At 71.5% G+C, this 42,513-nt stretch carries 34 protein-coding genes and 1 other RNA gene (1 of these 35 cut by a window edge); 26 read left to right on the top strand and 9 right to left on the bottom strand.

Annotated features, from left to right (window positions below; translation table 11 throughout):
* The 3 genes from U874_RS0103480 to ffs form a co-directional block, all read left to right on the top strand.
* A protein-coding gene (locus U874_RS0103480) for an ABC transporter ATP-binding protein (RefSeq protein WP_025133158.1) crosses the window boundary here: on the top strand, window positions 1-58 show its final stretch. 2,021 nt of this gene lie to the left of the window's left edge; the window shows 58 of its 2,079 coding nt (coding positions 2,022-2,079); its start codon lies beyond the left edge, outside the window; its stop codon occupies window positions 56-58.
* 162 nt (window positions 59-220) lie between these two features.
* Window positions 221-2,824 carry a S8 family serine peptidase gene (locus U874_RS14090; RefSeq protein WP_157834199.1) on the top strand — a complete coding sequence of 868 codons (2,604 nt, stop codon included), beginning with the start codon at window positions 221-223 and terminating at the stop codon, window positions 2,822-2,824.
* Between the two features lie 13 nt (window positions 2,825-2,837).
* An RNA gene (gene ffs / locus U874_RS14985) (signal recognition particle sRNA small type) lies at window positions 2,838-2,934 on the top strand.
* 19 nt (window positions 2,935-2,953) lie between these two features.
* Here the strand turns inward: ffs and U874_RS14990 are convergent.
* The gene (locus U874_RS14990; protein ID WP_025133160.1) at window positions 2,954-3,622 is read right to left on the bottom strand and encodes a MarR family winged helix-turn-helix transcriptional regulator; all 669 of its coding nucleotides are present in this window, start codon (window positions 3,620-3,622) and stop codon (window positions 2,954-2,956) included.
* Between the two features lie 112 nt (window positions 3,623-3,734).
* Between U874_RS14990 and U874_RS14645 the strand changes: the two genes are divergently transcribed.
* From U874_RS14645 to U874_RS0103525, 7 genes are all read left to right on the top strand, one after another.
* Window positions 3,735-4,622, top strand: coding sequence for a hypothetical protein (locus tag U874_RS14645; RefSeq protein ID WP_157834200.1), 888 nt, complete (start codon window positions 3,735-3,737; stop codon window positions 4,620-4,622).
* A gap of 138 nt (window positions 4,623-4,760) precedes the next feature.
* A complete protein-coding gene (pta, locus tag U874_RS0103500) occupies window positions 4,761-6,881 on the top strand; it encodes a phosphate acetyltransferase (protein ID WP_025133162.1) in 2,121 nt (706 codons plus the stop codon).
* Window positions 6,878-8,080, top strand: a complete 1,203-nt coding sequence (locus tag U874_RS0103505; RefSeq protein ID WP_025133163.1) for an acetate/propionate family kinase — start codon at window positions 6,878-6,880, stop codon at window positions 8,078-8,080. The genes pta and U874_RS0103505 overlap by 4 nt, the downstream gene beginning before the upstream one ends.
* A gap of 101 nt (window positions 8,081-8,181) precedes the next feature.
* Window positions 8,182-11,409: a DNA polymerase III subunit gamma/tau gene (dnaX, locus tag U874_RS0103510; protein ID WP_369802346.1), complete on the top strand. Its 3,228-nt coding sequence runs from the start codon at window positions 8,182-8,184 to the stop codon at window positions 11,407-11,409.
* Window positions 11,410-11,487: 78 nt separating this feature from the next.
* A complete protein-coding gene (gene recR / locus U874_RS0103515) occupies window positions 11,488-12,084 on the top strand; it encodes a recombination mediator RecR (protein ID WP_025133165.1) in 597 nt (198 codons plus the stop codon).
* Window positions 12,085-12,338: 254 nt separating this feature from the next.
* The gene (locus tag U874_RS0103520) at window positions 12,339-13,616 is read left to right on the top strand and encodes an aspartate kinase (protein WP_025133166.1); all 1,278 of its coding nucleotides are present in this window, start codon (window positions 12,339-12,341) and stop codon (window positions 13,614-13,616) included.
* Between the two features lie 29 nt (window positions 13,617-13,645).
* Window positions 13,646-14,707, top strand: a complete 1,062-nt coding sequence (locus U874_RS0103525; protein ID WP_025133167.1) for an aspartate-semialdehyde dehydrogenase — start codon at window positions 13,646-13,648, stop codon at window positions 14,705-14,707.
* Between the two features lie 93 nt (window positions 14,708-14,800).
* On the opposite strand, the gene U874_RS0103530 is transcribed toward U874_RS0103525, so the two are convergent.
* Both U874_RS0103530 and U874_RS0103535 read right to left on the bottom strand, forming a co-directional pair.
* Window positions 14,801-15,721, bottom strand: coding sequence for a metallophosphoesterase (locus U874_RS0103530; RefSeq protein ID WP_025133168.1), 921 nt, complete (start codon window positions 15,719-15,721; stop codon window positions 14,801-14,803).
* 5 nt (window positions 15,722-15,726) lie between these two features.
* On the bottom strand, window positions 15,727-18,351 hold the full coding sequence (locus U874_RS0103535) for a transglycosylase domain-containing protein (RefSeq protein WP_232755861.1): 2,625 nt from the start codon (window positions 18,349-18,351) through the stop codon (window positions 15,727-15,729).
* Window positions 18,352-18,465: 114 nt separating this feature from the next.
* On the opposite strand from U874_RS0103535, the gene U874_RS14100 reads away from it, so the two are divergent.
* Window positions 18,466-18,636, top strand: coding sequence for a DUF4177 domain-containing protein (locus U874_RS14100; RefSeq protein WP_115651486.1), 171 nt, complete (start codon window positions 18,466-18,468; stop codon window positions 18,634-18,636).
* 3 nt (window positions 18,637-18,639) lie between these two features.
* A complete protein-coding gene (locus U874_RS0103545; RefSeq protein ID WP_025133170.1) occupies window positions 18,640-19,116 on the top strand; it encodes a RidA family protein in 477 nt (158 codons plus the stop codon).
* 209 nt (window positions 19,117-19,325) lie between these two features.
* Here the strand turns inward: U874_RS0103545 and acs are convergent, their stop codons facing one another.
* Complete coding sequence (gene acs, locus U874_RS0103550; RefSeq protein ID WP_029987559.1) at window positions 19,326-21,317, bottom strand: acetate--CoA ligase; 1,992 nt, start codon at window positions 21,315-21,317, stop codon at window positions 19,326-19,328.
* 637 nt (window positions 21,318-21,954) lie between these two features.
* Between acs and U874_RS0103555 the strand changes: the two genes are divergently transcribed.
* The 7 genes from U874_RS0103555 (at window position 21,955) to tmk (ending at window position 29,517) form a co-directional block, all read left to right on the top strand.
* On the top strand, window positions 21,955-22,902 hold the full coding sequence (locus tag U874_RS0103555) for a CpaF family protein (protein WP_025133172.1): 948 nt from the start codon (window positions 21,955-21,957) through the stop codon (window positions 22,900-22,902).
* Entirely contained in the window at window positions 22,892-23,947 is a 1,056-nt protein-coding gene (locus tag U874_RS14105) for a type II secretion system F family protein (protein WP_051582784.1), read from the top strand. Before U874_RS0103555 ends, U874_RS14105 begins: the two co-directional genes overlap by 11 nt.
* A 349-nt stretch (window positions 23,948-24,296) precedes the next feature.
* On the top strand, window positions 24,297-24,677 hold the full coding sequence (locus U874_RS15740) for a DUF4244 domain-containing protein (RefSeq protein WP_081809880.1): 381 nt from the start codon (window positions 24,297-24,299) through the stop codon (window positions 24,675-24,677).
* 20 nt (window positions 24,678-24,697) lie between these two features.
* Window positions 24,698-25,051: a hypothetical protein gene (locus tag U874_RS14110; protein ID WP_025133174.1), complete on the top strand. Its 354-nt coding sequence runs from the start codon at window positions 24,698-24,700 to the stop codon at window positions 25,049-25,051.
* On the top strand, window positions 25,048-25,902 hold the full coding sequence (locus U874_RS0103575; RefSeq protein ID WP_025133175.1) for a M23 family metallopeptidase: 855 nt from the start codon (window positions 25,048-25,050) through the stop codon (window positions 25,900-25,902). The genes U874_RS14110 and U874_RS0103575 overlap by 4 nt, the downstream gene beginning before the upstream one ends.
* A gap of 157 nt (window positions 25,903-26,059) precedes the next feature.
* Complete coding sequence (topA, locus tag U874_RS0103580) at window positions 26,060-28,885, top strand: type I DNA topoisomerase (RefSeq protein WP_025133176.1); 2,826 nt, start codon at window positions 26,060-26,062, stop codon at window positions 28,883-28,885.
* A 5-nt stretch (window positions 28,886-28,890) separates the two neighbouring features.
* Window positions 28,891-29,517, top strand: coding sequence for a dTMP kinase (gene tmk, locus U874_RS0103585; RefSeq protein WP_025133177.1), 627 nt, complete (start codon window positions 28,891-28,893; stop codon window positions 29,515-29,517).
* 66 nt (window positions 29,518-29,583) lie between these two features.
* Here the strand turns inward: tmk and mtnK are convergent, their stop codons facing one another.
* The 5 genes from mtnK to mtnA form a co-directional block, all read right to left on the bottom strand.
* Window positions 29,584-30,798, bottom strand: coding sequence for an S-methyl-5-thioribose kinase (gene mtnK / locus U874_RS0103590; RefSeq protein WP_025133178.1), 1,215 nt, complete (start codon window positions 30,796-30,798; stop codon window positions 29,584-29,586).
* 81 nt (window positions 30,799-30,879) lie between these two features.
* Complete coding sequence (locus tag U874_RS0103595) at window positions 30,880-31,923, bottom strand: ABC transporter permease (RefSeq protein WP_025133179.1); 1,044 nt, start codon at window positions 31,921-31,923, stop codon at window positions 30,880-30,882.
* 1 nt (window position 31,924) lies between these two features.
* Window positions 31,925-33,451, bottom strand: coding sequence for a sugar ABC transporter ATP-binding protein (locus tag U874_RS0103600; RefSeq protein WP_025133180.1), 1,527 nt, complete (start codon window positions 33,449-33,451; stop codon window positions 31,925-31,927).
* Between the two features lie 64 nt (window positions 33,452-33,515).
* On the bottom strand, window positions 33,516-34,613 hold the full coding sequence (locus U874_RS0103605; RefSeq protein WP_115651488.1) for a substrate-binding domain-containing protein: 1,098 nt from the start codon (window positions 34,611-34,613) through the stop codon (window positions 33,516-33,518).
* 33 nt (window positions 34,614-34,646) lie between these two features.
* On the bottom strand, window positions 34,647-35,687 hold the full coding sequence (gene mtnA / locus U874_RS0103610; protein WP_051582785.1) for an S-methyl-5-thioribose-1-phosphate isomerase: 1,041 nt from the start codon (window positions 35,685-35,687) through the stop codon (window positions 34,647-34,649).
* Between the two features lie 178 nt (window positions 35,688-35,865).
* On the opposite strand from mtnA, the gene U874_RS0103615 reads away from it, so the two are divergent.
* The 7 genes from U874_RS0103615 (at window position 35,866) to U874_RS0103645 (ending at window position 42,329) form a co-directional block, all read left to right on the top strand.
* Window positions 35,866-36,582, top strand: a complete 717-nt coding sequence (locus U874_RS0103615) for a GntR family transcriptional regulator (RefSeq protein WP_025133183.1) — start codon at window positions 35,866-35,868, stop codon at window positions 36,580-36,582.
* 149 nt (window positions 36,583-36,731) lie between these two features.
* Window positions 36,732-37,364: a class II aldolase/adducin family protein gene (locus U874_RS0103620; RefSeq protein WP_025133184.1), complete on the top strand. Its 633-nt coding sequence runs from the start codon at window positions 36,732-36,734 to the stop codon at window positions 37,362-37,364.
* A gap of 241 nt (window positions 37,365-37,605) precedes the next feature.
* Entirely contained in the window at window positions 37,606-38,610 is a 1,005-nt protein-coding gene (locus tag U874_RS0103625) for a siderophore ABC transporter substrate-binding protein (protein ID WP_025133185.1), read from the top strand.
* Window positions 38,607-39,692 (top strand): iron chelate uptake ABC transporter family permease subunit, encoded by a 1,086-nt coding sequence (locus U874_RS0103630; RefSeq protein WP_029987567.1) that lies wholly within the window; start codon window positions 38,607-38,609, stop codon window positions 39,690-39,692. Before U874_RS0103625 ends, U874_RS0103630 begins: the two co-directional genes overlap by 4 nt.
* Window positions 39,685-40,713, top strand: a complete 1,029-nt coding sequence (locus U874_RS0103635) for an iron chelate uptake ABC transporter family permease subunit (protein ID WP_025133187.1) — start codon at window positions 39,685-39,687, stop codon at window positions 40,711-40,713. The genes U874_RS0103630 and U874_RS0103635 overlap by 8 nt, the downstream gene beginning before the upstream one ends.
* Complete coding sequence (locus tag U874_RS0103640) at window positions 40,710-41,501, top strand: ABC transporter ATP-binding protein (RefSeq protein ID WP_025133188.1); 792 nt, start codon at window positions 40,710-40,712, stop codon at window positions 41,499-41,501. The genes U874_RS0103635 and U874_RS0103640 overlap by 4 nt, the downstream gene beginning before the upstream one ends.
* A 9-nt stretch (window positions 41,502-41,510) precedes the next feature.
* Window positions 41,511-42,329 carry a serine hydrolase gene (locus U874_RS0103645; protein WP_025133189.1) on the top strand — a complete coding sequence of 273 codons (819 nt, stop codon included), beginning with the start codon at window positions 41,511-41,513 and terminating at the stop codon, window positions 42,327-42,329.
* Window positions 42,330-42,513 lie beyond the last annotated feature (184 nt).

The following is a 42,513-nucleotide window of genomic DNA, read 5'->3' on the forward strand; positions in this document are numbered from 1 at the left end:
CACCGGCTCCGTCGCCGTTCCGCCGGACGCCGAGTCGGGGGAGCCCCGGCCCGAGTAGGGCCGCACGCCCCACGTGCGCAGCAGGACGCCCCGGCCCCGGCCGGGGCGTCCTGCTCTGCCGTGCGAAAAATCCTGGACATGATCCAGACTTCTCGCTAACATCGGCCCTGGCGCGTCTGCGCTCAGGGGGACCGCGCTGCGGCGGGGAGAGGAAGCACAGATGCGATCAGGCATGTTCCGAGGACTGACGGCGTGCGCGGTGATCCCGCTGCTCGTCCTGCTGGGAGGGCCCGTGGCCCACGCGCAGGAACCCGAGCCCGAGTCTCCCGTGACGACGCTGACCGATCGGCTCGTCGAGGCCGCGGAGACGGGCGCCTCCGGCGCTGCCGAGCTCGCCGAGGCCGCCGCGCTCCCGGTCGAGGGCGGCGGCAGCCTGCAGACCGACGAGGCCGAGCGCGTCGTGGCGACCGTGCTCTTCGCCCAGACGCCTGACGAAGCGACGCTCGCGGCTCTCGCCGAGCTCAGCATCGTGGACGAGGTGCTCACGATCTTCCCTGCGGCGACGATCCGCGTGGACCCCGCAACGCTCTCGGACGTCGAGGCGCTCCCAGGCGTGCTGAGCGCGACGCCCGCGCTGAAGCCCTTCACCGGCGCGGAGCTGCGCTCGGCGACCGCGGGCGGGGCCCAGACGCTGCGCGCGGAGGCCGACGCGTCGCTCGCCGCCCCGGCCGAGCGCTGCACCCCCGTGCCGATCGAGGCGGACGGGCCGCTGCGCTCCGCCGAGGCGCGCGAGCTCTTTGGGGTGGACGGCGCCGGTGTCACCGTCGGCGTGATCTCCGATTCCTTCGGCTCGGTCGCGTCCCCCACGTCCTGGGCTGACGACGTCGCCTCGGGCGCGCTCCCCGGCGCCGACAACCCGTGCGGCTACACGACGCCGGTCGAGATCGTCTCCGACGCCGTCGGCGGCTCGGACGAGGGGCGCGCGATGGCGCAGCTCGTGCACGGCGTCGCGCCGGGCGCGCGGATCCTCTTCGCGGATGCGGGGCGGAACGACCTCGAGATGGCGATGAACATCTCGGCGCTCGTCGAAGCGGGAGCCGACATCATCGTCGACGACATCACCTGGCCGCAGGAGACCGCGTACCAGCAGGGCTTCATCTCGGGCGCGATCGAGGACGCCAAGGTCCAGGGTGTGGCGTACTTCACCTCGGCCGGCAACTCGACGGGCGTGGGCTCGGAGGGTGAGTCCGCGGGGCGCCCGATCTCCTCGTGGAGCACTTCCGCCTACCGCCCCACCGATTGCCCGAGCTGGCTCGCGCAGGGCGCGGGCGACCCGCTCGAGGGCGCGACCGGCATCGACTGCCTCGACTTCGATCCGGATCCGACCGTCGAGACGCCCTACGACACGCTGACGCTCGATGGGGAACCGGGCGATCCCGACGCCAATCTGCGGGTGCTCGGCTCGATCGCCGAGCCCTTCCTCGGGATCACGACGGCGTACGAGTGGCGTTTCTACCAGGTGGACCCCGGCGCGAGCGACCCCGCGCTGATCGCCGTCGTGCCCCAGCTGAGCCCGTACTACCCGGGCGCGACCGGCGCGGTGACCGCCGCGGCCGGATCGGAGATCCGCGCGGTGATGGTGCGCACCCGGCACGACGCTGCGGCCCCGGCGCCCGCCGTGCTCTTCTCGTTCCTGCGCGGGGGCGACTCGATCACCTCGCGGGCCCACCTCGGCGACGGCGCGGGCGATCTCGTCGGGCCGACGACCTTCGGGCACGCGGCCGACGGCTCCGCGGTGAGCGTGGCCTCGCTCGACTGGGAGGACCCCACGAGCCTGCGCCCCTACAGCTCGCTCGGTCCGGCCACGCTGTACTTCGAGCCCGTGCGCTTCACACCGGACGGGCCCGCGCTCCCCTCAGCTCCGCTCCCGAGCCCGGTCGTCGTGAACACACCGAACCTCGCATCGGTCGACGGCACGCAGACCACCTTCTTCGCCGGGGAGCCCGGGGACGCGGAGTTCCGCTTCTTCGGCACCTCGGCCGCCGCGCCGAACGCCGCGGCCGTCGCCGCACTCGGCAAGTCCTACGCCCCGGGAATCTCGGGGGCGGATCTCACCGCGCGCGTGCTGGAGACGGCACGCGGCACCGCGGAGGGCGGTCCGGTGAACCCGTACACGGCCGCCGGGTTCTCGGACGCGACCGTGTTCGGCGAGGGCATCGTCGACGCCGTCGGCCTGCTGGGCGCGCTGCCCGCGGCGCCCGCCACCCCGTCGGGGCTGCGCACGACCGAGGTGACCGCCGAGCGCATCGCCGTCGCGTGGGCGCCCGTTGCCGATGCGACGGCCGTGCGCGCCGAGCTGATCCCCGCCGCGGCGGAGACGCGGGCGGCAGGCGATGCCCCGCTGAGCCTCCCCGCTCCCGCGACCTCGGCGGTGTTCGAGGGCCTTGCTGCCGATACGGCGTACACCGTGCGCGTCACGGCCGAGAACGCGGTCGGCGCGACGCGCAGTGCGACGCTCGAGGTGCGCACGGCCGCCGTCGCTCCGGAGCCGAAGCCCGAGCCGGAGCCGGAGCCGAAGCCCGAGCCGAAGCCCGAACCGGCTCCCGCGCCGAACGCGGCGAAGCCCCCGCTCGCGCAGACCGGTGGCGCGTCGACGCTGCCCTGGCTGCTCGCGGGTGGCGGGCTGCTCATTCTCGGCGCCGCTGTGGTCGCGGTCGTCGCGGCGCGCTCCCGCGCGCGGGCTCGGACCGCGGATGCGGTGAGCGGTGCGACCGATGCCGACGAGGCGCGCCCGGGTGACGCGCCGCGCGAGACGGGCGAATAGTCCGCTACACTGGAACGGCTCCCTACGTGGCGCTATCTCGAGGAACTCCCCCAGGTCGGAAACGAAGCAAGGGTACTCGGGCTCTAGCGGGTACGTAGGGAGTCTTTTCGTTTCCCGGCGCTCCGCGGATCAGGCGGGGGAGCCGGGCTCCTCGTGGCGCGGCCACGCTTCGGCGAGCTTCGTGAGGAGTCGCGCGAGTTCGGTGCGCTCCGCGGGGTCGAGCGCTGCGAGCGCCGCGCTGGCCTCGGCCCGCTGGCGGCCGCGGAAGCCGTGCACCGCGTCCTCGCCCGCGGGTGCGATCCGCACGCGGGTGCGGCGGGCGTCCTCCGGGTCGGCCTCCCGGGCCGCGAAGCCGCGCTCGACGGCCTGCTGCACGAGGCGCGAGGCGCGGGGCTGGTCGACGCCGATCTCGCCCGCGATCTCGTTGACGGTGAGCGGTTCCGTGGCGTGCGCCAGTGTGCTGAGCAGGCGGAGCAGGGCGGGGCCGCCGAACCCTCCGCGTGGGCCGCGTGCTCCCGGGCCCCGCGCGCCGTGCTCGCCGCCCGCGCGGCCGGCCCAGGGGTCGCCATGGCCCTCGTCGTCGCCACGGCCCTCGGGGCCGCCCGCGAGTCGGGGGTCGGTCCCGTGCGACCCGGGGAAGCCCCCGGGGCCGTGCGCGCCCGGGAAGCCGCCCGGGCCGCCGTGGCGTCGTCCGCCGCGTGCGCCGCGGAGCCGGGCGAGCGCAGCGATGACCGCGTCGGTCTCCGCGATGGCTGAGGGATCGTGCTCGGGAGCCGGATCGTGCGCGAGGGGGTCCATGCTGAGAATTTTACATGCACCTTGACATGTATGTATTTCCATGTCACCATACATATACATGCACAGTGACATATATCGCGGGCAGGGGCCCGCACGAAAGGACATGCAGATCATGCAGAACCCAGACTTCATTCATCCCGCGGACCCCGCTCAGCCGACCGCGTCCAACGACCCCACCGTTCCCGAAGCCCTCACGGGCGCCGACGCCGACGCGCCGCGCTCCCTCGCCTCCTGGCTCCGCATCGCCGAAGCGATGATCGCTCGGGAGCGGGCCACGGCGCTCGCCGCCGCGGGCGTCACCCGAGGCGAGTTCCGGATCCTGAGCGGGCTCGCCGCCGACGAGCTTCCGGAGCGCCTGCGCGAGCGGCTCGCCCGCGGGGGCAAACGGCTCTTCGAACTCGAGGCGCGCGGCTGGATCGCCGCCACCGCCGACGGGTGGGAGCTCACCGAGGCCGGCGAGACCGTGCGCGAGCGCGCCGCTGCGGCGCTCAGCGCGGCGGATCTCCGCATCTCGGAGAGCGTCCCCGCCGCTGAGCTCGAGGCGGCGCGCGCCACGCTCGAGTCGCTCGCCCGGGAGCTCGGGTGGACCGAGGGGCTCCGCCTTCCGCGTCGCGGCCCGCGCGGGCACCGCGGCCACGGAGGCCCGCGCGGCCACCGCGGTCACCGAGGTCACCGCGGTCACGGCCACCGTGAGCACATGCACCCCGGGCACGACCACGGTGACCACGACCATGGTGGTCACTGCCACCGTGGGCATATGCACCCCGGTCACGACTTCCGCGGTCACGAGCATCGCGGTCACGACCACCGCGGCCGTGGCGCCGGGTCCGAGTGCCGGCACCCGCAGGCGGATCACCACCCGCACTCCGGGCACTTCCCGCAGCCCCACACCGGGCACTTCCCGCACCCGCACGACGGGCACCGCCCGCACCCGCGGGGCTTCGAACGCGGCTTCACCGCGGGCTTCGCTGCGGCACGACGCGCGGAGGATCGGGGCTGATCCCGATCCCGAGCCGGCCGTGAGGGATCTTCAGCGCGGCCCGGCGACGGCGGCCCGGTTCCGGAGTTTCTTCGGACCGGGCCGCCGTTCGCGCGCCCCCGCTGAGTCGCCCATGGGCGGCCGCATAGACTGAAGGCTGTGGCAGCGAGCATCTACCTGACGTCGGCTGAGGGCCGGACCGGCAAGAGCGCCGTCGCGCTGGGAGTGCTCGATGCGCTCCGCGCCGACGCTCCGCGAGTGGGCGTGTTCCGCCCCCTGATCCGCTCGGCGAGCGAGCCCGACCGCGTGCTCGAGATGCTCCTGCGCCGCGCGACCGCAGACGTGCCCTACGCCGACTGCGTGGGCGTCACCTACGACGACGCGCACGCCGATCCCGACGCCGCCATGGCCCGGATCGTCGCCGCCTACCAGGCCCTCCGCGCCCGCTGCGACGCGATCGTGGTGGTCGGCTCCGACTTCACGGACGTCGCGGCGCCCACCGAGCTCGCGTTCAACGCCCGCATCGCGGCGAATCTCGACACCCCCGTGCTCCTCGTGCTCGGCGGCCGCTCCTCCGACGAGGCCGAATATCTCGGCCAGCAGGTTGCCCGCACCCCCGCCGAGATCGCGCAGCTCGCAGAGCTCGGGCTCGTCGAGCTCCAGGCCGAGCACGCCACGGTGCTCGCGGCACTCGTGAACCGCGCCGATCCCGAGCGGCTCGCGGAGATTGATCGCGCCGTCACCGGCGTGCTGCCCGCGGGAGTGCCCGTCTGGTCGGTTCCGGAGGAGCTGCTGCTCGTCGCGCCGCCCGTATCCGAGGTGCTCGCGGCCGTCGACGGCACGCTCGAGCGCGGATCGGGCGAGCTCCTCGCCCGCGAGGTCCGCGACGTGGTCGTCGCCGGGATGTCGATGGAGAACGTGCTCCCGCGGCTGCTCGAGGGATCCGTCGTCGTGATCGCCGCCGACCGCTCCGAGACGCTCCTCGCGGTGACGATGGCCCACGAGGCGCCGACCTTCCCCACGATCGCCGCCGTTGTGCTGAACGGTGAATTCGCCCTCCCCGCGGACGTCTCGCGGCTGCTCGACGGGATCGACTCGACGCTCCCGATCATCCGCACCCACTCGGGCACCTTCGACACGGTGCGCCGCATCTCGTCCGCGCGCGGGCTCCTCACCGAGGAGTCGCCGGCCAAATTCGATACGGCGCTCGCGCTCTTCGCGCAGCACGTCGACACGGCCACCCTCCGTGAGCGGCTGCGCCTCCACCGGGGCGGCGTGCGCACGCCCGTGATGTTCGCCTACGAATTGTTCGACCGCGCGGCCGCGGCCGACTCGCACATCGTCCTCCCCGAGGGCCACGACGACCGGATCCTCCGCGCCGCGAGCACGCTGCTCGCCCGCGGAACCGCGCGCCTCACGCTCCTCGGCGACGCCGCCGCGATCCGCAAGCGCGGTGGCGAGCTCGGCCTCGCGCTCGACGCCGCCCAGATCATCGACCCGCTGCGCGCCCCCGAGCGCGAGCGCTTCGCCGCGGAGTACGCGCGCCTCCGCGCGCACAAGGGCGTCACACCCGAGCAGGCGTGGGACATCATGGCCGACGGCAGCTACTTCGGCACCATGATGGTGCAGCTCGGCCTCGCCGACGGGATGGTGTCGGGGGCCGCGAACACGACGGCGCACACGATCCGGCCGAGCCTCGAGTTCATCAAGACGAAGCCGGGCGTCTCGGTCGTGTCGAGCGTGTTCTTCATGGGGTTGCGCGACCGGGTGCTCGTCTACGGCGACTGCGCCGTGAACCCGGATCCCACCGCGGCCCAGCTCGCCGACATCGCGATCTCCTCCGCCGAGACGGCCGCCCAGTTCGGCGTCGAGCCGCGCATTGCGATGCTCTCCTACTCGACGGGCGAGTCCGGCTCCGGAGCCGACGTCGACAAGGTCCGCGAGGCGACCGCGCTCGCCCGCGCCGCGCGCCCCGATCTGCTGATCGAGGGGCCGATCCAGTACGACGCGGCGAGCGATCCCGCGACGGGCGCCTCCAAGATGCCGGGCTCCGAGGTGGCGGGCCGCGCGACGGTCTTCATCTTCCCCGACCTCAACACGGGCAACAACACCTACAAGGCCGTGCAGCGCTCGGCGGGCGCGGTCGCCGTCGGGCCCGTGCTGCAGGGGCTCAACAAGCCCGTGAACGACCTCTCGCGCGGCGCGACGGTCGCCGACATCGTGAACACCGTCGCCATCACGGCGGTGCAGGCCGGTATGCGAGAGGACGCGGGCGCATGAGCAAGATCCTCGTCATCAACAGCGGATCCTCCTCTTTCAAGTACCAGCTCATCGACCCCGAGAGCGGGGAGCGGCTCGCGAGCGGGCTCGTCGAGCGGATCGGCGATTCCCTCGGGCGCGTGAAGCACCGCTGCGCCGGGGAGACGCTCGAGGAGGAGCTGCCGATCCCGGACCACACGGCAGGCTTCGCAGAGATGGAGCGCGCCTTCGAGCGCGCCGGGCAGCCGCTCGACGGCTCAGCGCTCGCCGCAGTGGGCCACCGCGTCGTGCAGGGCGGCGACGAGTTCTTCGAGCCCACGATCATCGACGACCGCGTCGCGGAGCGGATCCTCGCGCTCGGCGTGCTCGCCCCGCTCCACAACCCGGCGCACCACCAGGCCATCGTGGCGGCCCGCGCGACGTTCCCCGACGTGCCGCACGTCGCCGTGTTCGACACGGCCTTCCACCAGACCATGCCGCCCGCCGCGTACACCTACGCGATCGACCGCCGCGTTGCCGCGGAGCACGGCATCCGCCGCTACGGTTTCCACGGGACCTCCCACCAGTACGTCTCGGCCCGTGCCGCGCGGTTCGTCGAGCGGCCGCTCGCCGAGCTCAAGCAGATCGTGCTCCACCTCGGCAACGGCGCGTCGATGTGCGCGGTCGACGGGGGGCGCTCGGTCGACACCTCGATGGGGCTCACCCCGCTCGAGGGGCTCGTGATGGGCACCCGATCGGGCGATCTGGATCCCTCGATCCTCTTCCATCTCCACCGCGAGGCCGGGCTCGACGTCGACGCGCTCGACCGTCTCCTCAACTCGGAATCGGGGCTGCGCGGGCTCGCCGGCACGGGCGACTTCCGCGACGTGCGCGCGGCGGCGGACGCGGGCGACGCGCAGGCCCAGCTCGCGATCGATGTGACGACCCACCGGATCCGGCACTACCTCGGCGCCTACCTCGCCGCGCTCGGCGGGGCCGACGTGATCTCGTTCACGGCGGGTGTCGGCGAGAACAACGCCGCGCTGCGGGCGGGCGTGTGCGCGGGGCTCGAGTGGTTCGGGATCCGGCTCGACGCCGCGCTCAACGAGGCCGCGTCCGGGGTTGCCGAGCCGCGCCGGATCAGCACGCCGGACTCCCGGGTCGCCGTTCTCGTGGTCCCCACCGACGAGGAAGCCGAGATCGCGCGGCAGACCTGGGGGCTCGTCGGCGCCGCCGCCTGAGCAGGCACCCGGTTCCAGGCCGAATGTCTGCGGTCGCGGGTACCATTGATCTCGTGGTTGCCGCACTCTATCGCCGTTATCGGCCCGAAGCCTTCGCCGAGATGATCGGACAGTCCCAGGTGACTGATCCGCTGATGACCGCGCTCCGCAGCGGTCGCATCGGCCACGCCTACCTGTTCAGCGGCCCGCGCGGCTGCGGCAAGACGACCTCCGCGCGCATTCTCGCGCGCTGCCTGAACTGCGCGGAGGGGCCGACGGACACTCCGTGCGGTGTCTGCCCGAGTTGCGTCGAGCTGAGCCGCGACGGCGGGGGATCGCTCGACGTGGTCGAGATCGACGCCGCGAGCCACGGCGGCGTGGACGATGCGCGCGATCTGCGCGAGCGCGCGGTCTTCGCGCCCGCCCGCGACCGCTTCAAGATCTTCATCATCGATGAGGCGCACATGGTCACGCCGGGCGGCTTCAACGCGCTGCTCAAGATCGTGGAGGAGCCGCCGCCGCACGTGAAGTTCGTCTTCGCGACCACGGAGCCGGACAAGGTGATCGGCACGATCCGCTCGCGCACCCACCACTACCCGTTCCGGCTGATCGCGCCAGGGACCCTCATCGACTACGTGCAGTCGCTCTGCGACAGCGAGGGCGTGCAGGTCGAGCCCGGCGTGCTGCCCCTCGTGGTGCGCGCGGGCGGTGGTTCGGTGCGCGATACGCTCTCGATCCTCGACCAGCTCATCGCCGGTTCCGAGACCGCGCTCGTCACGGCGGAGCGCGCGGCTGGCCTGCTGGGCTTCACGCACACCGAGCTTCTCGATGACGTGGTCACGGCCTTCGGCACGCACGATCCCGCGGCGGCATTCCAGGCGACGGACCGCGTGGTGCAGACGGGGCAGGATCCGCGACGCTTCGTCGAGGATCTGCTGGAGCGCCTCCGCGATCTGATCGTGGTCGGCGCGACCTCGGTCGATGGTGCGGCGGCGGTGTTCCGCGGCGTGCCGCAGGACCAGCTCACCCGCATGTTCGAGCAGGCGCAGCGCTTCGCGCCAGGCGAGCTCTCCCGCACCGCCGATGTGGTGAGCGCGGCGCTCGACTCGATGGCCGGAGCGACCGCGCCGCGGCTGCAGCTCGAGCTGATGGTCGCCCGCGTGCTCGTGCAGGCCGGGGCGAGCGGTGCTGCCGGCGCCCAGACCCAGCCGCCTGCCGCGGCTCCGGCCTCGGCTTCCGTGCCCGCCACGTCGGCGCAGCAGCCCGCTGCTGCCGGATCCATGCCACAGCGCGCCCCGCACGCGACGGCACAGCCCGCGGCGCCCGCCGCTGCTCCCGCGCCTGCCCCTGCCCCCGCGGTGAACCCGCTCTCCGCCGTTGCGGCGGCGCGGAGTGCGGCCGCTGCTCCTGCTCCTGCTCCTGCTCCTGCCGCCGCGCCCGCGGCCCCGTCCGCTCCCGCGGAGCCCGCGGTTCCGAACGCGGCGCAGACCGCGGCCTCCATCCGCGAGTTCCTCCGCGAGGACTCGGCGGGGGCGACGCCCGGCACCGCCGCGGCTGAGCCTGCCGCGGCTGAGCCCGCTCCGGCTGCGGAGGCTCCTGCCGCGCCCGCTCCGGCCGCCGACGCTGCTCCCGCCGCCGATGCTGCTCCCGCCGCCGCCCCGGCTGCGGAGGTTCCCGTCGCGCCCGCGCCCGCGCCCGCCCGTCCCGCGGACGGCTCGACGCCGCACCCCAACGCGGGTGCCGCAGCGTTCGGGCGTCCCATCTCCGACGTGCTCAGTGCGGCGCAGATCGAGAGCATCGGCAGCGAGCCCACCGCCCCGCAGGCGCGGCCCGCTACACCCCAGGCCGAGCGCCCGGTGGCCGCGACGGGCGGAGCGGCCGCTTCGAGCACCGAGACCGGCCCGGCCGGTCTCGTGGACGCCGCAGCAGGCCCCGCCGAGGTCAACGCCGAGGCCGCAGAGGGCGGCGCCGAGACGGGCGAGCACGCCGAGGAGAGCGGCGAGGCCCCCGGCTTCGACGACCTGGTCGAGCTCTGGCCCGAACTGCTCGAGGAGATCCTCGAAGCGGACCGTGACGCCTGGAACGCCGTCTCGCCGGTCGTTCCCGTCGCGCTCGACGGCGACGTGCTGACCGTGGGCCTCGCCTCCGAGTCCGACCTCGCCGCGTTCAAGGCCGCGGGCGCCGGTCCGCTCCGCGAGACGATCCTCTCGGCCGTCGGCATCAGCGTGAAGTACAAGCCGACCCGGGTCGCCTCCGTGAACGGGGGCGCGCAGAGCACCGCGCGCGAGCCCCAGTCCGCCGCCGACGCAGAGGAGCCCCACCGAGGGGCCTCCCCAGCCGCTTCCGCCCAGTCGCCGCAGTCCCCGGCCCCGCAGTCGTCGGCACCGCAGTCGTCGGTCCCGCAGCCGTCCCAGCCGGGTGACGCGGCGGCCGCGCTGGATCCCGTAGCCCGCGCTGCCGCGCGCCTGAACGGGCTCGGCCCCGCACTCGCGGCCCCCGCGTGGGCGGATCCGATGCCCGCGGCTCCGGCGGCTTCGGCGGCTTCGGCGGCGTCCGTGCCGGCACCGGCACCGGCACCGGCGCCCGCTGCCCCGGCTCCGGCCGCGCAGATGCCCAGTGACTCGGCGCCCGTGGCCGCACCGGCTGCCGCCGATCCCGCGGCCCCGGCAGACCCCGCTGTCGCGTCCGATCCCGCGCCAGCTTCCGAGCCTGTGCCCGCGTCTGATCCGGCACCCGCGTCTCATTCGGCGCCCGAGGCCCCGGCTGGCGGAGCGGATCCGTCAGCGCAGCCGCAGAGCCAGAACCCGGGGGAGCGCCCATCCGCGGACACGGCACCTGCTGCACCTGCTGCACCTGCTGCACCGGTCGCACCGGCCGCATCGGCGACCGGTGCGACCGCGCGCGGCGGGGCGGAGCCGCAGCGCGGCACCGCGATCCCGAGCGACCCCTACGCGGGCGGTGATCCCTACGGGGAAGCCGATGCCGCGCCGAGCGACGAGTACGAGGACGCCTATGGCGACCCCTACGGCTCGGCCCCGGCGACGGGCCGCGCGCCCGCGGCTCCCACGTCGCCTGCCGGCCAGCCTGCCGCACCCGCGGCTCCCGCGCCGGCAGCGCCGCGCACCGAAAGCGGAGCTCCAGGGGCATCCGGGACCGCACCCGGGGCCGGGCGCCCGGAGCCCACGGAGTCCGCGCTAGCGGGAAGCCCCGCCGCCGCGCCGGGGTCCGCGCCCGAGGACGGGGACGCCGCGAAGCGCACCGCCCCCGCATTCACGCGCTACGGCGAGGCCGTCGTGCGCGAGGTGCTCGGCGCGCGCTTCGTCGAAGAGCTCCCGCTCCCGCCCCGCTAACGCCCTACACTGAAGCCCGTCGCACTCCGTGCGACGCACGGCGCGCTCGCCGCGCCGCCCAACCGAGGAGGTACGCCCGTGTACGACGGAATCGTCCAGGACCTGATCGACGAGTTCGGGCGCCTCCCCGGCATCGGCCCGAAGTCGGCGCAGCGCATCGCGTTCCACATCCTCCAGACGCAGCACTTCGACGTCTCCCGCCTCGCCGAGCTGCTCAGCGAGGTGCGCGAGAAGGTGCGGTTCTGCGCCGTATGCGGCAACATCACCGAGCAGGAGGAGTGCTCCATCTGCCGGGACCCCCGGCGCGACCACACCCTCATCTGTGTCGTCGAGGAGCCGAAAGACGTCGTCGCGATCGAGCGCACCCGCCAGTTCCGCGGCGTCTACCACGTGCTCGGCGGGGCGATCAGCCCGATCGACGGCATCGGCCCCGACGACCTTGCGATCCCCGCGCTCATGCGCCGCCTCGGCGCAGCCGAGATCCGCGAAGTCATCATCGCCACTGACCCGAACCTCGAGGGCGAGGCAACCGCCGCCTACCTCTCCCGCCTGCTCACGAGCATCGAGGTCCCCGTCTCGCGGCTCGCCTCAGGCCTGCCGGTCGGCGGCGACCTCGAATTCGCCGACGAGGTGACGCTCGGGCGCGCATTCGAGGGGCGCCGCAAGGTCGAGTAGCCCGGCGCCGCCCTGCGGAGGCCCGCAGCACCCGCGGACGCCCGCGCCACACCGCGGAGGCCAGCTCCGCCCCGCCCCGCCTCACCCCGCCCCACCCCGTCTCCCTTTCCTCGGAGAAATCCGATTTCTCGGAGGCACAGCCCGAAAAACCTCCGAAGTTCGCGATATCTCCGAGGGGATCGGCGCCCGAACCCGGCGGACATACGCTTCGCGATAGACTGGCCTCTCGCGTTCGCATTTGAGGAGGAACCCGCGTGGCATTGATCGTGCAGAAGTTCGGGGGCTCGTCGGTTGCCGATGCGGAGAGCATCAAGCGCGTCGCCAAGCGGATCGTCGATACCCGCCGTGCCGGCAACGACGTCGTCGTCGCGGTCAGCGCGATGGGCGACACCACTGACGAGCTGCTCGATCTCGCCGCAGAGTGCACCCCGATCCCGGCACCCCGTGAGCTGGACATGCTGCTCACCGCAGGCGAGCGCATCTCCATGGCGCTCCTCGCGATGACCATCAAGGGGATGGGCCTCGAAGCCCTCTCCTTCACCGGCAGCCAGGCCGGCATGATTACGACCGCAGAGCACGGCTCCGCGAAGATCGTCGACGTCACGCCGGGCCGCGTCCGCGAGGCGCTCGATCAGGGAGCCGTGGCGATCGTCGCGGGCTTCCAGGGCTTCAGCCGCGACTCCCGCGACATCACCACGCTGGGCCGGGGCGGATCCGACACGACCGCCGTCGCCCTTGCCGCCGCGCTCAACGCGGACATGTGCGAGATCTACACCGACGTGGACGGCGTGTTCACGACGGATCCCCGCGTCGTGTCGAAGGCGCGCAAGATCGACGCCATCACCGCCGAGGAGATGCTCGAGCTCGCCGCCTCCGGCGCGAAGGTGCTCCACCTGCGCGCCGTCGAGTACGCGCGCCGCCACGGCGTCGCACTGCACGTCCGCTCGTCCTTCACCAACGAGCCGGGCACCATCGTCTACGACCCCGCACAGGGGCATCCGAAGGGAGAACAGGTGGAAGAGCCGGTCATCACTGGTATCGCAGCCGAGAAGGACGAGGCCAAGGTCACCGTCGGCGGCGTCCCGGACGTCCCGGGGAAGGCCGCGCAGATCTTCGAGATCGTGGCGAAGACCCACGCCAACATCGACATGATCGTGCAGAACGTCTCCGCCGCGAACACGAACCGCACCGACATCTCCTTCACCGTTCCGGTGGGCGACGGCCGTCGGGTGATCGAGGCCCTCGAGGCCGAGCGCGAGTCGCTCGAGTTTGAGAACCTGCAGTACGACGATCAGATCGCGAAGGTCGCCGTCGTCGGCGCCGGGATGCGCACGAGCACGGGCGTCTCCGCCCAGCTGTTCCGTACCCTCTTCGAGGCGGGCATCAACATCGAGATGATCTCCACCTCCGAGATCCGGATCTCCGTCGTCACCCGCGCCGACCTCATGGATCAGGCCGTGCGCGTTCTCCACACCGCGTTCGGACTCGACTCCGACACCGACGCGACGGTCTACGCCGGCACCGGCCGCTAGCCGTCATCTCCACCAGAACAGGACCAGACATGTCTGATCAGCAGGGGCTCAACCTCGCCGTCGTCGGCGCAACCGGCCAGGTGGGCGCAGTGATGCGCCGCCTGCTCGTGGAGCGCGACTTCCCCATCGCCTCCGTGCGCTTCTTCTCGAGCGCCCGCTCCGCGGGCACCGTCCTCGAGTTCCGCGGCGAGCAGATTACGGTCGAGGACGTCGACACCGCGGACAAGAGCGGGATCGATGTCGCGCTCTTTTCCGCGGGCGGCACCGCTTCGAAGCGCTACGCCCCGGAGTTCGCCGCGGCAGGCGCCCTCGTCATCGACAACTCGAGCGCCTGGCGCCTCGACCCCGAGGTGCCGCTCGTCGTCAGCGAGGTCAACCCGCAGGAGATCGACAACGCGCCCAAGGGCATCATCGCGAACCCGAACTGCACCACCATGGCAGCCATGCCCGTGATGCAGGCCCTGCACGCCGAGGCTGGGCTCGAGCGCCTGGTCGTCACCACCTTCCAGGCCGTCTCCGGCTCCGGTCTCGTGGGCGCGCAGGAGCTCGCTGGTCAGGCCACCGCGGCGGTCGAGTCCGGCGCGCTCGAGGCGCTCGTGCACGACGGCTCCGCGGTCACCTTCCCCGCACCCGAGGTCTACACGAAGACCATCGCGTTCGACGTGCTCCCGCTCGCGGGCTCGATCGTCGACGACGGCGAGGGGGAGACGGACGAGGAGAAGAAGCTCCGCAACGAGAGCCGCAAGATCCTCGGCCTGCCCGAGCTGCGCGTTGCCGGCACCTGCGTGCGCGTTCCCGTGTTCACGGGCCACTCGCTCTCGATCAACGCCGAGTTCGCGAACCCGATCTCCGCCGACCGCGCGCGCGAGGTCCTCGCAGCCGCGCCTGGCGTGGCGCTGAGCGACGTGCCCACCCCCCTCGAGGCGGCCGGCCAGGATCCCTCCTTCGTCGGGCGCATCCGCGAAGACCAGTCGGCTCCTGAGGGCCGGGGCCTCGTGCTCTTCATCTCGAACGACAACCTCCGCAAGGGCGCTGCGCTCAACGCGGTGCAGATCGCGGAGCTCGTCGCCGCGAAGCGGCTCGCGAACTAGCGCGAGCAGCGTTCCCGAGAACGCGAGAGGGGGCGGGGCTCATCTGAGCCCCGCCCCCTTTCGCGTCTATCCGGCGTGCGTATCCGGTGTGCGCTAGCTCGCCGCCTCAAGCGTCAGGAGTGACGCCTCCGGGCGGCAGGCGAAGCGCACCGGGGCGTAGATCGAGTTGCCGAGGCCCGCGCTCACGTTGAGGTAGGCGGCGCGGTGCGCGTCGTACCAGACGCTCAGCCCGCGGGCCTGGCCCGTGGGCAGATCGCAGTTCGAGGTCATCGCACCGACGCCCGGCACGCGCACCTGGCCGCCGTGGGTGTGCCCCGCGAGGATCAGCTCGGCATCGTCGCGCAGCAGCTCGCCGAGCGCCTCCTGGTAGGGGGCGTGGACGACGCCGAGGCGCAGAGCCTCGCTCTCGCCCTCCGGCAGCTCGCCCAGCGCGGCGCGCATCGCGGCGACATCGTCGTAGCGGATGTGCGGGTCGTTGAGGCCGAGCAGTTCGATCGCGGTGCCTTGCACCTCGATCCGCGTCGCCGTGTTGTTGAGGTCGATCGCGCCGATCCCCGTGAGGCTCGTGGTGAGCGCCGCGTTGTCGATGTCCGGTTCGCGCGTGCTCAGCCGGCTCGGCTCGAGCAGATACTTCACCGGGTTCTTGAAACGCGGGCCGTAGTAGTCGTTCGAGCCGTGCACGAAGACCGTCGGGGCCGCCTCGGCGAGCGGTTTGAGCGCATGGATCAGCGCGTGCCGCGCCTCCAGGTGGCCCATGAGGTCGCCAGTGAGCACGACGAGGTCGGGGCGCAGCTCGGCGAGCGAGCGCACCCAGTCGATCTTCCGGCTCTGCCACGGGGCGAGGTGCAGATCGGAGAGCTGCAGGATCCGGATCGGGGTGGCCCCGGCCGGGAGCAGCGGCAGCGTGTGGCGGCGCACCGTGAACAGCCGACGCTCGATCACGGTGGCCCAGAGGGTCACTCCCGCCGCGGCCGCTCCGAGAGCGACCGCGGCGGGGCGGGCGGTACGTGCCATCCGGACTAGTTCTTCGCCTTGCAGGCCAGGGTCAGGGTGACCGTGCCGCCCATGGCGGCCTCGGAGCCGCTGTCGGGGCTCACGGACACGACCTTGTCCTTCTTCGGGTCGGGCTTGCCGTCGGCCTCACAGGTGAAGTCGACGGAGGAGAACCCGGCGCTCGCGAGCGTCGACTTCGCATCGTCGCCGCTGCGACCCGTCAGGCCGTCCGGGATCTTCGACGCCTCGCCGTTGCTGCGGTAGACGGTGACGCCGGAGCCGAGCCCGATCTGCTCGCCCGCTGCGGGGCTCGAGGAAGCCGCGAGGCCCTTCGCGACCGAGGAGTCGACCTCGCCGCCGTCGGCGACGTTGAAGCCGAGCTGCGTGAGCATGCTCACGGCCTCGTCGAAGGACTTGCCCTTGACGTCGGGTACCTGGACCATCGTCTGCTGCACCGCGGCCGCCGAAGGCTCGGGGAAGGGGTCGCCGCCGTAGCGGGCGTCCGCAGCGTTCATGATCTGAGGCCAGATGTACTGGTCCGCGTTCATAAGGTCACCGAAGGGCTGCGTGGAGACGCGATCCCAGGTTCCGTCGGCGAGCTGCACGGGGCCGGCGTTGCCCACCCACGTCGCGGTCGCGACCTTGCTGCTCGCGCCGACCGTCCAGTTGTCGCGGATGAAGTCGGTGGTACCGGTCTTCGCAAGGTGCGGGGTGCCGTAGGCGGAGGTCGCGTGCTTCGCGAGGCCGTTCGTCACGGTGTACTGCAGCGCGTAGGCAACGCCCGCGGCGACCTCGGGGGAGAGCGCCTCCGTGCACTTGCTCTTCGTGAAGGGCACTTCTTCGCCGTCGGGGCCCGTGATGAGGTCGATCGGCACGGGCGTGCAGACGGTGCCGTTGCCTGCGAAGGCGCCGTACGCGGCGGCCATCGTGATGGGCGCGATCTCGTCGATACCGCCGTAGACGTTCGAGGGCACCATGCTGAGGTCCGTCGTGCCGTAGGTCGGGAGATCCGGGTTCGTCTGCGGGGCCGCGCGGTGGATGCCGAGCTTCTTCGCGGTCTCGAAGGTGCCGCAGAGGTCCATCTTCTGCTGCATCGAGACGAGGCCGCCGTTGACGGACTGGGCCATCGCGGTGAGCACGGTCTGGTTGCCGCGCGTGAAGTTGTTGTCGTTCTGGAACGTGAAGGTTCCGTAGCCGTAGACGCCGCCGTCCATGCACGAGGCCTTGATGGAGTTCTCGTTGACGGTGCGCGCGTTCACGTTCACGATGTCGCGCACGGAGTGGCCCGTCTGGATCCACTCGGCGAGGGTGACGGCCTTGAACGTCGAGCCGACCTGGAAGCCGCCCGATCCGCCGTACTCGTAGTCGGTGTTGTAGTTGATCGCGGAGTAGCCCGGATCCGACTCGATCACCGCCGGGTCGTTGCTGAACGGCCGGTTCTGCACCATGGATAGCACGCGTCCGGTGTTCACCTCGACGCTGCTCGACGCGGAGCCGACGTCGATTCCGTCCATCTGGGCGGGCACGGTCGCGTGGGTCGCGTCGAGGCCGGCGCGCTGCATGTCGAGATCGATCGTGGTGTAGATCTGGTACCCGCCGCGGCTGAAGTTGAACTCGCGCTCGGCCGGGGTCTCACCGAAGTTCGGATCCTGCTTGATGTAGCGCTGCACGTAGTCGCAGAAGTGGCCGAGGCCGTAGTTCGCCTCGGCGACGCTGCAGCCCGCGACGCGGGGCGTGATCTGCGGCTCGACCTCGGTCGCAACCGCCTCGTCGTGCTCCGCCTGCGTGATCTTGCCGGTCCGCAGCATGCTGTCGAGGATCTTGTTGCGGCGTTCCTTGTTCGCGGGAATGTTCTCGGGCACGTCGATCTGGAGGTGACCCGGGTTGTTCACGATCGCGACGAGGCTCGCGGCCTGCGCCAGCGAGAGATCCTTCGCCGAGGTGTTGTAGTAGTAGTGCGCGGCGGACTCGATGCCGTAGATGGTGCGACCGAACAGCGCGATGTTGAGGTACCCGAGCAGGATCTCATCCTTCGGGAACTTCTTCTCGATGCTGATCGCGAGCTTCATCTCCTTGAGCTTGCGCTCCATGTCCTGCTTCATCGCCTCTTCGTAGGCGGCGTCCTGCTTCTCCTTGTCGGGGATCGCGAGGGCCTCCTGGATGAGCACGTTGCGGACGTACTGCATGGTGATGGTGGACGCGCCGGAGAGGTTCTTGCCGGCCGCGTTCTGCAGCACCGCGCGGCCCGTGGCGAGCACGTCGACGCCGCCGTGGGTGTAGAAGCGCGGATCCTCCTCGGCGACCGCGGCATCCTTCACATGCTGGGAGATGTCGTCCCAGCCGACGGTCTCGCGGTCCTGATCGTAGAACTCGGCGAGCTTGTAGGTCGTGCTGTCCGCTCCCGTGGCCCACAGCGTCGACGGCTCGGCCAGGCGGCCCGGGTCGAGGTGGTCCGGAAGGCGGTCGAAGATCTCGATCGCGGAGTTCGCCGCGGTGCCGCTCAGCGCGACGACCGGGGTGACGGCTGCGGTGACGAGCACCCCGGCGATCGCGCTCATGGCGATGGCGCCGAGGATGCCTCCGAGGGCTCCGCCCGCGCTGCGCGGCTTCATTGAGCGCACGCGCGAGGACTGGGGTGTCTGTCGGGTCATAAGATTAAGGGTATGCGACGTAGCTGAAAATCCACGAACGCCGTGGGGTGATGCAGTTGCGCGCGCATGATCGATCCGGACCCGATCCGGCCGCTTTCCGAGGGAGATCCGAACGTGAGTGAAGTGACCGAAACGACGCAGTGGGAGTACTTCGTGACCCCCCTGCTCCTGCACAATGAGGCCCAGATTCTCAACAACTGGGGTGGGCAGGGCTGGGAGCTCGTGCAGATCATCGAAGGACCGGCCGGCGGCAACGTCGCGTACCTGAAGAGGAAGAAGGGCTAATCCATGTCGTCAGTAATTGAGGATCGTCTGAGCGAGCTCGGCTTCCAGATCCCCGAGGTGGCCGCAGCGGTCGCCGCCTACGTCCCCGCGCTCCGCGACGGCAACTACGTCTACACGGCGGGCCAGCTCCCGTTCGTCGACGGCGCGCTTCCCGAGACCGGCAAGGTCGGCGTCGGCGAGGGGCTCGTCTCGCCCGAGCGTGCCGAGGAGCTCGCGCAGCTCTGCGCCCTCAACGCCCTCGCCGCGGTGCGCGGCGTCGTCGGCTCGCTCGACCGCATCTCGCAGGTCGTGAAGGTCACCGCCTTCGTCGCGTCCGACCCCTCCTTCACGGGGCAGCCCGCCGTCGCGAACGGCGCCTCGGTCTTCCTGGGCCGCGTCTTCGGCGACCTGGGCATTCACGTCCGCTCCGCCGTGGGCGTCGCGGTGCTGCCGCTCGACGCTCCCGTGGAGATCGAGTTCGTCTTCAAGATCGAGGACTAGGCGGAAGCCCTCCCGAGTGGGGACGGGGTGCGCGCGTCAGCGCGAGTCCCCTTCCCCGGTTCCTCGGAGAAATCAGAAATCTCGGAGCCCATCACGTGAAGGGCTCCGAGATTTCTGATTTCTCCGAGAAGTGAGATGCGGATCCCGCGCTTCGAAGAAGTGAGACGAGGATCCCGCGCTCCGAGCGAAGAGCGCAGGATCCCCGCTCGCTACTTGGCCGCCCGCTCCCGGCGCACGCGATCCGAGATCGTCTGCATCACCGCGGTGTCGGCGAGCGTGGTCGTGTCGCCCACCTCGCGCCCCTCGGCGGCGTCCTTCAGGAGGCGCCGCATGATCTTGCCCGATCGAGTCTTCGGCAGTTCGTTCACGATGAACACCTGGCGGGGCCGGGCGATCGCACCGATCTGCGCTGCGACGTGCTTCTTCAGCTCGACCTCGGCGTCCTCCGGATCCAGCAGCGTCTGCTGCGACTTCAGGATCACGAACGCGACGACCGCCTGACCCGTGGTCTCGTCGTCGGCGCCGACCACCGCGGACTCGGCCACGGCGTGGTGCTCCACGAGCGCCGACTCGATCTCGGCGGTCGACAGCCGGTGGCCGGACACGTTCATGACGTCGTCGACCCGGCCGAGCAGCCAGATGTCGCCGTCCTCGTCGAGGCGCGCGCCGTCGCCGGCGAAGTACTGATCACCGAACTTCGACCAGTAGGTGTCGATGAAGCGCTGCGGGTCGCCCCAGATGCCGCGCACCATGGACGGCCACGGGCGCTGGATCACGAGCAGACCGCCCTGGCCGCGCTTCACGGGCTCGCCCTCCTCGGTGAGCACGGCGGCGGAGATGCCGGGAAGCGGGGTCTGCGCGCTGCCGGGCTTCAGCGCGGTGATCCCGGGCAGCGGCGAGATCATGAGCGCGCCGGTCTCCGTCTGCCACCAGGTGTCCACGATGGGGGCGCGGCCGCCGCCGATCACCTCGTGGTACCAGCGCCACGCCTCGGGGTTGATCGGTTCGCCGACGGATCCGAGCAGCCGGATGCTCGACAGATCGTACTGCTCGGGCACCTGCCGGCCGACCTTCATGCACGCGCGGATCGCGGTCGGCGCGGTGTAGAAGATCGTCACGCCGTACTTCTGGATGATCGACCACCAGCGGCCCCAGTCGGGGGTCTCAGGGGTGCCCTCGTAGATGACCTGCGTCGCGCCGTTCGCGAGCGGACCGTAGACCACGTAGCTGTGCCCCGTGATCCAGCCGATGTCGGCGGTGCACCAGTAAACGTCGGTGTCGGGCTTCAGATCGAAGACGTTGCGGTGCGTGGTGCTCGCCTGCGTCAGGTAGCCGCCAGAGGTGTGGAGGATGCCCTTCGGCTTGCCCGTGGTGCCCGAGGTGTAGAGGATGAACAGCGGGTTCTCCGCGGGGAAGCCCTGCGGGGTGTGCTCGCCGTCGAACGCCGTGATCTCCTCGTGCCACCAGAGATCGCGGCCTGGCTCCATCACCACGTCGTTCTCGGTGCGCTGCACGACGAGCACCCGCTGTGCGGTGCTGCCGCCGCCGTGGAGCGCGAGCGCGTCGTCGACGGTGGGCTTCAGCGCCGAGACGCGGCCCTTCCGGTAGCCGCCGTCGGCCGTGATCACGAGCTCGGCCTCGGCGTCGTCGATGCGTGCGCGGAGGCTCTCAGCGCTGAACCCGCCGAACACGACGGAGTGCGCGGCCCCGAGGCGCGCGACCGCGAGCATGGCGATGATCGTCTCGGGGATCATCGGCATGTAGATCGCCACGCGATCGCCCGCTGCCACGCCGAGGCTCGTGAGCATGTTCGCGGCGCGCTTCACCTCGTGGGTGAGCTCGGCGTAGCTGATGCTGCGGGAGTCGCCCGGCTCGCCCTCGAAGTGGATCGCAATGCGGTCGCCGAGTCCGGCCGCGACGTGGCGGTCGAGGCAGTTCTCCGCGACGTTCAGCTCGCCGTCGGCGAACCACTTCGCGAAGGGCGGGTTCGTCCAGTCGAGAATCTCGGTGAACGGCTTGCGCCAGTGGAGCTGCTCGGCCTGCTCGGCCCAGTAGGTTTCGGGATCCTCCGCCGCGCGCCAGTAGACCGACGGATCGGAGAGGTTGGCCTGCCCCACGAAGTCGGGGCTGGGCGGGAAAGTCTCGGTGCTCTCGGCATTCTGCAGCGGGTGGCTTTCGATCGTGCCGTTCTGATCAGTCATGGACGCCCTTATCCGTGTTGGTGGTGAAACGTCCCCTCGGTGTACTCACGAGGGGACGCTGAATTCACCCCCAGGGTATACCGTCGCCCGAACCCCGCCCACACCCGGAAGTATGGAGTGCCCGCGCCCGTCCCCTCCACATTCTCGGGGGATCGGCCGCCCCGCTCGCGCGACCGGATTCACTGATCGCATGACACGAATTCTGGATCCTGACGCGCCCCGCGCGCGGCGCAGAACCGCTCGGATCGCTCCTCACGCCCCGACCACTTCTCACGCTCCGCCCACTCGGCCCACTCCGCCCACTCCGCCCGCCCCGCTCGCCGGCCCGCCGTGGTTGCTCGCGGCCGTGGCCCGCTACGCCCCGCCGGGGCCCTCCGCCGTTCCCGCCGCGCTGGCCGCTCGCCCGGTCGCTGGTCCGGCAGAGCTGGCCGCGCGAGCGTCGGTCCCCGCGCTGGCGCTCGTGCCGGCTCCCGCGTCCGCGGGGGCGCGGTCCTCCCCGCCTCGGGCATCGTCCGGGCCCTCATCCCGGCCCGTGTCTCCTGCGCCGCGGGCGCGGGCGCGGGCCGGGCCCGCCCTCGGAGCACGCACCTCCCAGCTCCCGCTGCCCGCCCGCCGCGCGCTCGGGGGGCTGCTGCCGGTGCTCGATCGGCCGGGTCTCCGGGATCTCCTCCTGCAGGTCGCGGAGGGCGCGGGCGCACTCTGGCTCGATGAAGGGGCCGGGCCGCGCCGGGTGCCCGGCTGGCGTTCCACGCCCGAGGCGGTGCATCGGCTCGCGACGGCGCTCATCGCCGTTGGCGGGCGCCACCTCGATGAGCTGCGACCCTGCGCCGACGTGCGCATCGGCGACGGGATCCGCGTCCATGCCGTGCTCCCACCCGTCGCGGTGGGCGGTGCGGCCGTCTCGGTCCGTGTCCCGCGACTCGAACGGCCGAGCTTCTCCGAGCTCGTGCGCCGGGGGCTCTGCGGAGCGGCTGCGGCGTCGGTGCTCCGGCGAGCGGTGCGCGAGCGCCGCAACCTGCTGATCACGGGCGGGACGGGGAGCGGGAAAACGACGTTGCTCGCGGCGCTCCTCGACCTGGCGGATCCCGGCGAGCGGATCATCACGATCGAGGATCTCGCCGAACTTCGGCTCCGGCACCCGCACGTGGTCGCGCTCGAAGCACGCCCGGCGAGCGCCGAAGGGGTGGGGCGCGTGACCCTCGACGAGCTCCTCCGCGAGGCGCTCCGCATGCGTCCGGACCGGATCGTGCTGGGCGAGTGCCGCGGAGCCGAGCTCGGCACGCTCTTCGCAGCGCTCAACACAGGCCACGACGGCGGCGCGGGGACGGTGCACGCGAGCCGCATCGCCGAGGTGCCGGCACGGCTCGAAGCGCTCGGCGCGCTGGCAGGCCTCGACCGCTCCGCGCTCGCGCGGCAGGCTGTCGCGGCGGTCGACCTCGTCGTCCACCTCAGCCGGGCGCAGGGGCGACCGCGGATTTCCGGCGCGGCGTCGCTGCGCATCGGGCAGGACGGCACGCTGGCGCTCGGCCCACCACTCGGCGCGCAGCGGCCTCGGCCTCGGGCCGCGCACGCCCATGCGGCGTAGCCTCGGCGCGTTCCTCCGCGCCCGTACCCATCGCTCGGAGGGCGGTGCCGCCGCCGTGGCCGCGCTCGCCCTGCGCGCTGCGGCGCTGCTCCGCGGAGGCGTGCGGCCGGGGCAGCTCTGGGGCACGATCGCGGACACGAGCGGGACCCGCGGTCCGTCCGCGCGCCGCGGGCAGACCACCGCGGGCACGGGTTCGGCGGGGCGCCGTTCGGCGGGGCACCGTTTGGCGGCGCCGCGCTCAGCGGGGGCCGGCAGCGCAGAGCTGGGGGTGCTCGCCCGGGGGATCGCCGCGCTCGTCGCAGCGGGGACCCCAGTGGAACACGCGCTCGCGGCGCAGCCGGATCCGCCCTGGCGCGTGCTTGCGGCAGCCTGGCGGCTCGCGGAGCAGAGCGGCGCTCCCCTCGCCCCCGCGCTCGAGCGCATCGGCACGGCGTGCGCGGAGCTCGCGCGCCTGGACGAGCGCCGCTCGGTGCTCCTTGCCGGGCCACGGGCAACGGTGCGGCTCGTGCTCGCGCTCCCGGTGCTCGCGTTCGGCCTGGGTGCGGCGCTCGGCTTCGACCCGTTCGCCGTGCTCCTCACCGGGCCAGGGGCCGCGCTGCTCTGCGGGGGAAGCGCGCTGATGGGAGCCGGGATCGCCTGGACCCGTGCCCTGCACCGGCAGGCCGAGCGCGCCGACACGGTGGCGGGGCTCGAGTGCGAGCTCCTCTGGGTCGCGCTCGGGGGAGGGGCGGCGCCCGCACAGGCTCGGCTGCGCACCGCGGATGCCGTCGACGCGCTGGCTGCGGAGTGGGTGCCGCTCGAGCGGTTCTGCCGTGGCGAACTGCTCGACACCACGCTCGCGACCGCAGCCGGGACCGGGGCGGCGCTCGGGCCACTGCTGCTGGCGGAAGCCGGAGCTGCACGCCTGCGCGCGGAAGCCCAGCTGGAGCGAGACGCCGAGCGCTTCGGCGTGCGCATTCTGCTCCCGCTCGGCTGCTGCGTGCTCCCGGCGTTCGTCGCGACGGGCGTCGCGCCCGTGGTGCTCTCGATGCTGGGCGGGCTGTGATCCCAGATCGCCAGCCTGCCGCTCACAGCGCGCGTTCCCCGGGCCGCGCGCACCGCTCTCCACAGATCCGCCACGGCCCTGCATGCAATTGCGGCCCACGGGGAAGCTTGATCCACCGGCACCCGCCGGGCCGTGCTCCGTGAAAGGACGACTCATGCCCCCTCGCCTGCACCTCGTTTCTGACCGTGCCCGGCCCACCGTGGCCGCCCCCACACCCGTCACCCCCACACTCGGCATCGCCGCCGCAGCAGCGCTCGCAGCGGCAGCCCCTGCGGCAGCCCCAGCAGCTGCCGTCACCACCGATGGAAGTCCGGGGCGCGCCGAGCGTGAGCGCGAGCGCGCTCGCCGCATGCATCCAGCGCGCGGCACCCGAGCTGCGGACGCCATCGCACCCAGACGCCTCTCGGCGATCCGCGCGGTTCCCGGCAGCGCGGCTCGCGCCATTGCGCCTTCCCCCGACGGGCCGCGTTCCGGCGCAGCCTGCACGAACGCAAGAACCGGTGGCCGCGGCGGCGCGACTGGTCCGGCGCGTGCGTCACGCGGGCGATGCCTCCTCCGGTCCCTGCGCCGCTTCGGTGCGGAAGAACGCGGGGCCGTCACTGCGGAGTACGCCATCGTCATCCTCGCGGCGGTCGCGTTTGCGGGGCTCCTCGTGGCAATCCTGCAGTCCGCCGAGATCCGCGCGATGCTCGTCGGGCTCGTCGAGCAAGCGCTCGGCACGAGTGAGTGAGTGAGTGAGTGAGTGAGTGAGTGAGCGCGCGTGAGTTCCTGCGCGACGAGCGAGGTTCGGTCACCGCCGAATTCGCCGTCGTGCTTCCCGCAGTCGTCGCCGTGCTCGGGCTCGTGATCGGCGGGGTGTGGCTCGCCGCCCACCGCATCGCCCTCGTCTCGATCGCGGCAGAGCTCTGCCGGGCCGAGGCGCGGGGCGAGCGAGGGGCGGCCGAGCAGCACCTCGCTTGGCTTCCAGCGGGAACAACCGTGTCCCGCGAGAATCACGAGGGCGTGCTCTGCGTCACCCTGCGGACGAAACCTGCCGAAGGGCTCCTGCGCGTCGTGACGCTCAGCGTCGAATCCTGCGCAGCCGTGAGCGAGGGAGCAGCATGAGCGCCCCCGCGCTCCTCGCGTGCGCCGCCGCCGCGGTCTGCCTCGGACTTCCGGTGCTCGCCGCGGCAGGGCAGCTCGAAGCCCGGCACCGTGCGAGCGCTGCGGCCGATGCCGCGGCGCTCGCCGCAGCCGATGCCGCGAGCGGGTGGATCACCGCGGAGCCGTGCGAGATCGCGGGTGCCGTCGCCGCCGAGATGGACGCCTCCGTGATCGAGTGCACGGTTGAGGAACGCCGCGGTGCGGCGCGGGTCCGCGTGCGGATCGGAGCCCCGCTCGGGGGTGCGGAAGGCCGGGCGCACGCGGGACCGCCCCCGTCTCCGGGTGGCGCCGGGCACCCGGATGGGCCGGACGAGCCAGGCCACCCGGGCTCAGGCACGGGAGTGGGGGCCGGCTGGGTCTGGCCCGCGGCGAGCCGTGGACTGACACAGGGATTCCATGACGGCTTCGCGATCGATCTCGACGTTCCGCTGGGCGGGCATCTCCTCGCGCCGAACTCGGGGGTCGTCGTGTTCGTGGGCGCCGATGGCGGCCCGACTCCCGGAGCGTGCCTCGCACAGCCGGACTGGTGGCGCGGGGCGAATCACACGGTGATCATCCGACACGAGATCGCGGGGCGCACGCTCTTCAGCTCGCACAACCACATTGAACCGGGCTCTCCCGAGACGCTCGGGATCCGCGTGGGATCCGTGGTGGCTCCCGGGCAGCCCGTCGCCCGTGCCGGGATGAGCGGCTGCACCTCGGGCCCGCACAGCCACTTCACGATCGCGAGCGGTCCGCGAAATGCCTTCCCCGACATCGACCCATTCACCGTCCTCGGAAACGGCGGGCAGCGCGCCGGAGAACGACCCTGAAACGCACGTGAAATGGAGGCCCCCATAATAGAGAGGAGAAACATCGACTCGGAGCATGCCGATTTCCCCGGTGATCCTGTGTATCGTTTCGGTGCAGAACCCTGAGTGACGGCGGCGGACACGCGCGCGCCGCGCTCGAAGCAATGAAGGAGACCCCGTGGCGGGTACGAAGAAACTTGTGATCGTCGAGTCGCCGACCAAGGCGAAGACGATTGGCGGCTATCTGGGCGACGACTACGAGGTCATCGCGTCCGTGGGCCATGTGCGCGACCTTGCGGAGCCCTCCGAGCTCCCCGCCGAACTCAAGAAGGGCCCGTTCGGCAAGTTCGCCGTCGACGTCGAGAACGACTTCGCGCCCTACTACGTCGTCAACGACAACAAGAAGAAAACGGTCTCCGAGCTGAAGCGCGCGCTCAAGGGCGCCGACGAAGTCTGGCTCGCAACCGATGAGGACCGGGAGGGAGAGGCGATCGCCTGGCACCTCCTGGAAGTCCTCAAGCCCAAGGTGCCCGTCCGACGCATGGTCTTCCACGAGATCACGCAGGAGGCCATCGAGCAGGCCAAGCAGAACACCCGCGACCTCGACACCGCGCTCGTCGACGCGCAGGAGACCCGCCGCATCCTCGACCGCCTCTACGGGTACGACATCTCGCCCGTACTGTGGCGCAAGGTCGCACCGAAGCTCTCCGCAGGCCGCGTGCAGTCGGCGGCGACCCGCCTCGTGGTCGACCGCGAGCGCGAGCGCCAGGCGTTCCGCGCCGCCGAGTACTGGGACCTCACCGCGACGTTCCACCCCGCAGCCGACGCGCCCGATGTGACGGCGTTCGCCGCCCGCCTCGTGCGCCTCGACGGCCAGCGCCTCGCCACCGGCGGCGACTTCGGCGACGACGGCGAGCTCACCGCGAAGGCCCAGAAGGCCGGGGCCGTCCCGCTCGCGCAGGCCCGCGCCGAAGCGCTCGCCGCGCTCATCACGGCGGATACGCCCGCGAACGTGCGCTCCGTCGAGACGAAGCCGCACACGCGCCGCCCCGCCGCACCGTTCACCACCTCCACGCTGCAGCAGGAGGCCTCGCGCAAGCTGCGCTACAGCTCGCGCCAGACCATGTCGTTCGCGCAGTCGCTCTACGAGAACGGCTACATCACCTATATGCGTACCGACTCGCCCACGCTCTCGAAGCAGGCGATCCAGGCGGCGCGCTCGCAGGCCGCGGAACTGTACGGCGCGGAAACGCTCCCCGAGAAGCCCCGCGTCTACACGGGCAAGGCGAAGGGTGCGCAGGAGGCCCACGAGGCCATCCGCCCCGCCGGCGACGTGTTCCAGCGGCCGACCGCGCTCAAGGGCAAGCTGACGCAGGGCGAGCACGCCCTCTACGAGCTGATCTGGAAGCGCACCGTGGCGAGCCAGATGGCCGACGCCAAGGGCTCGACCGACACGGTCACGCTCGAGGCGAGCGTCACCGAGGCGGATCGTACGGCGCCCACCTCCGTCGAGTTCACGGCGAGCGGCACCGTCATCACCTTCCCCGGCTTCCTCCTCGCGTACGAGGAAGGGCGCGACGAGAAGCGCGGCGACGCCGAGCAGAACGTGTCGCTCCCGCAGCTCAGCACCGGCCAGCAGCTCGCGGTCACCGATCCCGAGGCCAAGGGCCACGAGACGAGCCCGCCCCCGCGCTACACCGAGGCGAGCCTCACGAAGCGACTCGAGGAGCTCGGCATCGGGCGCCCGTCGACGTACGCGGCGATCATCAGCACGATCATGGACCGCGGCTACGTCACGAAGAAGGGGCAGGCCCTCGTCCCGAGCTGGATCGCGTTCTCCGTGGTGCGGCTCCTCGAGGAGCATTTCAGCGCGCTCGTGAACTACGACTTCACGGCCGAGATGGAGAACGACCTCGACCGGATCGCTGCGGGCGAGACCGACCGCAGCAAGTGGCTCGGCGAGTTCTACTTCGGCACGGACGCCCACCCGGGCCTCCGCGGCGTCGTCGACAACCTCGGCGAGATCGACGCGCGGGCGATCAACACGATCCGCATCGACGACGAGATCTCCCTCCGCAACGGCAAGTACGGCCCGTACCTCGAGGTCTTCGACGAGAAGAGCGAGGTCGGCGAGGATGGCGCGCTCAAGCCGCGCACCGTGAACATCCCGGACGGGCTCGCGCCCGACGAGCTGACGCCGGCGAAGGCGCACGAGCTCGCCGACGCGGAGCCCGCGGAAGACCGCGTGGTCGGTCTGCACCCCACCACGGGCAAGCGCATCATCGCGAAGAACGGTCGCTTCGGCCCCTACGTGACCGAGCTCCCGGACGAGGGCGAGGAACTGCCGAAGGGGCAGAAGCCGCGCACCGCCTCCCTCTTCAAGAGCATGGATCCCGCGACCGTCGATCTTGAGACCGCCACCGCGCTGCTCGATCTGCCGCGCGTGGTCGGTGCAGACCCCGAGACGGGCACCGAGATCACCGCGCAGAACGGGCGCTACGGCGCCTACCTGAAGAAGGGCACCGACACGCGCTCGCTGCCGAGCGAGGACGCGATCTTCGCGATCGACCTCGCGGGCGCGCAGGAGCTCTTCGCGCAGCCGAAGTACGGCGCACGCAAGGCGTCGAGCGCGCTGAAGGAATTCGACGCGGATCCCGTGAGCGGGAAGCCGGTGCGCGTGCGCGACGGCCGTTTCGGCCCCTACGTGACCGACGGTGAGACGAACGCGACGATCCCGCGCGGCGACAGCGTCGAGGACATCACGTTCGAGCGCGCGATCGAGCTGCTCGCGATCAAGCGAGCCAAGGGCCCGGCGAAGAAGAAGGCGCCCGCGAAGAAGGCCGCGGCGAAGAAGAAGGCGCCCGCGAAGAAGGCACCCGCCAAGAAGACCGCGGCGAAGGCGGTCGACCCCGCGCGCTCCGCAGCCGCGAAGAAGGCGGCGGAGACGCGCAAGGCGAACGCGGCGAAGAAGGCGGCCGAGGCCGCCGCGGCAGCGGGCGAGTGAGCGAGGTGCGCGGGATCTTCATCACCCTCGAGGGGGGTGATGGGGCGGGGAAGACCACCCAGGCCGAGCTGCTCCAGGAGTGGTTCGCCGCGCGCGGCCGCGAGGTCGTGCGCACCCGCGAACCCGGCGGTACACCGCTCGGCGCCGAGATCCGTCGCTTGCTGCTCCACGGCGGGGACGAGATCGGCGCGGTGGACCCCCGCGCGGAGGCCCTGCTCTACGCCGCCGACCGCGCGCAGCACGTCGCCGCCGTCGTGCGCCCCGCGCTTGCCCGCGGTGCCGCCGTGGTGCAGGACCGCTACATCGACTCCTCGCTCGCCTACCAGGGCGCGGGCCGCGTGCTCGACGTCGGCGAGGTGCGCGCACTCAGCGAGTGGGCCGTCGAGGGGCTCTGGCCCCACCTGACGGTCCTCTTGGATCTGCCGACCGCTGCCGCGGCCGAGCGCCGCCGGGCGCGCGGCGGGGCGAGCGACCGTCTCGAAGCGGAGGCCGAGGCGTTCCACGATGCCGTGCGCTCCGGGTTCCTCGCGCTGGCCGCCGCGGATCCCGAGCGGTTCCTCGTGCTCGACGCCACCGCCCCGGTGGACGAACTGCACGAGCGGATCATCGCGCGCGTGGCCGAGCTCGGCTGATCCCGCGCAACACGACGACGGCCCCGGGCGCGCGCCCGGGGCCGTCGTCGTTTTGCGCGCTGCGCCCTAGGCGAGGACGGAAGCCCCGACGAGGCGGGTGAACGCGGAGATGTCCTCGGCCTGCTCCCACTCTGCCGCGACCGCGCGTGCGGCCGTGAGCACCGCGCGTGCGGCGGGGGCGCGCAGCTCCGGGTCGAGCGACTCGATGTCGCGTACCTTCGCGGCGCCGACGATGCGCCGGGCCATCTTCGCCGAGGCGAAGAGCAGCGACTCCTGGAGGATCCGCGCGAGGCGCCGCTCGACGAACGCGGCGCCGAAGAGCCGGGTCTCGTGCCACGAGGCCGCACGCTGCGCGAACTCCGCGGCGAAGGCCTCCCAGGTCTCGGCGGCGAGGCCGAGCGCCCACGACGCCCGCTCGTGCTCGCCGAGCGCCGTGGCGCGCGCCGCCGCGAACGCGTAGTTGGCGAAGAGCGCGCCGAGGTCGAACGCGATCGGCCCGTAGAACGCGAACTCCGAGTCGAAGACCTTCACCGAGTCGGCGACGGCGCCATCGGCGCCGCGGACCATGACGGAGCCCGTGTGCAGATCGCCGTGGATGAGCGCCTCGGCCTGCGTCATGAAGCGCCACTTCGCCTCGGCCATCGCGGCGGCGAAGGCGGGGTCTGCGGCGAGATCCGCCGCATCCTGCGCATTCTCGGGCAGGACCTCGTTGCGGCCCGCGTCGAACACCGGCTCGGTGAAGACGAGATCCTCCGTGATCGTGCAGAGCTCGGGGTTCTGGGTCTCGGCGATGCGCTGGGCGACGAGCAGTCGATCCTGCCCGAGCACCGAGGTGCCGACCGCGAGCGCGGCGACGTAGGCGCCGAGGCGGCGGGCGACGTCCTCGTGGCGCTCCGAGCGGTTGAGCGCATCGCGCCAGACGGCGTGATCCGACAGGTCCTCGAGCACGATGATGAACCGCTCGGGATCGTAGGCCACGACCTCGACGACGAGCTCGGGGGTGAGCGCGTGGTGCGTCGCGAGCGAGTCGGCCTCGCGGGCCGCCCGCTCGGGCGTCATCGGCCAGCCCGCGCCCACCATGCGGACGTAGGGGAGGGCTTGCTTCAGGATGATCCCGCGCCCGTCCGCGTCGATGACGTGGAAGACGAGGTTCAGGTTGCCGTCGCCGATCTCGCGCACGGAGGCGATGCGGTCCGCGTCGATGCGGCCTGCGGTCTCGGGGCGGGAGCGGAGGTAGTCGGCGATGTTCTCGGCGTCGAGGAAGGTGTACTCGTGCGACATGGGGTGCCTTTCGAAGGGGCGGGGACGGGGAGCGGTTCCGGCGGGGTGGGGGTCGCCCGCGACTGCGGGCGACCCCCACCCTCAGGTCGCGGGCGTGTAGCGCGCCTTCTTCCGGGACAGCGTGAAGGAGAAGAGCAGCGCGACGATCACCACGAGGCCCTTCGCGGTGTCCTGGTAGTAGTACTCGAAGCCCATCATCGTCATGCCCGTGAGCACGATCACGACGAGCACCGCGCCGAGCAGCGTGCCCCAGGCGTTCGGCTTGTTCAGGCCGAGCACCGAGGTGCCGACGAGCGCGACGGCGACGGCCTCGAGGAGGCTCGACGCGCCGGCGTTGACGTCGCCCTGACCGATCCGGGCCACGAGGATGATGCCGGCGACCGACGCGAAGACGGAGGAGACGACGTAGGCGGCGCCGCGGTGGAAGCCCACGCGGATGCCGGAGAGGCGAGCGGCCTCGGGGTTCGCGCCGATCGCGTACAGGATCCGGCCCCAGGAGGTCTTCGTGAGGATGAACCAGCAGGCGGTCACGAGCACGAGCATGACGATCACGGGGATCGGCACGGGGCCGACCGTGCCGCGGTCGATGAGGAGGAACGCGGGATCGAACTTGCCGGGCGCGGTCGTGCCGTCGGGCATGGTCATGCCGGAGGACACCGACTGGCCGGAGACGGGGATCATCTTCGCGCCCTGGATCACGAACATCATGCCGAGGGTGGCGAGGAGATCCGGGATCTTGCAGACGACGATGAGGAACGCGTTGAGCAGACCGACGAGGACGCCGGCCACGAGCACGAACGTGATCGCCATGCCCGCGGTGAGGTTGTAGAACACCATCGTCATCGCGGCGAGCTGCACGCTGAGTCCCGCGACCGAGCCGATCGACAGGTCGAGGCCGCCGACGATCATGCTGAACATGACGCCGAGGCCGAGGATCGCCGTCACAGACGCGAACTTCAGCATCGAGAACATGGAGTTCGTGGTCGCGAAGGCCGGCTCGGTGATCGCGAAGAACGCGAACGCGAGCACGGTGACGGCGAGGAAGCCGTACTTGACGATGATGTCACGCGCGCGGTCCGCGCCCGAGATCCGCACCGGTGCGGGAATTGCTGATGTGTCGGCCATCTCAGGCCACCTCCGTCATGCTCTGGATGATCTGTTCATTGCTGATGTCTGCGGCGCGCGCGTCGAGGGTGATGCGGCCCTCGACCATCACCACGATCCGGTCCGCCATCTCGCGGACCTCGTCGACGTCGCTGCAGATCATCACGACGGCCGAGCCGTCGGCCGCCTGCTCGCGTGCGCGCTGGGAGATGACGCGCCGGGCGCCGATGTCGACGCCGCGGAACGGCTCGTCGAGGAGCAGGACCCGGGGCGAGCGCTGCATCCAGCGCGCCACCATGACCTTCTGCTGGTTGCCTCCGGAGAGCGCGTCGACCGACTGCTCGGGTCCCGTCGTCACGACGGAGAAGCGGTCGATCGCGGCTGCGCCCGCGGCGCGCTCCTTCCCCGGGGCGAGCACGCCGCTGCGCACCACATCGGCGAGGAACGGGAGCGAGAGGGTGCGCATCACGGACCAGCCGGGCAGCATGCCCTGAGCGGCGCGATCCTCGGGGACGAGGTACACGCCCTGGCCGATCGCCGCCTTCGGGGAGCGCGGCGCGAAGGGGCTCCCGTCGAGGGACATCTCGCCGCTCGTCAGCTTGCGCGCGCCGAAGATTGTCTCGGCGAGCTCGGTCTTGCCCGCGCCGATGAGGCCGATGATGCCGGTCACCTCGCCCGCGGCGACCTCGAGGTCGATGGGCGCGCTCTCGGGGAACACGCGATGGCCGCGGATCGCGAGCGCCGTCTCGCCGCCGTGGAGCTCCTCGAGCTCGGCGGCGTCGGCGAGCACGCCCTCACCGAGCATCGCGCGCACGGCGTCCTGCAGGTCGAAGGGGAGCTGCTGCGCGTTCACGATGCGGCCGTCGCGGAGCACCGCGAGGCGATCCGCGAGCGCGTTGATCTCGCTCAGCCGGTGCGACACGTAGAGGATCGCGACACCGCGGTCGCGGAGCTTCGTGACGAGGGCGAAGAGGCGCTCGGCCTCGTTCTGCGAGAGCGTCGATGTGGGCTCGTCGAGGATGAGCACCTGGGGAGTCGTGGAGAGCGCACGCGCGAGGAGCAGCATCTGGCAGTCCGCGATCCCAAGCTCGTGCACGTCCTGGCGGAGGAACGCGTCGTCCCAGTCGAGGTCGAGCGTCTGCGCGATCTCCCGCGCGCGCGGGAGCAGCGAGCGCAGGGAAGCGACGCGGGGCACCTCGCGGAGCGCGATCTCCTCGAAGAGCAGATTCTCGGCGACGCTCAGCCCGGGAACGATCGCGTCGTCGATGCGCTGGTGCACGGTGCGGACACCGGCGCGCGCGGCCGACATGGGGGTGTCGAAGTCGACGGGCTCGCCGCTCAGCAGCAGCTCGCCGGCGGACGGCGCGTGCACGCCCGCGAGGATCTTGATCAGGGTCGACTTGCCGGCGCCGTTCGCGCCGAGGAGCGCCGTGACCGTTCCGGGGACGAGTTCGAGGTCGACGCCCTTCAGGACGCGGTTCGCGCCGAAGTTCTTCGTCAGGCCGACGAGGCGCAGCGCTGCGGACTGCGCGGGTTCCGTCGCATGCATGGGGACAACAACTCCTTGAGGAGGGGCGCGGGCGCCGGATCGATTCCGGCGCCCGCGCGCGGGATTAGAAGGAGACGACCGGGATCCAGTCGGCGCTCGACACCTCGGAGATGTTGAGCGACGGCTCTGCGGCGCGCAGATCGTCCATGTTCTTGATGTTCTTCTCGCGGAGCATGTCCTGCGTGACGAGGATCGGCGGGAAGTCGACCGTGTCGGTCTGCAGCTCGCCGGCCATCTTGAGCGCGAGGGTGCGCATCACGGCCGCGCCGATCGCGTTCGGATCCGTCGCGCCGGTGGCGACCCAGCGGCTGCCCTCGGCGGTCATGAGTTCGATGTCGGCGGTCGAGATGTCGGCGCCGTAGACGCGCACGTCCTCGGTGCCGGGCACCTGGTCGAGGCCCGTGAGCGTGCCCTTCGCGAACTCGTCGTAGGGCGAGTAGATCGCCGTGATCCCCGAGTTGGCCTGCACCGCGGCGGTCACCATGGGCGCCGAATCGGTCGCGGTCGAGTTCGTGAAGTTGCCGGTCTTGAACTTCTGGTCCCAGCTCTGCTTCGTGAGGTACTCCTGCCACACCGCGTCGCGGCGGTCGAGCGGGGCGATGCCGTCGTAGTTGACGTAGCCGACCTCGACGCCCGTGCCGATGTCCGAAGCCATCTGGTCGAGCACGAGCGACGCCATGAGCGCGTCCGACTGCTGCGTCTGCACGGCCTCGGGCGCGCACTGCTGGATCTCGACGTCGTAGATCGCGACGACGATGCCCTTGTCGAGCGCCTGGTTCACGCCCTCGCAGAGGGTGTCGGGGAGGCCGTGGCGGATGATGATCCCGTCGACGCCCGAGGCGATCGCCTGGTCGAGCTGGGTCGCCTGGGTCGCGTTGTCGCCCTGCGCGTCGAACACCGAGAGGTCGACGCCGAGTGCGTCGGCCTGCTGGCGGGTGCCGTTCAGGTACTGCTGGAAGTAATCGCCCTGGCCGGACTGCTGCACGATCGCGATCTTCACGCCGTCGGCGTCGAAGGGCGCGGGTGCGTCGGCCGTCGCCTCGGCGACCTTCCCGGTGTCGGTGGGCTTCGCGGAGCTCGCGGGCTCGCCCTGCGTGCACCCGGCGAGGCCGAGCGCGAGGACGGCCGCGGCGCCGAGAACTGCGGTGGTGGTCTTTCGCATCATTGCGTTCCTTTCGGGAATGGGGTGCTGCGGTTACTGGCCCGAGCCCGCGGCGAAGAGCGGCTGCGCGGCGACGGACGGTTCGGTGACGCCGCGCTCGGTGACGATCGCGGAGATGATGTCGTGCGGGGTGACGTCGAAGGCGGGGTTGAACGCGCGCACGCCGGGGGTCGCCACGGAGACGCCGCCGAACGCGAGCACCTCCTCGTCGCCGCGCTCCTCGATCTCGATCTCCTCGCCCGTCGCGGTGTCCTCGTCGACGGTGGAGTACGGTGCCGCGACAACGAACGGGATGCCCGCGCGGGCGCAGGCGAGTGCGAGGGCGACCGAGCCGACCTTGTTCGCGGTGTCGCCGTTCGCGGTGATGCGGTCGGCGCCGATCACGGCGAAATCGACCAGGCCGCGGAGAATCGTGCTCGACGCCGCCCCGTCGACCTCGACGAGGTGCGGGATCCCGTCCTGGTGCAGCTCCCAGCTCGTGAGCCGGCTGCCCTGGAGCAGGGGGCGGGTCTCGTCGACGTAGACGAGCTCCAGCTTGCCGCGCGTGTGCAGCTCGTGGAGGATCCCGTAGGCGGTGCCCCACGCGGTGGTCGCGAGCGCACCCGTGTTGCAGTGCGTCACGGCGCGCAGCGGGCGGTCGCCGATCCGAGCGAGCAGCCAGTCGGCGCCGAGGCGCGAGAGCTCGCGGTTGGCGGCCTCGTCCTCCGTGGCGATCGCGTGCGCCTCGGCGAGCGTGCGCGCGAAGCCCTCGGCGCGGAACCCGGCGACGCGCTTCGCGCCCCAGGCGAGGTTCACCGCGGTGGGGCGGGCGTTCGCGACGGCGTCGATCGCGGCGGTGAGGCGATCGGCGTCCCAGCCCTCGCGCTCGGCCTCGAGCAGGGCGAGCGCGACGCCGTAGCCGCCGGCCGCGCCGAGCGCGGGGGCGCCGCGGACCGCGAGGCGCTGGATCGCGTCGATGAGCAGATCGATGCTCGTGACCTCGAGGTACACCTCCTCGGACGGGAGCCGCGTCTGATCGATCAGGCGGATGTGGGAATCTGCAGCGGCATCAATCCACTCGATTGCGCGAACCATGGGGATGGCGGTCCTTTCGACGGCGTTGTCAATGTCGCAGTGCGCGAGCTATCGCGAGAAACGTAATTGGTTGACTGACAACTTGTCAAGTGAGGTCACATAAATGCGATTCGCGCCATGACCTAGACTGGGGGGCACCGAAATCCGGGCAAGGGGCCCGCGGGCAAAGGAGACGGGCATGGCGAAGCCGGGATCGCGGGTGGCGATCGTCGCGGACGGGCTGCGCGCTGCGATCCGTTCCGAGGAGTTCGTTCAGGGGGAGCGGCTTCCGACAGAAGCCCAGCTCGCAGAACGATTCGGGGTGTCTCGTCCGACGGTGCGGGCGGCGCTGCGCGAGCTCGAGACCGTTGCGCTCGTGCGCACCCAGCACGGCGTCGGCAGCTTCGTCTCCGAGCGCCCGGCGGTCACCGCGGGCCTCGAACGGCTCGACTCGATCACCGAGTCGATCCGAAGCACGGGGCGCGAGCCGGGCATGGTCTACCGGGGGCGAGTGATTCGACCTCTGCTCCCCGACGAGGCCGAGAAGCTCGAGCTCTCGGGCGATGCCCACGCGCTCGAGCTGCGCCGCACGATCCTCGCCGACGGGGAGGTCGTCGCCTACTCCTACGACCTGATGCCGATCGGCGTGTTCCCCGAGGGGGAGGATCCCGAGGCTGTGCAGGGCTCGCTGTTCGCCTACCTGCGCGAGGAGCGCAACCTCCACCCGCACTACGGCGTGGCCGAGGTGCACGCGGTGCAGTCGGACCGGATCGGCTGGGATTCGCCCGTGGGGAAGCCGGCGCTCTACGTGCTGCTCGACCAGGTCCACTTCGACCGCTCCGCGCGGGCGCTGCTGTACTCGCGCACGTACTTCCTCGAGGGGCGCTACGCGTTCACCATCCGCCGCGCGGGCTAGCCGCGGAGGTGATTCGAGGGGTGATTCCTGCTCGGTTGTTTGACAACTGATCGGCGCAGCGTGAGAATATTCACGCCGCTCAGCAGCCCAGTGAGGGGCATTGCCGCCGTCTCGGGTGACGAGCGGTCGGCCGGACAAGTGAGGATCGCATGCTCAACACCCAGGAGGGCGCAGCGGTCGCCCTGGAACTCTCGGACGTCGGGGCGGACGCGGTGCGCCGCGGGCTCGTCCTCGCGAGCGGGGGCAACCTCTCGGCGCGCCTGGACGCCGAGCACTTCATCGTGACCGGATCCGGCACCTGGCTCGACCGGCTGCGGCCCGGCGACTTCACCGTCATGCACGTCGACGGTACCGTCGTCTCCGGCAACCCGAAGCCGTCCAGCGAGTGGAAGCTGCACCAGCGCTCCTACCAGGCGCGCGCCGATGTGAACGCCGTGATCCACCTCCATCCCCAGCACGCGGTCCTGCTCGCGACGCTCGGGATCGACATCCGCCTCCTCACGCTCGACCACGCGTTCTACGTGAAGTCGATCGGCGTTACGCCGTTCTACCCGAACGGCTCCGACGAGCTCGCCGACACGGCGGCCGCCGAGCTCGCCGAGCACGACTGCGTCGTGATGCGGCACCACGGCTGCACCGCCGTGGGGGCCTCGATCGAGATGACGTACCGCCGGGCGCTCAACCTGGAGGACGCGGCGAAGGCGACGGTGCTCGCGCGCCAGCTCGGCGACACCGAGACGACCTTCCCCGCCGAGCACTTCCCGAACCTGCACCACGCCTGAGCGCGCTGCGCGAGCCGGCACGCGCGCGGCGCCCGCTCGCGGCGGCACCCGCCCCGGTCACTTGGCAATCGCCGAAGTGGCCGGGGCTTTTTGCGCTGCGACTTGAACATCAGATGAATGTAAGCATAGGCTGAATGACGCAATCGCCCACTGTGCTCCGGCTCCGAGTGGGCGGCCGACGCGCTGCCGCGATGCTCTCGCTGCAGCGCGTTTCCATGTCCGTTCAACCTGAGGATTCGACGTGTCACTTCGCACCACCCGCACTTCGGCGGCCGCAGCCCTCGCGCTCGGCGCAACCCTGCTGTTCTCTGCATGCTCGACCGGCGCCCCCGCCGGCGACTCCGAGACCGAGGCCCCCGCGGCGTCGGGCACCGTGACCATCACCGACAACCACGGTGAGGTCGAGGTTCCGGTCAACCCGAAGACCGTCGTCGCGCTCGACAACCACGTGTTCTCGACGCTCGATGCGTGGGACGTGGAACTCGCCGCAGCGCCCAAGGGCATCATGGGCACGGTGTGGCCGAAGTACCTCGACGAGTCGGTCGCCGACATCGGCTCGCACCGCGAGCCGAACCTCGAGACGATCGTCGCGGCGCAGCCCGACCTGATCATCGCGGGGTACCGCTTCGGCGACTCGTACGACGAGATCAAGAAGCAGAACCCGGACGCCGCTGTGATCGACATCGCCCCGCGCGAGGGCGAGGACCTCATGAGCGAGCTGAAGCGCGAGAGCGACATCCTCGGCCAGATCTTCGACAAGAAGAACGAGGCCAAGGAGCTGAACGACAAGCTCGACGCCGCGATCGCTGACGCGAAGGAGGCCTACAACGGCACCGACACCGTCATGGCCGTGAACACCTCGGGCGGCAAGATCGGGTACCTCGCCCCGGGCGTCGGCCGCTCGGTCGGTCCCGTGTTCGGCGCGCTGGATCTGGTCCCCGCGCTCGAGGTCGAGGGCGCGACGAGCGACCACCAGGGCGACGACATCTCGGTCGAGGCGATCGCCGCCTCGAACCCGCAGTGGATCATCGCGCTCGACCGCGACGCGGCCTTCGCTCCCGAGGACCGCGAGGAGGGCTCGCTGCCCGCCGCCGAGCTCATCGCCGGCTCCGAGGCCCTGAAGAACGTGCCCGCGGTCACCGAGGGCAACCTGATCTACCTCGACGCGAACTTCTACCTGACCGAGGACATCCAGGCCTACACCGCGCTGTTCACGGACATCAAGGACGCCTTCGCAGCGGCATGACCACTGACGACCGTGCCGCGGGATCCCGCGGCCCCGGAGCGCCCGCTCGCATGAGCGGGCGCTCTCGCGTTGCCTCCGGCGCCGCAGCGCCGGGCGCTGCCGGGCCGACGGACGCCGCCGCGAGCGCCCCGCCCCGCCGCGCCACGGCCTGGCCGCTGATCATCGGCGTGCTCATCGTGGTCGCCCTGCTCGTGCTCTCCGTCTTCGTGGGGGTCTACGACCTCTCGGACGGAGAGATGGGCGCGGAGATGCTCTGGATCACCCGCGTGCCCCGCACCCTCGCGCTCATGCTCGCGGGCGCCGCGATGGCCGCGAGCGGCCTCGTGATGCAGATGCTCACCCAGAACCGCTTCGTCGACGCCACGACCTCCGGGACGACCGAGTGGGCGTCGCTCGGCCTGCTCCTCACGGCAATCCTCGCACCGAGCGTCGGCATCGTGGGGCGCATGGTGATCTCGAGCGCGTTCGCCTTCATCGGTGCGATGGCGTTCATGCTGATCCTGCGCAGGATCGTGATCCGCACGACGCTCGTGGTTCCGCTCATCGGCATCATGCTCGGCGCCGTCGTGGGCGCGCTCACCACGTTCCTCGCAGTGCAGTTCAACCTCCTCCAGATGGTGGGCACCTGGTTCATGGGGAGCTTCACGAGCGTGGTGCGCGGCCGCTACGAGGTGCTGTGGGTCGTGGCGGTCGTCACGCTGCTCGTCTTCCTCCTCGCCGACCGGATCACGGTCGCCGGGCTCGGCCGCGACGTGGCCACGAACGTCGGGATGAGCTACGAGGCCATCGTGATCGCGGGAACGGCGCTCGTCGCGGTTTCGGCCGGCGTCACGGTCGTGGTCGTGGGCTTCCTGCCCTTCCTTGGCCTCGTCGTGCCGAACGTCGTGGCCATGCTCCGCGGCGACAACGTGCGCAGCAACCTCCCCTGGGTCTGCATCGGCGGCATCGCCCTCGTCATCATCTGCGACATCATCGGCCGGATCGTTCGCATGCCGTTCGAGGTGCCGGTCTCGATGGTGCTCGGCATCATCGGCTCCGTCGTGTTCATCGCGATCCTGCTGAGGGGGCGCGCGCGTGTCTAGCATCGTCCAGCTCGGCTCCGCGGGCGAGCTCCCCGAGGTGCCCGAGGCGGCCGCGCCGCGCTGGCGGCGCGCGCTGCCGACCGTGATCGTCTACACGGTCGCCGTCGCGCTCGCGATCGCCGTGCTGAGCTACGGCAACCCCGCGCCGGTGGGTTCCTCCGGCTTCTGGATCATCGTGCAGTCCCGGCTCGCCTCGCTCGGCACGATCGCGCTCGTCGCCGTGTGCCAGTCCGTCGCGACCGTGCTCTTCCACACCGCGACCTCCAACCGGATCCTCACCCCCTCGATCCTCGGCTTCGACGCGCTCTACGTGCTCACGCAGACGGCGCTCGTGTTCGTGTTCGGAACGGCGGCGACCGGGATGGAGGGGATCCCGAAGATCCTCGCCCAGAGCGGTCTGATGGTGCTCTTTGCCACGGCCCTCTACGGCTGGCTCTTCTCGGGCAAGCGCGCCAATCTGCACCTCCTGCTCCTCGTCGGCGTCGTCCTCGGGATCGGCTTCGGCTCCGTCTCGACCTTCATGCAGCGGCTCCTCACCCCGAGCGAGTTCGACGTGCTCAGCGCTCGGCTGTTCGGCAGCATCGGCAAGGGCAACGTCGAGTACCTGCCGGTCGCGGCGACGATCGCGGTCCTGATCCTTGCGTTCGTCTGGTCCAAGCGGCGGGTCTACGACGTCGTCGCGCTCGGCCGCGACGCCGCGATCGGCCTCGGCGTGCACTACCGCCGCGAGATCGTCACGATCCTCGTGCTGGTCGCGGTGCTCGTCTCCGTCTCGGTCACCATGGTGGGCCCCATGACGTTCTACGGCTTCCTGGTGGCGACGCTCGCTTACCAGTTCGCCCGCAACGACTCGCACACCGAGATCCTGCCGCTCGCGATCGGCATCGGGCTCGTCACCCTCGTGGGCGCCACCTTCATCCTGAAGCACGTGTTCGCCGCGGGCGGTCTCGTCACCGTCATCATCGAGTTCATCGGCGGGCTCCTGTTCCTCATCGTCCTCCTCAGAAAGGGGCTGCGTTGATCCAGCTCACGAACGTCGGGAAGTCCTATCAGGGGCGCCGGGTGCTCGGCCCGATCGATCTCGCGATCGAGCGCGGCGGCGTGACCGCGCTCATCGGACCGAACGGTGCGGGCAAGTCGACCATGCTGACGATCATCGGGCGCCTGCTCGAGGCCGACAGCGGGCGGGTCACGGTGGGCGGTCTCGACGTGCGCACCGCCAAGTCGCGCGAGCTCGCCCGCGTCGTGTCGATCCTGAAGCAGGAGAACCACTTCATGGCGCGCCTCACGGTGCGGCAGCTCGTCACCTTCGGGCGCTTCCCGCACTCCGGCGGGCGCATCACGGAGACCGACCGGCGCGCGATCCACGCGGCCATCGCGTTCCTGGATCTCGCGGGGATGGAGGATCGCTTCATCGATGAGCTCTCCGGCGGGCAGCGGCAGCGCGCGTTCGTCGCGATGGTGCTCGCCCAGGACACCGACTACGTGCTCCTCGACGAACCGCTCACCGGCCTCGACATGCGCCACGCCGTCGGGATGATGGGGCAGGTGCGCGCCGCGGCCGACGCGCTCGGGAAGACCGTCATCCTTGTGATCCACGACGTCAACTTCGCTGCGGCCTACGCCGACCGGATCGTCGCCCTCGCCGACGGGCAGCTGGTGGCCTCCGGAACGCCCGAGGAGATCATCACCCCGGAGGTGCTCGAGCGAGTGTTCGAGACTCCCGTCGACGTGCTGGAGCACGAGGGGCGCCGGGTCGCGGTCTACTACCGGCCCGAGCCCGCCGCGCCGAGCGCCGGTTCCCGGTAGCGTTGAGGCATGGAGAGTCTGCGCAGCATTGACACCTGGCCCGTGAAGCACGCCGCCGCCGCGGTGATCGCGAAGGACGGCCGGATCCTCGGGCACCACGGGCCGCAGGATCGCGAGTTCAAGCTCGCCTCGGTGACGAAGCTGCTGAGCGCCGCCGCGGTCCTGCTGGGGATCGAGGAGGGCGTGCTGGAGCTGGACGACCCGGCCGGCCCCGAGGGGTCGACCGTGCGCCACCTGCTCGCGCACGCGTCGGGCTACGACTTCTCGGAGGACATTCTCCGCGCCCGTCCCGGGCGCAGGCGGGTGTACTCGAACCGCGGGATCAACGTGCTCGCCGAGGTGTTCGAGGAGCGTGCAGAGATGCCCTTCGCCGAGTATCTCCGCGAGGGCATCCTGGAGCCGCTCGGCATGACCGCGACCCGGCTCGAGGGGCCGCCAGCGGCCGGCGCGATCTCGACCGTCGCGGACCTCAGCCGCTTCGCCGCCGAACTGCAGAACCCGCGCGTGCTCCACCCGGACACGATCGCGGAGGCCACGCACGTCGTGTTCCCCGGGCTCGACGGGGTGCTGCCCGGGTTTGGGCGGCAGGACCCGAACGACTGGGGGCTCGGCTTCGAGATCCGCGACGGCAAGCACCCGCACTGGACCGGCGCGCTGAACAGCCCGGGCACGTTCGGGCACTTCGGCCAGGCGGGGACGTTCCTCTGGGTTGATCCCGCAGCCGAGGTCGCCTGTGTGGCGCTGACCGACCGCAACTTCGGCGAGTGGTCGGCGGCCGCCTGGCCCGTCTTCTCGGACGCGGTGCTGAGCGAGCTGGCGCGCGGCTGAGCGTACCTGCCGCACACGGGACATTCCTGCCGCAGCACACCAGCGGGCGCACCTAGACGGGTGCGCAGGGGCCGGCTGAGTATGGACGTGCCCCGTTCACAATGGGTGCATGGACCCTCGTCATGCGCCCCCTGTGCCGCTGCCCGCACCGACCACCCGGCTGTTTCGGGGGGGGGGGGGGGCA

It is taken from the genome of Leucobacter sp. PH1c (assembly GCF_000633415.1).
Classification (GTDB): Bacteria; Actinomycetota; Actinomycetes; order Actinomycetales; family Microbacteriaceae; genus Leucobacter.

What these genes read in the sequence shown, in the direction of transcription:
- U874_RS14090 (WP_157834199.1), top strand. Translation starts at nt 221, where the DNA reads ATGCGATCAGGCATGTTCCGAGGACTGACGGCGTGCGCGGTGATCCCG.
- U874_RS14990 (WP_025133160.1), bottom strand. Translation starts at nt 3,622, where the DNA reads ATGGACCCCCTCGCGCACGATCCGGCTCCCGAGCACGATCCCTCAGCC.
- U874_RS14645 (WP_157834200.1), top strand. Translation starts at nt 3,735, where the DNA reads ATGCAGAACCCAGACTTCATTCATCCCGCGGACCCCGCTCAGCCGACC.
- U874_RS0103505 (WP_025133163.1), top strand. Translation starts at nt 6,878, where the DNA reads ATGAGCAAGATCCTCGTCATCAACAGCGGATCCTCCTCTTTCAAGTAC.
- dnaX (WP_369802346.1), top strand. Translation starts at nt 8,182, where the DNA reads ATGATCGGACAGTCCCAGGTGACTGATCCGCTGATGACCGCGCTCCGC.
- U874_RS0103525 (WP_025133167.1), top strand. Translation starts at nt 13,646, where the DNA reads ATGTCTGATCAGCAGGGGCTCAACCTCGCCGTCGTCGGCGCAACCGGC.
- U874_RS0103530 (WP_025133168.1), bottom strand. Translation starts at nt 15,721, where the DNA reads ATGGCACGTACCGCCCGCCCCGCCGCGGTCGCTCTCGGAGCGGCCGCG.
- U874_RS0103535 (WP_232755861.1), bottom strand. Translation starts at nt 18,351, where the DNA reads ATGACCCGACAGACACCCCAGTCCTCGCGCGTGCGCTCAATGAAGCCG.
- U874_RS0103545 (WP_025133170.1), top strand. Translation starts at nt 18,640, where the DNA reads ATGTCGTCAGTAATTGAGGATCGTCTGAGCGAGCTCGGCTTCCAGATC.
- acs (WP_029987559.1), bottom strand. Translation starts at nt 21,317, where the DNA reads ATGACTGATCAGAACGGCACGATCGAAAGCCACCCGCTGCAGAATGCC.
- U874_RS14105 (WP_051582784.1), top strand. Translation starts at nt 22,892, where the DNA reads ATGCGGCGTAGCCTCGGCGCGTTCCTCCGCGCCCGTACCCATCGCTCG.
- U874_RS15740 (WP_081809880.1), top strand. Translation starts at nt 24,297, where the DNA reads ATGCATCCAGCGCGCGGCACCCGAGCTGCGGACGCCATCGCACCCAGA.
- U874_RS0103575 (WP_025133175.1), top strand. Translation starts at nt 25,048, where the DNA reads ATGAGCGCCCCCGCGCTCCTCGCGTGCGCCGCCGCCGCGGTCTGCCTC.
- mtnK (WP_025133178.1), bottom strand. Translation starts at nt 30,798, where the DNA reads ATGTCGCACGAGTACACCTTCCTCGACGCCGAGAACATCGCCGACTAC.
- U874_RS0103595 (WP_025133179.1), bottom strand. Translation starts at nt 31,923, where the DNA reads ATGGCCGACACATCAGCAATTCCCGCACCGGTGCGGATCTCGGGCGCG.
- U874_RS0103600 (WP_025133180.1), bottom strand. Translation starts at nt 33,451, where the DNA reads ATGCATGCGACGGAACCCGCGCAGTCCGCAGCGCTGCGCCTCGTCGGC.
- U874_RS0103605 (WP_115651488.1), bottom strand. Translation starts at nt 34,613, where the DNA reads ATGCGAAAGACCACCACCGCAGTTCTCGGCGCCGCGGCCGTCCTCGCG.
- mtnA (WP_051582785.1), bottom strand. Translation starts at nt 35,687, where the DNA reads ATGGTTCGCGCAATCGAGTGGATTGATGCCGCTGCAGATTCCCACATC.
- U874_RS0103615 (WP_025133183.1), top strand. Translation starts at nt 35,866, where the DNA reads ATGGCGAAGCCGGGATCGCGGGTGGCGATCGTCGCGGACGGGCTGCGC.
- U874_RS0103620 (WP_025133184.1), top strand. Translation starts at nt 36,732, where the DNA reads ATGCTCAACACCCAGGAGGGCGCAGCGGTCGCCCTGGAACTCTCGGAC.
- U874_RS0103630 (WP_029987567.1), top strand. Translation starts at nt 38,607, where the DNA reads ATGACCACTGACGACCGTGCCGCGGGATCCCGCGGCCCCGGAGCGCCC.
- U874_RS0103645 (WP_025133189.1), top strand. Translation starts at nt 41,511, where the DNA reads ATGGAGAGTCTGCGCAGCATTGACACCTGGCCCGTGAAGCACGCCGCC.